Origin of the sequence: Streptomyces sp. NPDC058877 (assembly GCF_042742855.1) — a bacterium.
Classification (GTDB): domain Bacteria; phylum Actinomycetota; class Actinomycetes; order Streptomycetales; family Streptomycetaceae; genus Streptomyces.
Window position 1 is genome coordinate 1 of the sequence record NZ_JBHYMF010000021.1, and the last position, 56,552, is coordinate 56,552.

Consider the following 56,552-nt stretch of genomic DNA (forward strand, 5'->3'; position numbering starts at 1 on the left):
GCGTCCGACGCTTCCCGGGCCCTCACCCGTTCCCGAAGGGGTCAGCCGCCGAGGGGCAGGCCGCCCAGCGGCGTGGACCCCAGCGCCTGGCCGGTCGGCAGGCTGCCGAGGCCACCGCCCAGGGCGCCGCCGGTCGGACCCTCGGCGCTCTCGGTGGCGGCGCCCGCGGTCTTGCCGACGACTTCGCCCGCGCTGCCCGTGGTGTCTCCGGCCACCTTCTGGGCGGCCGGGGTGGCGGTCTTGCCGGCCGCGCCGACGGTCTTTCCGGCGGCCGGTACGGCGGTGCCGACGGCCTTGCTGCCGGTCTCGCCGACGACGCCGGTGGCGGTCTGCGAGGCGCTGTCGACGGCGGTGCCCGCACCGGCGGAGTCCAGGGCGGTGACGGCGCCGAGGGCGCCGGTGGGTGCGAGGCCGTGGTCAAGGGCGCTCGCGGAGCCGGCCGCACCGACCACGGGGGCTGCTCCGGCCGCGATGAGGAGGGCGGCGCGGGCGATCCGGCGGGTCAGGGGGAGGGACATGGTGCTCCTTCGACGAGGTGCGACGTGTGCGTTCGGACGCACTGACAACCGGCCCCGGGGCGGGGGAGGTTGCGGCGGCCGAAGGCAAAGAGTTGGCAATGCGTCGTATTGTCGGGTGGGGAGGAAAACGGACGAACGCGTCATTGCGAAAGGGCTTGATGAACCGTCACTTCCCTTGGGGCGCAAGGGAAGTGAGGGGTAGGAGCGCCAGTCGGGGAAGGAGCGGCGGAAGGCCGCCGAATTTCCTTCCATCGCACACGGGACCGTGCCACGGTCGGGTGAAGGACCGCACGGATGCCCGGCCGCGGGCGAGCGTCGGGCGAGCGGTGTCCGGACGGGTCGTCCGACGCCGCGGTTGCCGGGCGGCGGTCCGATCGGTCCCGGTGGCTAGCGGGCGAGTCGGATGCGGACGGCCCCGCCGGTCGCGGCTGCTGCGCTCGGCGCCTTCGACCAATCGCCGTTCGCCTCGCCCGCACGCCACACCAGGTCCCCGTACGAGACCTCCGTGATGCGCAGCGCCTCCGACCGGGCCACCGCCCACTGGGCCAACTCCCAGCCGCGCCGCTCGTCCGCGCCGGCCCCCGCCGAGCCCTCCGACTCCACCGGCACCATGAGCACCGGAGGCTCGGTGGCCGAACGGCCCGCGCTCGGACCACCCGTCACCGTCTTCGGGGCGGCCTTCTCGCCGAACGCCCGCACCAGCTCCTCGCGCACCCGCGCGGGATCGCCCGGCCGGCCGTCCGCCTTGCCCGTCGTGCACCTCAGGGCCGCCGGCGACCGACCGGTCAGCGCGGCCGAGAGCAGCGTGGCGTCCGGCTCGTGCTTCGCGTACGCCTGCGGGAAACCGCTCCGCTGCACCTTCTGCGCCGCCACCGTCAGCGGTAGTCGCGAGTAGCCCGGCACCTTCTCCAGGCCCTCGTAGAACTTCCCCGACGCGTACACCGGGTCCATGATCTGCTCCGGTGTCCCCCACCCCTGCGAAGGACGCTGCTGGAAGAGGCCGAGCGAGTCCCGGTCGCCGTGCTCGATGTTCCGCAGCGCGGACTCCTGCAGCGCCGTCGCGAGGGCGATCGTCACGGCCCGCTCCGGCAGTCCCCGGGTGGTGCCCACCGCGGAGATCGTCGCGGCGTTGGAGGCCTGGTCCATGGTGAACTCGTACCGGTTGTCCCCGCTGCCCACGCTGCAGCGGGGCGTGCCCGTGCTTCCCGTCACCTGGTGGACGGCCACGTAGGCGGCGATGCCGAAGAGCACGGCGAGGGCGGCCGCGGGACGGGCGCGGCGACCGCGACGGCGGGGGCGGGTGGGCTCGGACACGGGGCCCACCGTACTGGAGGCCGCGTTAGGGTCGGCACATGGCAGACATCACCCCGCTCGACGGCACCCTCGACCTGGCCCTGGACGGGGCCGCGCTCACCGCGGCCCTCGTCGACTTCCCCTCCGTCAGCGGGACGGAGCAGCCGCTCGCCGACGCGATCGAGCGAGCCCTGCGCATGCTGCCGCACCTCACCGTCGACCGGTACGGCAACAACATCGTCGCCCGGACGCACCTCGGCCGCGACGAGCGGGTGGTGCTCGCCGGCCACATCGACACCGTGCCGATCGCCGACAACGTGCCCTCCCGGCTCGACGGGGACGGAGTCCTGTGGGGTTGCGGCACCTCCGACATGAAGTCCGGCGTCGCCGTCCAGCTGCGGATCGCCGCCACCGTCCCCGAGCCCAACCGGGACCTCACCTTCGTCTTCTACGACAACGAGGAGGTCGCCGCCGACCTCAACGGCCTCGGCAAGGTCGCCGCCGCCCACCCCGAGTGGTTGGAGGGCGATTTCGCGGTCCTCCTCGAACCCTCCGACGGGCAGGTGGAGGGCGGCTGCCAGGGCACCCTGCGGGTCATCCTGCACACCGCCGGCGAGCGCGCCCACTCCGCGCGCGCCTGGATGGGCTCCAACGCCATCCACGCCGCCGCCCCGATCCTCGCCCGCCTCGCCGGGTACGAGCCGCGCAAGCCGGTCATCGACGGCCTCCAGTACCACGAGGGCCTCAGCGCCGTGCGGATCGAGGGGGGCGTCGCCACCAACGTCATCCCCGACGCCTGCGCCGTCACCGTGAACTACCGGTACGCCCCCGACCGCTCCCCGGCCGAGGCCCTGGCGTACGTCCGCGACTTCTTCGACGGCTGCGACATCGCCGAGTTCGTCGTCGACGACGAGAGCCCCGGCGCCCTGCCCGGCCTCTCCCACCCGGCGGCCCAGGCCTTCATGAAGGCCGTCGGCGGCAGTGCACAGCCCAAGTTCGGCTGGACCGACGTCTCCCGCTTCAGCGCCCTCGGGGTGCCCGCCGTCAACTACGGCCCCGGTGACGCGCTGTACGCGCACAAGCGCGACGAGCGCGTCCACGTCGACAAGATCCACCACTGTGAGGCCCGGCTCCGCGACTGGCTGACCGCCCGTCTCCCGTAATTTCGGATTTCGTCACCTCTCTGGTCCTACGCTGACCCAACCAGAAGATCGTTGGATCGACGGAGGGAGCAGGCCATGGGCATGCCCGAAGGAGAGACCAAGCCGGAGGAGCAGCGGCTCGGGCCGGTGCTGCGGCGCAGGGAACAGGTCCAGCCGGGCACCACGGACCAGCGACTGCTCGACACCGAGGGCGACTCGGAATGGGTGCACACCGACCCCTGGCGGGTCATGCGCATCCAGTCCGAGTTCGTCGAGGGCTTCGGCGCCCTGGCCGAACTGCCGAGCGCGATCAGTGTCTTCGGTTCGGCCCGTACGAAGCCCGACTCGCCCGAGTACGAGGCGGGCGTACGGCTCGGGCGGGCGCTCGTCGAGGCCGGCTTCGCGGTCATCACGGGCGGTGGTCCCGGCGCCATGGAGGCGGCCAACAAGGGGGCCAGGCAGGCCAAGGGGATCTCGGTGGGCCTCGGCATCGAGCTCCCCTTCGAGCAGGGGCTCAACCCGCACGTCGACATCGGCGTGAACTTCCGCTACTTCTTCGTCCGCAAGACGATGTTCGTGAAGTACGCGCAGGGGTTCGTGGTCCTGCCCGGCGGGCTCGGCACCCTCGACGAGCTCTTCGAGGCGCTCACCCTGGTCCAGACCCGCAAGGTCACCCGCTTCCCGATCGTGCTCTTCGGTTCGGAGTACTGGAAGGGCCTGGTCGACTGGCTCCGCGACTCGGTCGTCGCGGGCGGCAAGGCCGCGGAGCGCGACCTCCTCCTCTTCCACGTCACGGACGACGTGGAGGAGGCGGTGGCCCTGGTGACGAAGGAGGTCGCCCGCTAGGACGTGCTGCGGGAGCGGCTCCGTCCGCCCGGAGGGCGGTGTGCCCGGGGCCGGTCCGGACCGGCCGGTCGTGGGCACGCGTTCCGCGGGGCCCCGGGGTGCGGCCCGGGGGAGGGGCGGCCGGCGCGACCGGCCACCGGGCCGCGGCGGCCCTCCTAGGCCAGCCCGCGCCGTGCGACCGCCGGCGGACGGTGCCCGGCGATGGACGCCACCATGTCCAGGACCTGCCGGGTCTCGGCCACCTCGTGCACCCGGTACACCCGTGCGCCGAGCCAGGCCGACACCGCCGTCGTGGCCAGGGTCCCGAGGACCCGCTCCTTCACCGGTCGGTCCAGCGTCTCTCCCACGAAGTCCTTGTTCGACAGGGACACCAGCACCGGCCACCCGGTCTCCGCCATCTCGCCGAGCCGTCGCGTCGCCTCCAGGCTGTGCCGTGTGTTCTTCCCGAAGTCATGACCGGGGTCGATCATGATCCCGTCCCGCCGGACACCGAGGGTCGCGGCCCGCTCCGCGAGTCCCACGGTCACGCGCAGGACGTCGGCCATCACGTCCTCGTACTCCACCCGGTGCGGTCGCGTCCTCGGCTCCGCGCCACCGGCGTGCGTGCAGACGAGCCCCGCGCCGTACTTCGCGGCGACCTCGGCGAGGCGCGGGTCGACCCCGCCCCAGGCGTCGTTCAGGACGTCCGCGCCGGCCTCGCAGACCGCCTCGCCGACCTCCGCGCGCCAGGTGTCGACGCTGATCACGACATCGGGATGGCGCCTGCGGACCTCGGCGACGAAGCCGACCGTGCGGCGCGCCTCCTCCTCGGCCGTCACCTCCTCTCCGGGGCCGGCCTTCACCCCGCCGATGTCGATGATCGCCGCCCCCTCCGCCACGGCCTGCTCGACCCGGGCGAGCGCCGGCTCGTCCCGGAAGGTCGCGCCCTGGTCGTAGAAGGAGTCCGGGGTTCGGTTCACGATCGCCATGATCACCGGCTCGTGCGGCCCGAATTCACGCCGTCCCAAGCGCAGCATCCCTTTTGTCCTCCCTCGCGTCCGTTCGCCTGTGACCCTAACCGTCAGTGGCGCATGGCACGATCGGCACGGGACGTTTTCCACTCCGGGGAGAGGCGCGCAGGTGTTCTGGTTTCTGCTCATCACGATGGTGGTGGTCGTGGCCGCGGTGACCCTCGCCGTGGTCGGCGGCGGTGACGGCGAGGTGCTGCCCGAGGTGGCGCCCGAGCAGCTGGTCGACCCCCTTCCGACGGCCCGTCCGGTGGACCGCGCCGACGTCGAGGCGCTCCGCCTGCCCGTCGCCGCCCGCGGCTACCGCATGGTCGACGTGGACGACGTGCTCGTCCGCCTCGGTGCCGAGCTCGCCGAGCGGGACGCCCGGATCGCGGAGTTGGAGGAGGCGCTCGCGGGCGCCTCCTCCGCCGGTGACGCCGGGGCCACCGGCGAGGAGGGCGGCGAGAAGTGACCGGCGAGGCGATCCCCGGGCCCGACGGGCGGCTGCGGTGCCCCTGGGGCCTGTCGACCGAGGACTACGTCGCCTATCACGACGAGGAGTGGGGTCGTCCCGTCCACGGCGACGACGCACTGTTCGAGCGGCTCTGCCTGGAGGCCTTCCAGTCGGGCCTGTCGTGGATCACGATCCTCCGCCGTCGCGAGGGCTTCCGGCGCGCCTTCGCCGGTTTCGAGATCGCCTCGGTCGCGGCCTTCGGCCCGGCGGACCGGGAGCGGCTCCTCGCCGACGAGGGCATCATCCGCAACCGCGCCAAGGTCGACGCCACCCTGGCCAACGCGAAACTGCTGGCCGACTGGTCTCCGGGCGAGCTCGATGCCCTGATCTGGTCGTACGCCCCCGACCCCGCGGTCCGGCCCGCCCCCCGTGTGCTCGCCGAGGTCCCGGCGGTCACCGATGCGTCGACGGCCCTGTCGAAGGCCCTCAAGAAGCGTGGCCTCCGCTTCATCGGCCCCACCACGGCCTACGCCCTGATGCAGGCCTGCGGGCTGGTCGACGACCACCTCGCGGACTGCGTGGCCCGGGGCGGGCGATAGCCCCGCTGCACCCGCCCGGGCGCGGTGCCTCCCCGGGAGGCGTCTCCGGGCGAGCGGGCGGATCCTATAGACCCGCCCGCCGGCCGCACTCAATGGGTTCCGTCCCTGGTCAGCGGCCCAGGTACGTCGGCTTCTCCTTGGCGACGAAGGCGCGGACCGCGCGGGTGTGGTCCTCCGAGGCGCCGGCCGTCGCCTGGAGTTCCTCCTCCTTGCCCAGGGCCTCGGTCAGGGAGTGGTCCGCGCCGTAGGCGAGGGACTCCTTCAGCGCCGCGTACGCCACGGTCGGACCCGCCGCGAGGGCGCGGGCCACCTTCTCGGCCTCGGCGGCGAGCTCGGCCGCGGGCACCAGGCGGTTCACGATGCCGAGCTCGTGGGCCTCCCGCGCGTCGATGGAGCGGGGGAAGAGCAGCAGGTCGGAGGCGCGGCTCGCGCCGATCAGCCGAGGCAGCGTCCAGGACATCCCCGAGTCGGCGGTGAGCGCCACGCCCGCGAAGGCGGTGTTGAAGGAGGCCGTGTCCGCGACGACCCGGTAGTCCGCCGCGAGCGCGAAGCCGAAACCGGCACCGGCGGCGACGCCGTTCACGCCCGCGACGACCGGCTTCCGCATGCCGGTGAGCGCCCGCACGATCGGGTTGTAGTGGTCACGGACCGTGTTCATGGTCTCGTGGGTTCCGGACTCCTGGTCCGCCGCGAGCAGCCCGATGTGCTCCTTCAGGTCCTGGCCGACGCAGAACGCCCGGTCACCCGCGGCCGTGAGGAGCACCGCCCGGACGGCGGGGTCCGCCGCGGCCGTTTCCGCAGCCTCCCGGAGGGCGACCTTCGCGGCCACGTTCATGGCGTTCATCGCCTCGGGCCGGTTGAGCGTGATGGTGGCGAGCCCGTCGCTCACCTCGTACAGCACCGTGTCGGCCATCGGGATCCCTTCGCCTCATTGCGTGGTTGACCAGCCCAGCATGGCGGAGATCACCCGCACCGCCCATGTGAGGTGCGTCAATGAGTCAGACCGAGAGGGGTCGCGGGGACGTAGAGCAGCGAAGTATGGCAGCCAGATCGCCGAAATATGGGGTTTTGCGGGAGCGCGTTGCGCAAGCGATGCCATTCGATGTTGGTCATCGGGTCCTGCCATGCGGGATAATGACCTGGAAGCAATGTGTTCGAAGCCGGTGACGCGTGCTCCACACCATGGAGCTGCCCGGCCGATGATGAGCTGGTTTCAGGAAGGGGAACGAGCATGGCGGCCATGAAGCCGCGGACGGGTGACGGCCCGCTCGAGGTGACCAAGGAGGGGCGGGGCATCGTCATGCGCGTTCCGCTCGAAGGCGGCGGTCGGCTTGTCGTCGAGCTGACCCCGGACGAGGCCGAGGCGCTGGGTGACGCCCTCAAGAAGGTCGTCGGCTGACCCTCTTCTCCACGATTTCCCGCCGCTGCCCCGGTACGGTCCGCCGTTCCGGGGCAGCGGCGTCTCGGGACCCGGTACCGCGGGCCGGCCGGGCGCGGGTGCGCCGGTACGGTCCGCCGCGGCACGGTCAGCCCCGGCGCACCGCACAGAGCAGGCCGTCGCCCACCGGCAGGAGGGAGGGGATCAACTCCTGGCTCTCCCGCACCGCGCGCAGCACCTCGCGGACCCGCTGGACCTCGGCCGGCTGGGCTCCCGCATCGATCGTGCGGCCGTCCGCGAAGACCCCTTCGAAACAGACGAGCCCCCCCGGTCGCAGCAGGCGCAACGATTCAGCGAGGTAGTCCAGGTACTCGAGCCGGTCGCCGTCGCAGAACACGAGGTCGTACCCGCCGTCCGCGAGCCGCGGCAGCACGTCCAGCGCGCGGCCGGGGATGAAGCGCGCCCGGTTCCCCGCGAAGCCCGCCGCCCGGAAGGCCGTCTTGGCGAGCTGCTGCCGCTCCGGCTGGAGGTCCACCGTCGTCAGGACGCCGTCCGGCCGCATGCCGAGCAACAGGTAGATGCCCGACACGCCGGTGCCGGTCCCGATCTCCGCCACCGCCTTGGCGTCCGCCGTCGCGGCGAGCAGGCGCAGCGCCCCGCCGGTACCCGGAGACACCGACGGCAGCCCTGCCTCCCGGGCCCGCTCCCGGGCCCAGCGCAGAGCTTCGTCCTCGGCGACATAGGCGTCGGCGAACGACCAGCCCGTCTGCCGGTTGGCGGTAATGGCCCTCTCCTGTTCCCGTAGTTGACGCAACGGTGACTGTATCCGCTGTCAGCGGGAACCCGCAGATGGGACCGGGCGTTCACTAGGGGAGGAGACGGTCCCCGGCAGCCGGGCGAGCCGTCCCCAAATTCGCGTAAAGATTCTTATCCGGAGCTAACGGGCGAGGTGGCTATGGTAGGGGCTCCACTGGACACCACCAGAGCCGACAGGGGAGGTGCGGCTGCGCCTGTGGATCGGGGAGGAGTGCTTCGGCGTCTTCTCAGGTCGGCGGGTGAGCCGAAATCCGTGACCAACACCGCTGACCGCTTCCGCACCACCGACTCCGCTCCCACCACCGCGACCTTCGCATCGGATGCGGAATCGCAGGCGTGGACCCCTCCCACCTGGGAGGAGATCGTCAGCGCACACAGCGGCCGGGTCTACCGGCTCGCCTACCGCCTCACCGGAAACCAGCACGACGCGGAGGACCTGACCCAAGAGGTCTTCGTCCGCGTCTTCCGCTCGCTGTCGACGTACACCCCGGGCACCTTCGAGGGCTGGCTGCACCGCATCACCACCAACCTCTTCCTCGACATGGTCCGCCGCAAGCAGCGCATCCGTTTCGACGCGCTCGCCGACGACGCGGCCGAGCGGCTCCCCAGCCGCGAGCCCTCGCCGCAGCAGGCGTTCAACGACACCCACTTCGACGCCGATGTGCAGCAGGCGCTGGACACCCTCGCGCCCGAGTTCCGCGCGGCGGTCGTCCTCTGTGACATCGAGGGGCTGTCGTACGAGGAGATCGCCGCGACCCTCGGCGTGAAGCTCGGCACGGTCCGCAGCCGCATCCACCGCGGTCGCTCCCACCTCCGCAAGGCCCTCAAGCACCGCTCGCCCGAGGCAAGGGCGGAGCGCGCCCTGGCCTCCGTCGGATGGGAGGCAGGGACAGCGTGAGCGGCACACGTCCCACGACACCGACCCCCGCGGAGCACCACCTCGGGGACCGGCTGGCCGCGCTCGTCGACGGCGAACTCGGTCACGACGCCCGCGAGCGGGTCCTCTCCCACCTCGCGACCTGCGCCCGCTGCAAGGCCGAGGCGGACGCCCAGCGCTCCCTGAAGAGCGTCTTCGCCTCCACCGCGCCACCTCCCCCCTCGGAGGGCTTCCTCGCCCGTCTCCAAGGGCTCCCCGGGGGCCCGGGGGAGACGGGCGGCCCCCGGGGTTCCTTGGAAGAACTCCTCGACGCGAGCGGGCTGAAGTCCGACGGCTTCGCCACCGCCGCCGTCGTGACCCCCGGTCCCGGCACCGCCCGGGCCGGCTTCCGCATACACGAGGTCGGCGATCGCGGGACCTCCGGGAGGGGGCGCCGCTTCGCCTTCGCAGCGGCCAGCGCCGTCTCCTTCGCGGCGATCGCCCTCGGCGGCACCCTGCCCCTGGACGCCTCCGTGACCGCCAGCGGGCGCGCCGGTCAGGGCAGCGGCAGCGCCGTCACCCCGCTGCGCGCCACCACGACCGGCGGCACGAGCACGAGCACGGGGGCCGGCCGCAGCACGCGCTTCGGCGAGCGCTCGGGCTCCCAGTCCGTCTACGGCGCCGAGCCGCTCGCGGCGGCGACCCCCGGGGAGGTCCCGCTCGGTCCGGTCCCGGCCACCCGCCAGGGCGCGGCTCCGGCGGAGACGACGCGTTTCCTCACCACGCCCCTGGTGGCCGCGCGCCTCGAAGGGCGTGCGCCGCAGTCGTTCTTCGCCCTCTCGCCGTTCATGCGCCCGGCGGACCCGGTCCTCCCCCTGACCTTCGCCCCCGGGCCCAGCCCGATGGCGAGCCCGACGACCGGACCGCTCGGCTCCCACCACTGACCCGCGACCTGGTTGAATCCAGGGCAGGGCGCCCGACCCAGGGGCGCGGACGGGTCAGCGGGCTGCGGGGAGAACATGAGCAACGGGAAGCCGAACTGGTGGAGTCGGCCGTCGAGCACGCCGGAGGCGGCGCGGATACCGACGCCGCCGGACGGCGACGGTGACTTTCCGCTGCCCGCGCCCCAGCCGCTGTCCGAGCCGGTCGTCCCGGCGGGGGTGCCGGAGGACCGGGAGGCGAGGGCGGACGCGGAGACGCCTGCGCCGCTCGTGGAGCTGACGAAGTCCGTGCCCGAATCCGCAGCCGTGGCCGAGCCCGCCCAGGACGCATCCACCGGGGCCCCGGCTCCCGCCGAGGCCACCGGCCCGCTGGTGGCCGAGTCGCCCTCGGCGGCTCCCGTACCGCACGAGCAGTCCGCGCCGCAGCCCCTGCACGCACCCGACGAGTACCGCACGCCGCCCTACGGCGAGCCGGGGCCGTGGGCGCCCGCACCCCCCGTGCAGCGTCCGGCCGCTCCCGTGCCGCCGCAGGCACCCCCGCACGCCCACCCCCGGGCCGGAGCCACGCCGTGGGTGCAGTACGACCCCTGGAGCACCCACGGGGCCGGCGGTGCCCCGCTGCCCCCGGCGAAGTCCCGGAAGGGCCTCGCGATCGCGGGAGCGCTCGTCTTCGCCCTGATCACCGGAGTCATCGGTGGTGGCGTCGGCGCCTACGTCGAGCGGAACGGCGGGCTCACCACCGTCGAGCTGCCGCAGGCCGAAGCCGGGAGCACGGACCGGGCCCCCGACAGCGTCGCGGGCATCGCCGCCAGCGCCCTCCCCGGCGTGGTCACCCTGCACGTGCGCGGCAACGGCTCCTCCGGCACCGGGACCGGCTTCGTCCTGGACACCCAGGGCCACATCCTCACCAACAACCACGTCGTCGACGGAGCCACGTCCTCCAAGGACATTTCGGTGACCTTCTCCAGCGGCGAGACGGCCCGCGCCAAGCTCATCGGCAAGGACACGGGGTACGACCTCGCCGTCGTCCAGGTCACCGGCGTCTCGGGCCTCAAGCCACTGCCGCTGGGCAATTCCGAGAACGTCCGGGTGGGCGATCCCGTCGTCGCCATCGGGGCCCCCTTCGACCTGTCCAACACCGTCACCTCCGGGATCATCAGCGCCAAGGAGCGTCCGATCACGGCCGGTGGGGAGAAGGGCGACGGCAGCGACATCAGCTACGTCGACGCGCTCCAGACCGACGCGCCCATCAACCCCGGCAACTCCGGCGGCCCCCTGCTCGACTCCAAGGCCCAGGTCATCGGCATCAACAGCGCGATCCGCGCCGCCGGCGGCGCGGGCGAGGGCGGAGAGGGCGGCGCGAGCCAGCCCGGTTCCATCGGCCTCGGCTTCGCCATACCGATCAACCAGGGCAAGCGCGTGGCCGAGGAGCTCATCAACACCGGCAAGGCCACCCACCCCGTCATCGGTGTGAGCCTCGACATGCAGTTCAACGGCGACGGTGCCCGGGTCGGGGAGAAGGGCGCGGGCGGCTCGGCCTCCGTCACCGCCGGCGGCCCGGCCGCCAAGGCCGGGCTCCGGCCGGGAGACGTCATCACCAAGGTCGACGGCCAGCGGGTGCACAACGGCGAGGAGCTGATCGTGAAGATCCGTGCGCACCGCCCCGGCGACCGACTGGAACTCACCCTGACCCGGAACGGCAAAGAGCTGACAAAGACCTTGACGCTCGGTTCCTCGCAGGGCACGTGAGTGCCACGTGGCGGTCACCGCAAGGTACCCGTCCGATGGTTTGGGCGGGTACCGTGGACCGGGCCCTGGACCGGCGTGAAGGAGCTACTAGGTGTTCAGCGACATAGGCGCACTCGAGCTGGTGACGCTCGTGGTCCTCGCCGTGCTCGTCTTCGGGCCGGACAAGCTCCCGAAGGTGATCCAGGACGTCGCGCGCTTCATCCGGAAGGTGCGCGAGTTCTCCGACAGCGCGAAGCAGGACATCCGCAGCGAGCTGGGGCCCGACTTCAAGGACTTCGAGTTCGAGGACCTCAATCCCAAGACGTTCCTCCGCAAGCAGCTGGAGAACAACGAGGACCTCAAGGAGTTGAAGGAGTTGCGCGGCACCTTCGACCTCAAGAAGGAGATGAACGAGGTCGCCGACGCCGTGAACGGCCGGGACCCCGCCCCTGCCCCCGCGCCCGAGCCTGCGCCCGCGACGGTCAACGGCTCCCCGGACCTCCTCAAGAAGCAGGACAAGCCGGACACCGGCGAGCGTCCGCCGTACGACTCCGACGCCACCTGACGACGCCCTGTCACCGCCCCGTACCTTCTCGGTGGCTATCCTCCCTCTGTTGACGTAACGAGGAGGCTGGCCGAGATGAAGACGACGAGTCGGGTGGAAGCCGATGGCTTTCTGCGCGCACCCTTCGCCTGGTACGGGCTCGACGAGGCGTTCACCGGCCCCCGCCGGCTGATGCAGATCGGCACGGCGGCGGACGGCACGGTCCAGCACGGCTCGATGGGCCACGGCGACGAGCCCTCGATAAAGTCCGAGGTCGGCGGTGCGGAGAAGGAGCGCTTCGCCGTCGTCGTGACGGTCGCCGCGAGCCCCGTCCGCCGCACCGGTGACGGCACGGGCGTCCTGGAGGCCACCACCGTCTCCTCCGCGGCCTGGCTGGCCGGCTCCGGGCTCCTCGCCCACACCTGGCCCGCCTCGCTCGACCACGCCCTGCGGGACCACTGGCTGGACCAGCAGACGGAGACCGCCTTCGAGCTCGCCGACGACCTCGACGGACCGGCCTGGTCCACGCTCTCGCTTCCGGTCGACGGGGCCCCGGTGCCGTTCCACTACCGCGAGACCGAGTTCGGTTGGGTGCTGGCGGGGTCCGCCGGGGACGTCCACATCGGGGCGTACGGGCGCGGGATGAGCGCCTACGGACTGGCGTTCTCACAGGTGAAGGACCTGGGCGCGTACGCCTGACGGCAAACGCGCCGGAGGGGCACCCCGGTTCGGGGTGCCCCTCCGTGTTGCGCGGGCGGGCGCCCGCCCGCGCTCAGAACTTGTTGCGCGGAGTGATGCCCAGGCTCATGCCCGAGAGGCCGCGCTGGCGGCCACCGAGCTTGCCGGCGATCGCGCGGAGGGCCGCACCCGCCGGGGAGTCGGGGTCGGAGAGGACGACCGGCTTGCCGTCGTCGCCCCCCTCACGGAGCCGTACGTCGATCGGGATCGAGCCGAGGACCGGGACCGTCGCACCCGTGGTCTGGGTGAGGCCGTCCGCGACCTTCTGCCCACCGCCGGTGCCGAACACGTCGACCATCTCGTCGCAGTGCGGGCACGGCAGGCCCGCCATGTTCTCGACGACGCCGACGATCTTCTGGTGGGTCTGGACGGCGATCGAGCCGGCCCGCTCGGCGACCTCGGCCGCGGCCTGCTGGGGGGTGGTGACGACCAGGATCTCCGCGTTCGGGACGAGCTGCGCGACCGAGATCGCGATGTCGCCGGTGCCCGGGGGCAGGTCGAGCAGCAGGACGTCCAGGTCGCCCCAGTACACGTCCGCCAGGAACTGCTGGAGCGCGCGGTGCAGCATCGGGCCGCGCCACACCACCGGGGCGTTGCCCGGGGTGAACATGCCGATGGAGATGACCTTCACGCCGTTCGCCGACGGCGGCATGATCATGTTCTCGACCTGGGTCGGACGGCCTTCCGCGCCCAGCATCCGGGGCACGCTGTGGCCGTAGATGTCGGCGTCGACGACGCCGACCTTCAAGCCGTCGGCGGCCATCGCCGCGGCCAGGTTCACGGTCACGGAGGACTTGCCGACGCCGCCCTTGCCGGAGGCCACCGCATACACCCGGGTCAGCGATCCGGGCTTCGCGAACGGCACCTCGCGCTCGGCGCCCGTGCCGCGCAGCGCCGCCGCCAGCTCCTTGCGCTGCTCGTCGCTCATCACGTCCAGCGAGACGTCGACGCCGGTGACGCCCTCGACCCGGGAGACGGCCTCGGTCACGCGCTGCGTGATGGTGTCGCGCATCGGACAGCCGGAGACCGTCAGATAGACCGTGACGGCGACCTTCCCGTCCGGTTCGATCTCCACTGACTTGACCATGCCGAGCTCAGTGATCGGCTTGTTGATCTCGGGGTCGTTCACCGTCGCCAGTGCTTCGAGCACCGCGTCTTCCGTAGCCATACCGACGATGGTACGGCGCCGACCACCGGCCGGTGAAAGGGCCGTCAACGGTCGGGTACGTCACTTCCGCGGTCGTCGCCGGACGGGAATAGATCCCGGCGCTCCTCCAACTCCTTGATCAGGTCCTGGAACTCCGAGCGGATCCAGTCACGGGTCGCGACCTCGCCGAGGCCCATCCGCAGCGCGGCGATCTCCCGCGTCAGGTACTCGGTGTCCGCGATCGACCGCTCGTTCTGCTTCCGGTCCTGTTCGAGGTTGACCCGGTCCCGGTCGTCCTGCCGGTTCTGGGCGAGCAGGATCAGCGGCGCCGCGTACGAGGCCTGGAGGGACAGGGCGAGCGTCAGGAAGATGAACGGGTACTCGTCGAACTTCAAGAACCCCGGGGCGAAGACGTTCCACAACACCCAGACGATGATCGTCAGGGTCATCCAGACCAGGAACCTGCCCGTGCCCAGGAAGCGGGCGATCCGCTCCGAGAGCCGGCCGAAGGCCTCGGGGTCGTACTCCGGCAGCAGCCTGGACCGCCGCTCGCGCGGCAGGTCGAGCCGGATGCGGGGCACGGACCGCTCCCGTTCGCGCTCCCGGTCACGCTCAGCCGCCATGCCCGGCCCCCTCCTCGTGGAACTCGGTCTCCCGCCAGTCGTCCGGCAGCAGGTGGTCGAGGACGTCGTCGACGGTGACCGCACCGAGCAGCGAACCGCTCTCGTCGACCACGGGCGCGGCGACCATGTTGTACGCGGCGAGGTAGCTGGTGACGGCGGGCAGCGGGGTGTCCGGGCCGAGGGGCGACAGATCGCTGTCCACCAGCGAGCTGACCAGGGTGAACGGGGGGTCGCGCAGCAGGCGCTGGAAGTGCACCGTGCCCAGGTACTTGCCGGTCGGCGTCTCGTCCGGGGGCCGGCACACGTACACCTGCGCCGCCAGCGCCGGTGACAGGTCCTGCTGCCGGACCCGGGCGAGCGCATCGGCGACGGTGGCATCGGGCCGCAGCACGATCGGCTCGGTCGTCATCAGGCCGCCCGCCGTGCGCTCCTCGTAGGCCATGAGCCGGCGGACGTCGGCGGCCTCGTCCGGCTGCATCAGGGTGAGCAGCCGCTCCTTGTCCTCCTCGGGCAGCTCGGACAGCAGGTCGGCCGCGTCGTCCGGGTCCATCGCCTCCAGGACGTCGGCGGCACGCTCCTCCTTCAGCTTGCCGAGGATCTCGATCTGGTCGTCCTCCGGCAGCTCTTCCAGGACGTCGGCGAGCCGGTCGTCGTCCAGGGCGGCGGCGACTTCGGCGCGCCGCTTGGGCGACAGGTGGTGCAGGGCATTGGCGAGGTCGGCGGGGCGCAGCTTCTCGAAGGTGGCCAGCAGGTTCTCGGCGCCTTGCCCGTGCTCCTCCAGGGAGAAGCCCGTGACCGCCGACCACTCGACCGTCAGGGTCTCGCCCTTGCGGCGCAGCGCCCCGCCCTTGCCCCGGCGGACGAAGACCTTGTCGATCTCCCAGTCGCGTCGGGCGGGCAGTTGCTGGATGGCCACGTCGAGGACCGTCACCTCCTCGCCCGTCTCCACCAGCGTCACCCGTCGGTCAAGGAGCTCGCCGAGGACGAGCCGCTCGGTGGGGCGACGCTCGAAGCGCCGCATGTTGACGACGCCCGTGGTGATGACCTGACCGGAGGCGACTCCGGTGATGCGGGTCATGGGGACGAAGACCCGGCGCCGGCTCAGCACCTCCACGACCATGCCGAGCAGGCGCGGGGGCCGGCGGCCGACGCGGAGCATGGCCACGAGGTCGCTGACCCGGCCGACCTGGTCGCCGACGGGGTCGAAGACGGGGACGCCGGCGAGGTGGGAGACGAAGATCCGGGGAGCGCCTGCCGCCATGCCACGCGCCTCCTCGGTGCCCACGGTGCGGGCCGTCGTAGAGCTTTACCGCTGATTGCGGGACTTTGCCCGCTTCAGGCTAGCCCGTGACGTTCCACCCTGCTCTGGTAGTGACTCCGTACGGCTGCCTGCAGGGCCCCGGTCCCGCCCGGGTACGCTGCGGTCTGCCGCCCCACCGGGTCCGGACCCGGCCCTTCCGCCCGTGGTCCGCCTCCTCCGGCATCCGTACGGGCCGTGCCCGTACCTCCCCCCCCACGACACGAGAGGCAGCGCACATGACCGTTCGTACCCCGTCATCGCGTATCCGCAGGGCCCTCATGCCCCTGGTGCTCGGCGCCGGACTGACGGTGGGACTCACGGCCTGTGCCGCCGACCCGGACGAGGGGACCAACGGAGTGGGGCGGCTCTCCGCGCCCGAGATCGAGCAGAAGGCGCAGACCGCGGCGGACGGTGCGAAGGCGGTGCGGCTGTCCGGCACCCTCGTCAGCAAGGGCGGCACCTTCAAGCTGAACATGCGCCTCAAGCAGGAGGGCGCCACGGGCTCGGTGACGACCAAGAACAGCACCTTCGAGCTGCTGCGGGTCGGTGACGCGCTCTATCTGAAGGCCGAAGCGGGGTTCTGGGCCCATGAGGAGGAGGACGGCGAGGGGCCGTCGGAGGCGGGCTCCGAGGCGGCCGACACCCTCGACGACAAGTACGTGAAGGTGCCCCAGGGCGACCCCTCGTACAAGCAGCTGCGCGGTTTCACCGAGATGGGGCCGCTCCTCGACGGTCTGATCGGTCTGCACGGGGAGAAGAGCAAGGGCGATCGCGCCCAGATCGGCGGGGTGCGCACCATCCGGGTCAGCGGCGGGACCGACGGCGAGGGCGGTGCGCTCGACGTCGCGCTGGAAGGAGAACCGTATCCGCTGAGGTTCGCGCGGGGCGGGGGAGCGGGCGTCGTGGTCCTCTCCGAGTGGAACAAGGACTTCCCGCTCTCCGCCCCGCCGAAGGAAGAGACCCTGGACTACGGCAAGCAGTTGCCCAAGACCTGACGTGCGGTGCCCGCCGCGGCCGATCGCCGTCCCACCGGGAAGGGGCGGCGCGGACCCCGCCCGCTGCGGACCTAGTTCCCGCGCCGCCGCTTGAACAGCAGCCGGGGCAGCGCGGCCGGTACCGGGCGGCGGGTGTTCGCGCCGGTCGGCAGGGGCACCGCGGCCAGCGAGCCGTCCGGCAACTCCGTGCTGAAGGACCGGGGATCGAGCCGCACCACCCGGCATTCACGCGCCCAGCGCTCCGGCACGGCCTCGCCGTCGGGTGCGTTGAGCCGCTTGCCCTTCAGCTCGGCGACGGCCGCGTCCCATTCCTCCGTACCCGGGGCGAGCTCGCGCACGGTCGCCGTCCAGGCGACGATCCGACCGCCCTTGTCCTTGCTGCGGACGGTCACCTCGGCCGTGTCGCCGTCGACCAGCCCCGGCAGCGGTTGCTCACCGGGGCCGTCACCGACGAGGTGCGCGGCCCCGTCGTGCCAGACATGCCAGAGCGCGCGGGCCGGGCCGGTGCCGCGCACCCACACGAGGCCGGACTTCTTGGTGGCCTCCTCGACGAGGGCGGGCCCGAGCAGCTCTTCTGTCATGCCGCGCAGCTTATCGGGCGGGTCCCTACAGCCAGCCGTTGCGCTTGAGCGTGCGGTGGATGGTGAAGCAGACGGCGATGATGCCGGTGAGCACCATCGGGTAGCCGTACCTCCAGTGCAGCTCGGGCATGTGGTCGAAGTTCATGCCGTAGACGCCGCAGACCGCCGTGGGCACGGCGACGATCGCCGCCCACGAAGTGATCTTTCGCATGTCCTCGTTCTGCGCGACGGTCGCCTGCGCCAGATTGGCCTGGAGGATCGAGTTGAGCAGCTCGTCGAAGGCGACGACCTGCTCCTGGACGCGGGCGAGGTGGTCGGCGACGTCCCGGAAGTACTTCTGGATGTCGGGGTCGACGAGCCGCATCGGCCGCTCGCTGAGCAGCTGCATCGGCCGGAGCAGCGGGGTCACGGCCCGCTTGAACTCCAGGACTTCGCGCTTGAGCTGGTAGATCCGGCCGGTGTCCGTGCCGCGGGTGGAGCCCTTCGCGGCAGGCGAGAAGACGTCGATCTCCAGTTGGTCGATGTCGAGCTCGACGGCGTCGGCGACCGCGATGTATCCGTCGACGACGTGGTCGGCGATGGAGTGCAGCACGGCCGAGGGGCCCTTGGCGAGGAGCTCCGGCTCGCCCTGGAGGCGGTGGCGGAGGTTGCGGAGGGAACCCTGGCCGCCGTGCCGGACGGTGATGACGAAGTCGGGACCGGTGAAGACCATCACCTCGCCGCTCTCGACCACCTCGCTGGTTGCGGTGAGTGCGGCGTGCTCGACGTAGTGGATGGTCTTGAAGACGGTGAAGAGGGTGTCGTCGTACCGCTCCAGCTTGGGCCGCTGGTGGGCGTGGACGGCGTCCTCCACGGCGAGCGGGTGCAGCCCGAACTCGGCCGCGATGCCGGCGAATTCGGCCTCGGTCGGCTCGTGCAGGCCGATCCAGGCGAACCCCCCGCCCTCCCGCACCTGCTCCATCGCGCCGCGCGGCGTGAGACAGGCCCGGTCGTCGATCCGGCGTCCGTCGCGGTAGACGGCGCAGTCGACCACGGCGCTGGACGCCGAGTGGTCGCGGGTGGGGTCGTACGCGGTGTACGTGGTCGGGGTCTTGCGCAGGCTGTGCCGCAGGCTGGGGCGGACGGCAGCGGTCAGGTCGCGGATCATCGACATGGGCGTGCTCCTCACGGATCGGCCGTCGGCGCGGAGCGTGGCGCAGCCCGGAATGGGGACGGGGAAGCATCTCGTCCACAAAGCGGGCGGCACCGGAAGGGGCGCGGTGACGGCGGCGCTACAGACAGGGGAAGGCGAGGTGCTCTTCCGTCGTGCGAGCTGCCGGAGGTGCAGGTCCGTGCCGGACCCGGACGTCACCGGGGGGAGCGCACCGAGGGGGAGCGCGGAGCGGCGGAAGAGCGGCTGGTACTGCCCGATCGACTTCGGTCCATCGCAGTCCCACCTCCTCCGGCCGGTCCCCTGTCGGGGATGACGTGTGACGAGCAGTCGGGTATCCCGACCAGTCTCCAACACTATCAGCCGACAGAGGGTCAATCCCTTACTTTGCCCGTTCCATACGCGATCTATGCTCCCCGCATGGGAGAAGTTCTTGCACTGGTTGAAGCCCGGCTCCGTACGGCCCTCGGCGAACCGGACGCACGCGCCGCCGTGACGTTCCTCGGTACGGAGCGCATCGAGGTGCTCCGCTTCGTCGACGGCGACCTCGTGCGGTACGCGACCCTCGGGATGTCGGCACAGCCGATGGCCGATCCGACCTCCGCGCTCGCCGACCCGGTGAAGGGGCCGCGCGCCGAACTCGTCCTCACCGTTCGGCGTGGGCTCGCCGACACCGACAAGGTGCTGCGCCCGCTCGCGGTCCTGGCCGCCACCCCCCAGGTCGAGGGCGTGGTCGTGGCCCCGGGGGCCTCGCTCGACGTCGGAGACCCGCTCTGGCCCGGCGCCCCCTTCAGTTCGGTGCTCGTCGCCGAGTCGGGCGGTCTGGTGGAGGACCTGGACCTGAACGAAGGGCCGGCCCGGGACGGTTCCGCGGCGCAGGGAGGTGGAGGGATGGACCCCGTCCGCTTCCTGCCGCTGCTCCCGATGACCCCGAACGAGGCCGCCTGGAAGCGGGTCCACGGGGCGCAGGCCCTGGAGGAGCGCTGGCTGGCCCGGGGAACGGACCTGCGCGATCCGCTCCGCCGGTCGGTGGAGCTGGACTAGAGGGGCTGGACTAGAGGGGCTGGACCAGAGGGCGGCCGCGACCGGGTGGGTCCCGGACGGCCGCGCCCACGGCCCCTTCTTCCGCCCGCTGCCCGCCCCGGCCGTTCGACGGATCGGCGCCCCGCCCGGGCGCTCGCAACCGCCGATGGGGAGCGCGTACGTCTACGGGGGGTGAACGACTCCCGCCGGACGGGTGATCGTCTGTGGTCATCCTTGACGCGGGACGGAAGAGCTAGGACCGTTGAGCCCTATGAGGGGCGAACCCAGTTGTCCGAAGTGCGGTGGCCGGGTCAGGGCGCCCGGTCTCTTCGCCGACTCCTGGCAGTGTGACGTGCACGGCTCGGTGCACCCGCTCCAGCCCGTGATCCCGCCCAGCGTCGAGGGCCTCGGGGTCGTGGTGCACAGGTCCCACGTCCCGGTGTGGATGCCGTGGCCCCTGCCCGTCGGTTGGCTCTTCACGGGCGTCACGTACGCCGGTGACGACCGCAGCGGCGGGCGTGCGACGGCCGTCGCCTGCTCCGGGCCCGGGCCGCTCGGCGGGATCGGCGAGCTGCTCCTGGTCGCCGAGGAGCTCGGCGTGGGGCTCGGAGCCCGGTACGCCGGCATCGACGGCCTGGACCCCGGTTCCTGCATGGCCATCGACAAGCCACCGCAGGCCAAGGTGCTCGCCGCCGGGCGTCCCACCCCGCTCTGGCACGTGACCGGTGCCCCCCAGGACCGCGCGGTCTTCGCGGGCGAGGCGCGCGGCCTGTGGCTGTGGGCGATCGTCTGGCCCGAGCAGTCCGGCCTCCTGATGTACGACGAGCTGGTCCTGACGGACCTCCGGGACGCCGGCGCAGAGGTCGAGCTGCTGCCCTGTGGCGCACTCACCCCGAGGTTGTTGCACTAGCCCGTGGTGCGAAGCCCCTCTCGCCCCGCCCCGCCCCGTCCTCGGGGCGGCCTGAGTCGCTTTCGCGACACGCCCCGGCCCGCGCCGTCGCCGACCGGTCCCGGGGCCGTCCTGCCGGTGGCGATCCGTACGGGAGCGTTCGATTCGCCCGTTATGCTGGAGCGTCCCTCGTCCGTGCCGAGTCCCTGGAGTACCGCGTCGTGCGCATCGACCTGCACACCCACTCCACGGCCTCCGACGGCACCGATTCCCCGGCCGAGCTGGTCAGGAACGCCGCTGCGGCCGGACTCGACGTCGTCGCGCTCACCGACCACGACACCACGCGGGGCCATGCCGAGGCGATCGCCGCACTGCCCGAGGGGTTGACTCTCGTCACCGGTGCCGAGCTGTCGTGCCGGATGGACGGGATCGGGCTGCACATGCTCGCGTACCTCTTCGACCCGGAGGAGCCCGCGCTCCTCGCCGAGCGCGAGCTGGTGCGCGACGACCGGGTGCCGCGCGCCCGGGGGATGGTCGACAAGCTCCGGGAGCTGGGCGTCCCCGTCACCTGGGAGCAGGTCGCCCGGATCGCCGGCAACGGTTCCGTGGGGCGCCCGCACGTCGCCGAAGCGCTCGTCGAGCTCGGTGTGGTCCCGGACGTGTCCGCGGCCTTCACGTCCGACTGGCTCGCCGACGGCGGTCGCGCGTACGTCGAGAAGCACGAGTTGGACCCGGTCGATGCGATCCGCCTCGTCAAGGCCGCCGGCGGGGTCACCGTCTTCGCCCACCCGCTCGCGGTGAAGCGCGGTCAGGTGCTGCCGGAGGCGTCGATAGCCAGGCTCGCCGAGGCCGGACTCGACGGCATCGAGGTCGACCACATGGACCACGACGAGCCGACCCGGGCCAGGCTGCGCGGGCTGGCGAAGGAGCTCGGCCTGCTGGGCACGGGCTCCAGCGACTACCACGGCAGCCGCAAGACCTGCCGCCTCGGTGAGTACACCACCGACCCCGAGATCTACGGCGAGATCACCCGTCGCGCGGCAGGGGCCTTCCCCGTGCCGGGTGCCGGGGGAGTCCGCTGACCCCTTCAGGGCCCTTCTCCGCCGCCTCCCCGTGACGGCGGCCGGCAGCCGTTGCCCGGCCGTCGCCCCTTGAGGGGCGCGCTCGCCCTGCCCCGCCCCACCCCGCCCGCACGGCTCGGTGCCGTGCCCCGGCGTCCCCTTCCCCGCCCTGGTGCCGGAATCTTTCATTCCGGTCTGCGGGGACACACCCCACCGTTCCACCTCTCGCGCAAGGCAACCCCACCGTGTTCGACGTCGCCGTCTTCGGCTCGCTGTTTCTGACCCTCTTCGTGATCATGGATCCGCCCGGGATCACCCCGATCTTCCTCGCCCTCACCTCCGGCCGCCCGGTCAAGGTGCAGCGCCGGATGGCCTGGCAGGCCGTCACCGTCGCCTTCGGGGTCATCACCGTCTTCGGTCTCCTGGGGCAGCAGATCCTCGACTACCTGCACGTCTCCGTCCCCGCGCTGATGATCGCCGGCGGTCTGCTGCTGCTGCTCATCGCGCTCGACCTGCTCACCGGGAAGACCGACGAGCCCAAGCAGACCAAGGACGTCAACGTCGCGCTGGTGCCGCTCGGGATGCCCCTGCTCGCCGGGCCCGGCGCCATCGTCTCCGTCATCCTCGCCGTGCAGAACGCCGACGGCGTGGCCTCGCAGGTCTCCGTCTGGACCGCCATCGCCGCCATGCACGTCGTGCTCTGGCTGACCATGCGGTACTCGCTCGTGATCATCCGCGTCATCAAGGACGGCGGTGTCGTCCTGGTGACCCGACTCGCCGGCATGATGCTCTCCGCCATTGCCGTGCAGCAGATCATCAACGGCATCACCCAGGTGATCCAGGGCTCCTGAGGGGCTGCGAACCTCCCCGGACGCCACTGCGCCCCCGTACGGATTCCGCTTCTGCGAAGTCCGTACGGGGGCGCGGTGCGTGGTGTGGAACCGCCGTGTTACGAGGCCGAGGTCTCGGCGGGTCGGATCCAGATGCGCTGGCCGATCGCGGCGGCCTGCTGCACGATCCTGTTGACGGAGGAGGCGTCCACGACGGTCCGGTCGACGGGCGTGCCGTCGATGTCGTCGAGTCGCAGGATTTCGAAGCGCACGGGCTTCTCCCTTCGTCTGAGTTGATCCTCCAGATGGAGAACTGCGTTACGTACGGGTTCAACGAGATGCACCCTGCAAACATTCCTTACGCTAAGGAAATTTTTTGGATGCCTAACTACTGGCTGGTAGGCGGGTGTGGCGGCCGGCCCCGTCGCGGCGGACAATGAGCCGCGTATGAACGACGCAGACACCACTCAGGTGAACGACACCAACGGCGCTCGGACGAACGACAACGGCACCGGGGACACTCGGACCGACGACGCCGATGCACGGCTCCACGCGCTCGACGCCCGCCTGGAGCGCACCAATGAGCTCCTCCAGCGGATGCTGGCCGAAGTGGCCAAGACCCCTTCCACCCACGCCATCTTCGTCGACGCAGGTTACGTCCATGCTGCGGCCGGGTTGCTGGTGGCGGGTACCGAGGACCGCCGCTCCTTCGACCTCGACGCCGAGGGCCTGATCGAAGCCTTCATCGACAAGGCCCGCACGATCTTCGCGGACAGCAGACTGCTCCGGGTCTACTGGTACGACGGGGCCCGGCGCCGGATCCACACGCCCGAACAACAGGCCATCGCCGAGCTGCCCGACGTCAAGGTCCGCCTCGGCAACCTCAACGCCAACAACCAGCAGAAGGGCGTCGACTCCCTCATCCGCAGCGACCTGGAGTCCCTCGCCCGCCACCGGGCCATCAGCGATGCGGCCCTCGTCGGCGGCGACGAGGACCTCGTCTCGGCCGTCGAAGCGGCCCAGGGCTACGGGGCGCGCGTGCACCTCTGGGGCATCGAGGCCGCCGAAGGGCGCAACCAGGCCGAGGCGCTCCTCTGGGAGGTCGACAGTCAGCGCACCTTCGAGCTGGACTTCTGCCGTCCCTACGTCACGCGCCGCCCGGTCACCACGTACGAGAACGAGGGAGAGCCGCCGCCCTCCCGAGAGGAGGTGCGCTTCGTCGGCGCCCAGATCGCGGCCACCTGGCTCGCCGAGCGCGGCCGGGACCGGCTCGCCGAACTCCTACCGGGCGCGCCCTACCTCCCCGGACCGGTCGACCAGGACCTGCTCGTCGAGGCCGAACGCCTGCTCAGCCGTTCCCTGCGCGGCCACGCCTCGCTCCGGCGCGCGCTGCGCGACGGTTTCTGGCAGCACCTCAAGGCGCAGTACTGACCCGGGCCGGAGCGGTCGCCCGCTCCCAGAAACCGGTGAGGCGCACCGTCAGTTCTTCGGGGTGCGACACGTTCGGCGAGTGACCGGCACCCGCCACGACCGTGTGGTGGGCACCGGTGCGCGCCGCGGCCACGGAGAGCTCCGCCGGCGCCCAGACCATCTCGTCCGAGCCGTAGGCGAAGTGCAGCGGCATCGACAGCGCCGCCAACTGCTCGGTACCGTCCTCGCGGCTCAACAAGAGCCTTCCTGCGCCTGAGAGTTGGGCGATCCGGGTACGCATCCAGCGCCGCCGCAGAAAACCGGCGAGCTCGGGAGCGTCATACGTGTCCGGCTCCTCGCCCCGATCGTCCAGCCAGCACATCGCCTGCCAGACCTGCTCCTTCGACAACAACGTCAGCGAGGCGCGCAGCACCCACAGGCGGATCCGCTGCGGCCGGGCGACCCGACCGGGCCCCGAGGAGAGCAGGGTGAGCGAGCGGAAGGCGCCCGGCGCGACCCCGGCCGCCGCACGCGCCACCAGGCCGCCGAACGAGTGGCCCACCAGATGGACGGGCCCGTCCCCCAAGGCCGCCGCCTGCGCCACCGCGTCGAGGGCGAGCGCCTTGCGGCGGTACGCGGCCCGGCCCCGGGGCCCGTGCGTCTCGTTCTGACCGCGTCCGTCCACGGCCACCACCCGGTACCCGGCCTCGCTCAACGGGCCGAGCAGGGCGAGGAAGTCCTCCTTGCTGCCGGTGTACCCCGGCAGGAGCAGGGCGGTACCCCGCCGTTCGCCCGAGGGCGCGGTGTCGAGCACGGCGAAGCGGCCACGCGCGGTCTCCAGCCGACGGGCGCGGGTGCGGGGCGGCAGGACGAGGGAACGGGGCTTGCTCATACCTGGACTGTAACGGCGCGCCCGGAGGACGGCCGTGCGGGCCCGGAGCGAGAGACGTGCGGCCGGGGGAGAGCCGGGTCGTCACGGTCCCTGTCGGGGGGCAAGTCCGAGGGGAGCGCTGCACGTGGACGGGCCCGATGCGCCCGAGCGGCCCGATCCCGTGTGACGGGGACCGGGCCGCTCGGGCGGCGCGGACGCGGATCAGCCCTCCGGCTCGGCCACTGCCTTCTTGGTGGAGCGGCGGCGCGGAGCGGCCTTCTCGGGGGCCTCCTCGGTCGCCGGCGACTCGACCACGGCGTCCGCCGCCTTCTTCGTCGTACGACGACGGGCCGGTGCCTTCGGTGCGGTCTTCGGGGCGGAAGCGTCCGGAGACTCGGCGGCGACGGCCTTCTTGGCGGTGCGGCGGCGGGGTGCGGCCTTCTTGGGGGCTTCGTCGGTCGCCGGTGCCTCGGTGGTTTCGAGGACCGGTTCGGCGACGGCCTTCTTGGCGGTGCGGCGGCGCGGTGCGGCCTTCTTGGGGGCTTCGTCGGTCGCCGGTGCCTCGGTGGTTTCGAGGACCGGTTCGGCGACGGCCTTCTTGGCGGTCCGGCGGCGCGGTGCGGCCTTCTTCGGGGCCTCCTCCACCACGGGTTCGGCGACGGGGGCGGCCACGACGATGACCTCGCCGGTCGACCCTGCGGTCGTGGGAGAACCCGCAGGACGACGGGCCGTACGACGACGACGGGGCGCGGCCTCCTCGACGACCGGCGCGGCCACCGGCTCGACGACCGGCTCTTCGACGACCGGGGCCTCGGCGGTCACCGGCGGGCCGGCGGGCCGGCGGGCCGCACGGCGGCGGCGCGGCGCCGGAACCTCGATGGCCGGGGCTGCTGCCGTGGGTTCCACGACCGGCGCGGGGGCGATCTCCGCGACCGGCTCGGCCACCGGCTCCACGACGGCCACCGGCTCCACGACGGCGGCCTTCTTGGCGGTGCGGCGGCGCGGGGCCTTCTTCGGCTCCTCGACCTGCCGCTCCTCGGCGACGACCGGAGCGGTCTCGACGATCGGCCTGGACATCAGGGCGATGGCGGCCGATTCGGGCGTCTGGAAGGTCACGGTCTCGTCCACCGGACGCGCCACCCGGGCGCGGCGCCGGCGCGGCGCCGGGGCCGGAGCGGGCTGGGAGGCCACGGGGGCCCGGTCGACCGGAGCCGCGGTCACGGCCTCCGGACGGGCGGCGGTCCGCGCCCGGCGGCGGGGAGCCTTCGGCTCTTCGACGGCCGGTGCCCGGACCGCCGGAGCCGCAGCGGCGGCCTCGACGACCGGCGCCTCGACGGCGGCCGGCTCCGCGATGACCGGAGCGGCGACTGCGACCGGCGCCGGGGCCGCGGCCGAAGCACCCGTGCGGGTGCGGCGGCGACGGCGCGGGGTGCGCGGTGCGGACTCGGCGCGGGCCTCGTCCGTCACGGCCTCCACGACCGGGGCCTCCACGACCGGGGTCGCCACGGTCACTTCGTCGGTGAGCTCGCTGCCGCCACGGGTACGGCGACGCTGGCGCGGGGTCCGCGTGCGGGCCGGGCGCTCCTCGGTCCGCGCGGCGGCCTTCGGCGCACGGCCACGGCGACCACCGGGCTCACCCAGGTCCTCCAGTTCCTCCGCGGCCAGACCGGCACGGGTCCGCTCGGCGCGGGGCAGGACGCCCTTGATGCCCTCGGGGATGTCCAGGTCGGCGTAGAGGTGCGGGGAGGTCGAATAGGTCTCGACCGGATCGTTGAAGTCGAGGTCCAGGGCCTTGTTGATGAGCTGCCAGCGCGGGATGTCGTCCCAGTCGACCAGCGTCACCGCCGTACCCTTGGCGCCCGCACGGCCGGTCCGGCCCACGCGGTGGAGGAAGGTCTTCTCGTCCTCCGGCGACTGGTAGTTGATGACGTGGGTGACGCCTTCGACGTCGATGCCGCGTGCGGCGACGTCGGTGCAGACGAGCACGTCGACCTTGCCGTTGCGGAAGGCGCGCAGCGCCTGCTCACGGGCGCCCTGACCGAGGTCGCCGTGGACCGCGCCGGACGCGAAGCCGCGACGCTCCAGCTGTTCGGCGATGTCGGCGGCGGTGCGCTTCGTGCGGCAGAAGATCATCGCCAGTCCCCGGCCCCTGGCCTGCAGGATGCGGGAGACCATCTCCGGCTTGTCCATCGAGTGCGCACGGTAGACGTGCTGGGTGATGTTGGCGACGGTCGCGCCCTCGCCATCGGGCGAAGTGGCCCGGATGTGGGTGGGCTGCGACATGTAGCGGCGGGCGAGGCCGATGACCGCGCCCGGCATGGTGGCCGAGAAGAGCATGGTCTGGCGCTTGACCGGAAGCATGTTGATGATCTTCTCGACGTCGGGCAGGAAGCCCAGGTCGAGCATCTCGTCGGCCTCGTCGAGGACGAGGACCTTCACGCGGGAGAGGTCCAGCTTGCGCTGGCCGGCCAGGTCCAGGAGGCGGCCGGGGGTGCCGACGACGACGTCGACGCCCTTCTGCAGCGCCTCGACCTGCGGCTCGTACGCACGGCCGCCGTAGATGGCGAGCACGCGGACGTTGCGCACCTTGCCGGCGGTCAGCAGGTCGTTGGTGACCTGCTGGCACAGCTCGCGGGTGGGAACGACGACGAGCGCCTGCGGGGCGTCAGTCAGCTGCTCGGGCTCGACCCGACCGGCCTCGGCGTCCAGGGGGACGACGACGCGCTCCAGGATGGGGAGGCCGAAACCGAGGGTCTTGCCCGTGCCGGTCTTGGCCTGGCCGATGACGTCGGTGCCGGTGAGGGCGACCGGAAGGGTCATCTCCTGGATGGGAAAGGGATTCACGATGCCGACTGCCTCAAGGGCCTCGGCCGTTTCGGGAAGGATTCCGAGCTCTCGGAAAGTCGTAGTCAGGGTGCTGCCTCTTCTGTGAGACGCGGCGCGAGGCGAACGATGGGGGTCGTACCGTGCCGGGATCTTCCGGGGGGATCGGGGAGATCACCGCCGGGTGGCACGGGACCACTGCCGTCGCTCGAGCGTCGTACCGCTGAGGGTGACCCTTCCGCGGGTCCGCCGGAAGGGCTGTCGGGCCGGAGCCGATCGGGCCACCGACCGGGCATCCTCATTCATGAGTCGGCCCACCGAATACGTCCGAACGTGCGAATACATGTCCGCATACTCAGCAGGCGCTTTACCACTGTACCCCGGATTCGCGCATGTGTGTTGGGCGAATTGGTGATGAGGGCACGGTCACACTGATTGACCAGGGCCTTCCCGGGTCGCGCGGGCGGGCTATTGTGCGCTTCATGGAGACGCCTGACAACGCCACACCCACCGGGATCGCCGCCAAGGACTGGGCGGAGGCTTCCGCGGAGCCGCAGTACCGCGCCGCCGTGATCGACCTCCTCGGTGCCCTCGCCTATGGAGAGCTGGCGGCTTTCGAACGGCTCGCCGAGGACGCCAAGCTGGCGCCGACCCTCGCGGACAAGGCGGAGCTGGCGAAGATGGCCTCGGCCGAGTTCCACCACTTCGAGCGGCTGCGGGACCGCCTGGCGGCCGTCGAGACCGAGCCGACCGCGGCCATGGAGCCCTTCGCCAAGGCGCTCGACGACTTCCACCGCCAGACGGCCCCCTCGGACTGGCTGGAGGGCCTGGTCAAGGCGTACGTGGGCGACTCGATCGCCAGCGACTTCTACCGGGAGGTCGCGACCCGGCTCGACTCCGACACGCGCGGGCTCGTCCTCGGGGTGCTCGACGACACCGGCCACGGCAACTTCGCGGTCGAGAAGGTCCGTGCGGCGATCGATGCCGATCCGCGCGTCGGCGGCCGGCTCGCGCTCTGGGCGCGTCGCCTCATGGGCGAGGCGCTCTCCCAGGCCCAGCGGGTGGTCGCCGAGCGCGACGCCCTCTCGACGATGCTGGTGGGCGGGGTGGCGGACGGCTTCGACCTGGCAGAGGTGGGGCGGATGTTCTCCCGGATCACCGAGGCGCACACCAAGCGCATGGCCGCGCTGGGCCTGGCCGCGTAGCGCGACGTACGAGGAGTGCGGGGCGGGCGCTGTTCACGCCGCCGCTGATCGACGCAGCCGCGAGGCCGGGCGGATCAGCAAGGAGAGCAGCACCGCCGCCACCACCACCGCTCCGACGAGGGTGGCGAAGAAGTGACCGGGGCCGAGTGCGCCGTGTGTGACGAGGGCACCGAACACCCCACCGAGGGCGCCGGTGATCAGGACTCTCCCCCGGCCGGGGAGGCGGTCGGCCAACCACTGGACGGCTGCCCAGGCCAGGGCGAAACCGAGCAGGGCGGAGCCGAGGGCTTCCAGGAACACGGCGGATCACCTCGCGAGGGGTGCGGGGCGGGTGGGGTGGTCACAGCCCTCCTACCCCCAGCGCCCTCGGTGCAATCCTCCCGTACGCCCTGACGTGGACGTACGCGCCGTCGAGGAGCCCCCGAAGCACCACCGAGGGGCGTGGTGGACCGCGCCGCACCGACCCCGTGCGAAGGGCCCGGTGGACCGGAACGGTCCACCGGGCCCTTCGCGTCAGAAACCGGGTTCGGAACTCAGAGCGCGCCGAAACCCACCCGACGCACGCTGGGCTCGCCGAGCTCCACGTACGCGATCTTCTCGGCCGGGACGAGGACCTTGCGGCCCTTCTCGTCCGAGAGGCTGAGCAGCGGTGCCTTGCCGCCCAGCGCGTCGGCCACCGCGCGCTCGATGTCCTCGGCGGACTGTCCGCTCTCCAGAACGATCTCCCGGGGTGCGTGCTGCACGCCGATCTTGACCTCCACGGCTATGTCCCTCCGAACGGTCAGCATTGCGCGGACGACCCGCGCCGTACGCTGCACACATTAGCCCGGAGAGGGGACCCGCAAGGGTCAGCCGCCGCACGCCAGGAGCGAACAGCACCGGGGAACGATCAGTGGCCCTCGGCGCTCAGCTGACCGTCCGCCGGGTGCAGCGGGAAGCCCGCGATGCCGCGCCAGGCGAGCGAGGTGAGCAGTTCGACCGCCTTGTCGCGGGCGATGCCGGAGTCGCTCGACAGCCAGTAGCGGGCGACCACCTGGGAGACGCCGCCGAGGCCGACGGCGAGCAGCATCGACTCGTCCTTGGACAGGCCGGTGTCCTCGGCGATCACGTCGGAGATGGCCTCGGCGCACTGCAGGCTGACCCGTTCCACGCGCTCGCGCACGGCGGGCTCGTTGGTCAGGTCGGACTCGAAGACCAGCCGGAACGCGCCGCCCTCGTCCTCCACGTAGGCGAAGTACGCGTCCATGGTCGCCGCGACCCGGAGCTTGTTGTCCGTGGTGGAGGCCAGGGCCGTGCGCACGGCGAGCAGGAGGGACTCGCAGTGCTGGTCGAGCAGTGCCAGGTACAGCTCCAGCTTGCCGGGGAAGTGCTGGTAGAGCACCGGCTTGCTGACGCCGGCCCGCTCGGCGATGTCGTCCATCGCGGCGGAGTGGTACCCCTGGGCGACGAAGACCTCTTGGGCCGCGCCGAGCAGCTGGTTCCGTCGGGCACGTCGCGGCAGGCGCGTGCCCCGTGGGCGTGCTGCCTCTGTCTGCTCGATGGCGCTCACCGCGGCCTCCTACATATCGATCCATGTGCGCTGTCGCGCCGCGCCGCCATCGTACTTTTGGGTAACCCGGCTGTGCTCGGTGCGAACGCAGAATTTCACGGACCGGACGCCCGGGTCGACAGTCGATTCAAGATTAAACCGAACAAAACGGCGGCAGTCCGTCGTTCAGCGGTAGTCGTCCTCGTCCAGGGCGACGACCCGGCTCTGCTCCGAAGCGTCGGCCTCGTTGGCCGAGTCGCGTTCCAGGTGAGTGGTCTCTTCGTCCTCGCGCTGCTGAAGTTCGGTGTGCTGCTCGGCGGCGTCCGCCTCCGGGATCTCCTGGTCCAGCACGGCGTCCTCTTCCTCGGTGAACGTGTCCGGCTCGCTCGGATCGGCAGTCATGCGGTTCCTTCCAGGGGGGGCGGGTCGCGGTGCTCCCGATGGCCCTCCCCTTGAGCGTAGGAGCGAACGCGTCGTGCCGCACACGCACCTGTGACGGCACCCACACGCATCGCCGCGTGATCGTCTCGTAATATTGCGGCCATGTCCTCGACCGAGCTGCCGGAAACCCGTACCGCTGCCGCACCCTCCGCGTCGCGGACCCGCGCCGTACGGGTGGCCGACGGCGAGGAACTCCGCTCCGTCGCACTGCCCGGACTCACCCTCACCGTGCGCGGCCGGTCGGGCGACCGGTCCGGTCTGCCGCCCGCGCTGTACGTCCACGGTCTCGGCGGTTCCTCGCAGAACTGGTCCGCCCTGATGCCGCTGCTCGCCGACCTCGTCGACGGGGAGGCGGTCGACCTGCCCGGCTTCGGCGACTCCCCGCCGCCGGACGACGGGAACTACTCGGTCACCGGACACGCCCGCGCCGTCATCCGGTTCCTGGACGCCGCGGGGCGCGGCCCGGTGCACCTCTTCGGCAACTCGATGGGGGGCGCCGTCGCCACCCGGGTCGCCGCGGTCCGACCGGACCTCGTCCGCACCCTCACCCTCGTCTCCCCGGCCCTGCCCGAGCTCCGCGCCCAGCGCACCGCCTGGCCCACCGCGCTGCTCGCGGTCCCCGGCGCCGCCCCGTTCTTCGCGAAGCTCACCAAGGAGTGGACGGCCGAGCAGCGGGTCAAGGGCGTCCTCTCGCTCTGCTACGGCGATCCCGGCCGGGTCACGGAGGAGGGCTTCCGGCACGCCGTCGAGGAGATGGAGCGGCGACTTGAGCTCCCCTACTTCTGGGACGCCATGGCCCGCTCCTCGCGCGGCATCGTCGACGCCTACACCCTCGGCGGGCAGCACGGCCTGTGGCGACAGGCCGAACGGGTCCTCGCCCCGACCCTGTTGGTCTACGGTGGGCGCGACCGACTCGTCTCGTACCGGATGGCCCGGAAGGCTGCCGCCGCCTTCCGGGGTTCGCGCCTGCTGAGCCTTCCCGAGGCGGGGCACGTCGCGATGATGGAGTACCCGGAGACGGTCGCTCGGGCCGTCCGGGACCTGATCGCAGATGACGACGGGAGCTGATCCGGGGCGTGGGACGACACAGTCGCAAGGGCGCCGCACCTCCGGTGACCGACGCCGCACGACGGACGGCAGCGGGACCGGGGGCGGGTGAGACGGGGGCGGCGCCGGGGACGGGCCGTCGCCGCAGGCCCGTCGGCGGTCCCGACCAGGAAGCCGACGGCACGCCCGCGCACGGCACGCCGATGTACGGCACGCCCGCGCACGGCACGCCCCAGTACGGTGCTGCCCGCCGCGCCGCGCCCGCCCGCGGCGCCCCCGGGTACGGCGTGACCTTCGACGGGCCCGCCCACGGCACGCCCGGCACCCCGGCGCACGTGGTGCCCCTCTACGAACCGTCCGTACGGGGCGGCCATCCCCAGCACGAGGAGGCCTCCACCCCGCGGTTCGCACCGTCCGGTCCCGGACGGGGCGCACCGCGGACCTTCGTGCCCGAGCGGGACGACCCCCGCGGGCCCGTCGTTCCCGCACCCCGCAGGGAGGACGTCGCCGACGGCCCCGAGACGGCGGGGGGAGCGGACGCCCGGGCCGGCCGGGGCGGTCTCGGCCGCACGGTCACCGGGGTCGCGGCGGCTGCCGTCGCCACCGTCCTCGCCGTCGTCGTCGCCGGGCAGGTCGCGAAGCGGAACGACGACACCGCTGCCGCACCCGCCGTGGAGAAGCCGGCCGAGCGGCCCGCCGACGACAGCTCCGCCTCCCGCTCCGACGACCGGACCCTGCCGGAGATGCCGGCCCCCACCGAGACTCCGCCGACGTACGAGCAGTTGATGACCCGCCAGTTCCCGATCGACCCGGAACTGAAGGGCTCCGGCGAGTTCGAGGCCGTCCCGGGGCTGGACGAGGCGCCCGGCAAGGGGCGGTTGGTCCGCTACCGGGTCGACGTCGAGAAGGGGATCCCCCTCGACGCGAAGCTCTTCGCCGACGCCGTGCAGAAGACCCTGAACGACAAGCGCAGTTGGGCCGGTCAGGGCGACATGACCTTCGAGCGCATCTCCAGCGGGGACCCGGAGTTCGTCATCACCCTCGCCAGCCCGGGGACCACCGGCGTGTGGTGCGCGAAGTCCGGGCTCGACACCACCGTCGACAACGTGTCCTGCGATTCGGCCTCCACCCAGCGCGTGATGATCAACGCCTTCCGCTGGGCGAAGGGTGCGGACACCTTCGGCGCCAAGGCGATGTACGCCTACCGCCAGATGCTCATCAACCACGAGGTGGGGCACCGGCTCGGACACGGGCACCAGAACTGCCGCACGCCGGGTGCGCTGGCCCCCGTGATGCAGCAGCAGACCAAGACCCTGGAGATCGACGGGATCAAGTGCCGTCTCAACCCCTGGGTGTACCCCGGTAGCTGACGGGTCGTCCGGTCGCGCTCCGTTCCGCGCGACGGGACGGAGTGCGAGGCCGGGGGTGGCTGATGCGTGACCCTCGGTGATCGTTTCCCCGCGTAGCGCGACAGAACGCGACCGCGGTGGGAAAGTTACGTGCATTCACCCCTTCCGGTGGTGCGGCGGACAACCGTCCGTCGCACCACCGGTGTCTCCGCTTACGTTCTTCCCGCTGCGAGTCATCGGGCCAACGGTGGCTGTCGTCAAGGGAGATCGGGGGTGTACGCGTGCGGATCGGACTGCTCACGGAAGGTGGCTACCCGTACGCCGTCGGTGAGGCCGGACGCTGGTGCGAACGGCTCGTACGCGGGCTCGGGCAGCACCAGTTCGACCTCTACGCCCTCGGCGGGACCGGTCGCCCCCTTCCGCTGCCGCCGAACGCCCGGATCGTCCGCACCGCCGACCTCGGCGGACCCGACGCCCCCGGCGTTCCCGCGGCGTCGAAGGGCCCCGCCGAGCACCGCGCTTCCCGCCGGCACCACGGACGTCACGAGCGCCGCCGCTTCGCGGAGGCCTACCGTCGGCTCGTCACCGGGATCTGCGCCGAGGGCGAGGACGCCTCCTTCGCCACCGGGCTCTACGCCCTCGCCGAACTGGCCCGGGAGCGCGGCGGACTGCCCGGGGCGCTCCGCTCCGACGACGCCGTCCGTGCGCTGGAGTCAGCCTGCCGCGCGCCCGGCGCACGCCGGGGCGCCGCCGCTGCCGGACTCTCCGACCACCTCGCCTTCGCCGAGCACCTGGAGCGCCTCCTCCGCCCGCTCTCCCTCGACTGGTACGGGGAAGAGGAGCTTGGTGCGGTCGACCTCTGCCACGCCGCGGCCGGAGGCGCCGTCGCCCTCCCCGGCCTGCTGGTCAAACGCTTCTTCGGAACCCCGCTGCTCGTCACCGAGTACGGCGTACCGCTGCGCACCCACTACCTCTCCCCGGCCGGCGCCGACCTCTCCGCCCCGCTGCGCGCCCTGCTCGCCGCCTTCCACGGCCGGCTCGCCGCGGAAACCTACCGGCAGGCGGCCCTCCTCACCCCCGGCAACGCCCACGCCCGCCGTTGGCAGGAACGCTGCGGCGCCGACCGCGCCCGCATCCGCACCGTCCACCCCGGCATGGCGGCCGACCGCTTCGCCGAGGTCGGCGAAGACGAAGGGAGCGGTGACCCCGCCACCCTCGTCTGGATCGGTCGGGTCGAACCCGCCAAGGACCTCATCGCCCTCCTGCACGCCTTCGCCGAGATCCGGTCCCGGCAGCCCGACGCCCGGCTGCGGATCGTGGCCGTGCCCGCCCCCGATCCCGGTGCCGGCGCCTACCTCGCCCACTGCAAGGGGCTCGCGGCCCAGCTCTTCCCCGACGAGGCCACCGGGGCGCACGCCGTCGGCGAGAACCCCGTCTCCTTCGAGGAACTCGGCGACCCGGAGGCCCCCACCCTGGAGGACACCTACGCCTCCGGCGCGATCGTCGTCCTGTCCAGCCTCGTCGAAGGCTTCCCCGCCAGCCTCGTCGAAGCGATGTTCTGCGCCCGGGCCACCGTCTCCACCGACGTCGGCGCCGTCGTCGAGATCATCGGAGGCACCGGCCTCGTCGTCCCCCCGCGCAACCCCCGCGCACTCGCCGACGCCTGTCTCGCGCTGCTCCGGGACCCCGAGCGCCGCCACCGGCTCGGTGCCGCGGCCCGTGCCCGCGCGCTGGAACTCTTCACCGTCGAACAGAACCTCGCCGCATTCCGCGGCATCTACCTCGAACTCCTCTCCCACGCGCCGGTGCGCCACCGCCCCGGGGACGGAGTCCCCTTCGCCCACCCGGCCGAGGCCCACGTGCCGGGCAGTTGGGCGCACAAGGCCGTCACCGCGGGGACAGGAACCCCCGATGTCTGAAGGAGGCATCCCCATGCGCAGTTCCGCCGCACCGACGAGCCCCGGAGCCTGGGACGCCCGCTCCGAAGCCCTCCTCGGCGCCCCCGCCCTCACCGTGACCGACCCCCCCGCCTCCGAGGGTGCCGCTCCGCACGGGACGGCCCCGACCTCCGTGCCGCCCCCGCACCCCGGCACCGCCTGGGCGTCGCCCCCCGCGTCCGGGGCCCAGGAGCCCCCGGACGCGGGCGACCCCGCGCCCCGACCGGCCCCTGCCGGCGGAACGGGCCCGGTGCACCGGACCGCTCCACGGCCGACGACGACCCCGGCCGCGCCGTCGGCCGCGCGGCCCGGGAACCGTCGGGGGAACGCCGACCCCGTCAAGGTGCTCGTGCACCGGCACCGCGAGCTCTGTGAGCGGGCGGTCGACCCCCTGGAGGTCGCCGCGGGCCTCGAAGCACGGGGATTCACCGACCGGACCGCCGCACGCTTCCGGCACCGGGACGTGTTCTCGCTCGCCGAGGAGCTGTACGCGCGCGTGCCGCGAAGACCGGAGAAGGCCGCGCCCCCCGCGCGGCCCGGGACGCCGCCCCGTCCCTGGGCGCTCGCCGTGCTCGCCCCCGGCGCGGTCGCCGGGCTCACCGGCCTCGGACTGGCCTTCGCCCGGGGGCCGGTGCGCCCCCTCCTCGGCGTCGCCGGCGCCCTCGCGCTCGGTGCCGCCCTCCTGCTCGCCGTCAGCCGCGGCCCCTTCCGCGTCCCCGACGGCAGGACCGTTCCCGCCGCCCGGCTCTGGACCCTCTGGCTCCTGGCGTACGCGGTCGGCGGCGACGGGCTCCTCGAACAGCTCCTCGGCGGCGGCCTGGACGGACCCTGGGGCCTCACCCCCGCCCCCCTCCTGGGCCTTGCCCTCGCCGTCGCCCCCGCTGCGTGGTGCGCCCACCTCTTCGCGGGCAGGGCGCGCCGCCGGATCACCGACAGCCGAGGCCTCGCCGCCTTCGCCGCCGCCGTCCGACCGCTGTTCCTCGGCACCGTGGCCCTCCAACTCCTCGCCCTGACGGCCCTGCTCGCCGTCACCCGGTTCAGTGCCGGGGCCCTGGCACTCGGCGCGCTCCTCCTGCTCGCCCGACTGCTCGCCGTCCACGGCCGCCCCGAGACGGCCGCCGCCGCCCTCGCCACCGCCTGCGCCGCCGAAGCCCTCGCCCTCACGAGCGCCCTCGCCGGCCGCGTCCCGCTCGCCGGCTTCGAGGTGCTCGACGCCCCGGTGCGCTCCCTCACCGACCTCTGGGGAGTCGGCGCCGTTCCGACCCTGGCCTGCGGCGCCGCCGCGCTCTGCCTGCTGGCCCGTGCGACCGGTGCCCTCGCCCGGGCCTCCGCCCACACCACCCCGTGAACCCCCGCGCACCCGCGGAGCCGACGCCGCGGGCGTGCCCCGTCACCCTTCCCACCACCCCGCAAGGAGATCGAAGACCATGACCCCCCAATCCCCAGCACCGGCCGGTCGGCACGTAGGGGCCGCACGATGAGGGTGCTACTGCTCGGAGCCAACGGCTTCATCGGCCGCTTCGTCGCCGACCGGCTGCTCGCCGACCCCGCCGTCCACCTCACCGCGCTCGGCCGGGGCGACGACGCCGACGTGCGCTTCGACCTCGCCTCCGGCAGTCCCGGTGCGCTCACCCGCTTCCTCGACGCCGTCCACCCCGGGGTCGTCGTCAACTGCGCCGGAGCCACCCGCGGCGGCGCCCGCGAGTTGACCCGGCACAACACCGTCGCCGTCGCCACCGTCTGCGAGGCCCTGCGGCGCAGCGGTTGCGGCGCCCGGCTCGTGCAGGTCGGTTGTGCCTCGGAGTACGGGCCGAGCCAGCCCGGTTCCTCGACGGCCGAGGACGCGATCCCGCGTCCCGGCGGCCCGTACGGGGTGTCCAAGCTCGCCGCGACCGAACTCGTCCTCGGCTCCGGGCTCGACGCCGTCGTCCTGCGGGTCTTCTCCCCGGTGGGACCGGGCACCCCCGCCGGTTCCCCGCTCGGCCGCCTCGCCGAGGCCATGCGCCGCGCGATGCAGGCCGGGGACGGTGAGCTCAAGCTCAGCGGCCTGGGCGTGCAACGGGACTTCGTCGACGTGCGGGACGTGGCCCGGGCCGTCCACGCGGCCTCCCTCTCCGCCGCCCAGGGCGTGGTCAACATCGGCACCGGCCGGGCCGTGAAGCTCCGGGACGCCGCCGCGGTCCTCGCGCGGGTCGCCGGATACGCCGGCAACCTGCACGAGCTGGACGCACCGCACGGCATTCCGCAGCGTCCACTGATCGGCGCCCCCCGCACCGAGGGGACCATCGCCGACCAGCTGGCCGCCGCCCCGTACCCGTACCCCGACGGCTGCGGCCCCTGGCAGCAGGCCGACGTCCGCACCGCCCGCGACCGGCTCGGCTGGCGGCCCCGGATCAACCTGGAGGAGTCCCTCGCCGACATCTGGATGGAGGCGGCGTGTCGCATCTGACGGCGACCACCGCCACCGGAGCCGTCCAGGCCCTCGGCTTCGGAGTCCCGGGCTACGCCCATCCGCTGCTCGCCCCCGTCGAGTGGGCCGAACTGACCCGGCCCGGGACCCCGCTGCACTGGGCGGTGCTCAACGTGGCGGACGGTCCCGGGAGCCGGCCGGACCCGCACTGCCTGGAGGCGGCCGGGAAGCTGCGGAACACCGGGGCCACGGTCCTCGGACACCTGGACCTGGCGCACGGCATCCGGCCCCTCGGGGAGCTGGTCTCGGACGCCCACCGCTTCTCCGACTGGTACAAGGTCGGCGGCTTCTACCTGGACCGGGCACCCGCCGACCGTGCGGACCTGGCCGGGACGCGGCGGCTCGCCGCGACCCTGGGGGCCGTCCTCGACGGCGGGGCCCACCTCGTCCTCGGCCACGGCACCCATCCCCATCCGGGGTTCGCCGAGGTCGCCGACCAGTTGGTGACCTTCTCCGGCTCCTGGGCGGACTACCGCTGGTCGCAGGTGGCGGAGTGGACCGCCGAGTACACCGAGACGAAGTTCGTCCACCTCGTCCACGGGGTTCCGCGCACCCACCTGGAGGAGGCCCTGCGGATCGCCCGTTGGCAGGGGGCGGGGACGATCTTCTTCACGGACCGGACCGGACGGCCGGGACAGAACGACCAATTCCACGCGCTGCCCGGCTACTGGGACGAAATCGTCTCGCGGATCGGACCGGGTGTCTCGGAATGAGAAGGGGCGTGGCAGTGTTACGGGAAGAACAACCGTACTGACATACCGACCACCGGAGTCCCCGTGTCGCTGCCACCCCTGGTCGAGCCGGCCGCCGAGCTCACCGTAGACGAGGTCCGCAGGTACTCCCGCCACCTGATCATCCCGGATGTCGGGATGGACGGGCAGAAGCGGCTGAAGAACGCCAAGGTGCTGTGCGTCGGCGCCGGCGGTCTCGGCTCCCCGGCGCTGATGTACCTGGCCGCCGCCGGCGTGGGCACGCTCGGCATCGTGGAGTTCGACGAGGTAGACGAGTCGAACCTCCAGCGTCAGATCATCCACAGCCAGTCCGACATCGGCCGCTCCAAGGCCGAGTCGGCGCGCGACAGCGTGCTTGGCATCAACCCGTACGTGAACGTGGTCCTCCACGAGGAGCGGCTCGAAGCCGACAACGTGATGGAGATCTTCGGCCAGTACGACCTGATCGTCGACGGCACGGACAACTTCGCCACCCGCTACCTGGTGAACGACGCCTGCGTGCTGCTCAACAAGCCGTACGTCTGGGGCTCGATCTACCGCTTCGACGGCCAGGCCTCCGTCTTCTGGTCCGAGTACGGCCCCTGCTACCGCTGCCTCTACCCGGAGCCCCCGCCGCCGGGCATGGTCCCGTCCTGCGCCGAGGGCGGCGTCCTCGGCGTGCTCTGCGCCTCCATCGGATCCATCCAGGTCACCGAGGCCATCAAGGTCCTGGCCGGCGTGGGCGACCCGCTGGTCGGCCGTCTGATGATCTACGACGCCCTGGAGATGCAGTACCGCCAGGTCAAGGTCCGCAAGGACCCCGACTGCGCGGTCTGCGGCGAGAACCCCACCGTCACCGAGCTCATCGACTACGAGGCCTTCTGTGGCGTCGTGTCCGAGGAGGCCCAGGAGGCGGCGCTCGGATCGACGATCACTCCCAAGCAGCTCAAGGAGTGGATCGACGAAGGCGAGAGCATCGACATCATCGACGTCCGCGAGCCGAACGAGTACGAGATCGTCTCGATCCCCGGCGCCCGACTGATCCCGAAGAACGAGTTCCTGATGGGCAACGCCCTTCAGGACCTTCCGCAGGACAAGCGGATCGTCTTGCACTGCAAGACGGGTGTCCGCAGTGCGGAAGTGCTGGCGGTGCTCAAGTCCGCGGGCTTCTCGGACGCGGTCCACGTCGGCGGCGGCGTGATCGGCTGGGTCAACCAGATCGAACCCGAGAAGCCGGTCTACTAGGAGGCGCACGGAAGGCCCCGCCCCGCCGGGCGGCGGCCGGTCCTGGGCCCCGCGCGCTCCGCCCCGCCGCCCTCTCCGGGCCGGCGGGGCGGAGCCGTGTCAGGCCGGGGGACACCGATCCCCCTCCAGGGCGCTTCACTTGCAGACCGTGCCGGACGCCGGGGCCTTCCCCTCCAGCAGGTAGGTGTCGACGGCCTTCTTCACGCACGTACTGCCCCCGTTGTAGGCGCCGTGGCCCTCGCCCTCGTACGTCAGCTCCACGCCGACGCCCTCGCCGAGCGCGTTCACCATCGCCCGCGCCCCCTCGTACGGCGTGGCCGGGTCCCCGGTGTTGCCGACGACCAGGATCGGTGCCGAGCCGGCCGCCGAGACGTCCGGGTGCTCCCAGGCCCCGGGCACCGGCCACTGCGAGCAGCTCGCCAGCGACCAGCCCATGAAGTCCCCGAAGACCGGGGAGGCCTCGCGGAACTGGGGCAGCCGCTCCTTCGCCTGCCCGAGGGTGTAGCGCTCCTTGAAGTCCACGCAGTTGATGGCCGCGTTCGCCGCCTGGATGTTGCTGTAGGAGCCGTCCTCGCCGCGCCCGTTCATCGCGTCGGACAGCGACAGGAGCAGCGCCCCGTCACCGCCGTCGGCCGCGTCCAGGCCCTGCTCCAGGTACGGCCAGAACTCCTTCGAGTACAGGGCCTGCGCGATGCCGTTGGTGGCCTGCGTCTGGGTGAGCTTGCGGTTGCCGATGCCGGGGATCGGCTCCTCGTCCAGGGCTGCGAGCAGGTCGTTGATGCCCGTCTCCACCTCGGCCACGGTGCTGCCGGGCAGGGCGCACTCGTCACCGCGGTCCACGCAGTCCCGGGCGAAGTTGTCGAGCGCCAGCTGGAAGCCCTTCGCCTGACCGAGGGCCCCCTCCTCGACGCCCGCGTCCGGGTCGACGACCGCGTCGAAGACGGCCCGGCCCACGTTCTTCGGGAACAGGTGGGCGTAGACGCCGCCGAGTTCGGTGCCGTACGAGATGCCGAAGTAGAAGAGCTTCTCGTCCCCGAGCACCTGGCGCATCAGATCCATGTCCCGGGCCGCGTTCTCGGTGCCCACGTGCGGAAGCGCCGCGCCCGCGTCCCGCTCGCAGCCCTCCGCGTACCGCTTCTGGGCGTCCGAGAGCGTTCGCTCCTCCGCGAGGTCATCGGGGGTGAAGTCCAGGGCGTAGTAGGCGTCGAGCTCCTTGTCGGTGGCGCATTCGACGGGGTCGCTCCGGCCCACCCCGCGCGGGTCGAAGGAGACCAGGTCGTAGCGGCTGCGCAGGGTCTCGTAGTCGGCCGCGAAACCGGGCAGGGCGGTGATCCCGGAGCCGCCGGGCCCGCCGAAGTTGAACACCAGCGAGCCGATCCGTCGGGAGGCGTCCCGGGCCCTGGCCCGGATGAGGGCGAGCTCGATGGTCTCGCCCTCCGGCACCGACCAGTCGAGGGGCGCCTGCAGGAAGGAGCACTCCCAGGCCGTGTTCCCGGGCAGCGGGGACGGGGCGGGCCCGCCGCCCTCGGCCGCCGACGGCGGAGGACAGGGGGCCCATGCCAGCTTCTGCGAGGTCAGGGCGGACAGCCCGGTCGTGCCGGTCGGTGCCACCGGGTCCGCCGTGTCGTCGCCCCCGTCCGAGCACCCGGCGGCGAGCAGCACGGTGATGGCGGTCAGCAGGGCGGCGCGCTGGGCGGTGGAGATCGGCATAGGGCCATCGTGGGCCGCCGCCCCCGCCCCCGCGCGGGACGGAGGGCCAAGTGGGTGGGCCCCCGCGCCGCTCGCCACGGCTCCCTACAGCGCTTCGCGCTTCGTCAGCCAGTTGAAGCAGAGCCAACCCGGCAGCACCGGGAGCCACAGGGTGAGCAGGCGGTAGAGGAGGACCGCCGGGGTCGCGACCTCCAGCGGCAGGCCCACCGCCACCAGACCGACGGTGAGCGCGCCCTCGACCGCGCCGACGCCGCCCGGTGTCGGCGCGGCCGAACCGAGCGCGTTGCCCGCGAGGAAGACGACGGCCACGCTCGCGTAGCTGATCGTCTGGTCGCCGTGCCCGAAGGCCCGGATCGACGCGTCCAGACAGAGGACGAACGTACCGGTGAGGAGCAGCATCCCGCCGATGCCCGTCACCAGCTTCAACGGTCGCTGGAGCACGTCCAGCATGCGCGGCACCACACCGGCGAAGAGCGAGCGCAGCCGCGTCGACACGAACTTGCGCATGAAGGGGATCGCCGTCACCACCAGGACGAGGACCGCGACCGTCAGCAGACCGGCGATCACCGTCCTCGACGGGGTGAAGGACTGCGACTTCTCAGTGCCCGTCAGATAGCCGAAGGCCAGCAGGAGCAGGATGTGCGCCCCGAGCCCGAAGAGCTGGGAGGCGCCGACGCTCGCCACCGCGAGCCCCGGCCGTACGCCCGCGCGCTGGAGGAAGCGGGTGTTCAGGGCGACACCGCCGACCGCCGCCGGGGCGACGATCTTCACGAACGAGCCGGCGACCTGCGCCACCACCGTCCGCCAGAACCCGACCCGCTCGGGCACGAAACCGAGCAGGCTCATCGCCGCCGCCACGTAGCTGAGGGCCGAGAACAGCACCGCCGCCGCCACCCACCGCCAGTCCGCCTGGCTGATCGTCGACAGCGGAGTGCTGGCGATCTGGGAGAGGAGGAAGTACGCGGCGACGGCGCCCGCGATCAGACTGATCAGGGTCCGCGGTTTGATCCGCTCCAGTCGCACCGGTTCCACCGGGGCCTGCGGACGGATCAGCAGCACCTGCTGTCGGATCTGCGCGAGCAGGTCCTCCTCGCGGGCCTCGTCGAGGGCTTCGTCGAGGGCCCGCTTCTCGGCCTTCCTGTCCGCCTTCTTCTCGGCCTTGCTCTCCGCCCGCACGGCCTTCTGGTCCGCCGTGGTCCCGGCCTTGGCGAGCTCCCGCTCGCGCCTGGCCGCCTCGGACGACGCGAGCGCGGCCTCCCGCTCCCGGGCGGACCGCTCCCGGGCCAGCTTCCGCAGCGTCGCCCGGGTGGAGCGGCTCAGGGCGATCGGCTGGAGCAACGGCAGGCAGTCGGCGACCGCATCCGGGCCGAGCACCTCGACGGCTGTGGAGACCGCGCGCTCCGCCCCGACCCGCAGACCGAGGGTGGTGAGCAGCTGGGCGATGTCCATCCGCAGGATCAGGTCACCGGCCGCGATCTCACCGCCGCGCAGATCGGTGAGGATCACCCTGCCGGAACGATCCACCAGGATCGCGTCCCCGGTGAGGCGGCGGTGCGCGATCCGGCGCGACTGCAGCGCCCGCACCTGCCACCAGGCGCTGAGGGCCAGCTCGTCGGTGATCTCGTGGTCGTCGAGCGCGTCCAGGCTCCTGCCGCCGATGTGCTCGTACACGAGCATCACGGCGTCCGGGCCGAGTTCCGAGGTGGCGATCAGCTTCGGTGCGTTCGCCCCGGCGGCGATCGCCGCGTACGCGAGGAGCGCCTCCTGCTCCAGGGCCTGGCGCAGCGAGACGATGGAACGGCGGGTGGTGATCGTCCGCAGGGTGATCCGCCGCCACACCCGGTAGAAGAAGCCGTGCGCCTGCTGTTCCCGGTCGACGACGGTGACGTCGAGCGGCGGCCCGTCCTCCAGGGTGACGATGTACCGGCGCCCCCGGTCCCCGCTGTCCGCGGAGTCCGGAACGCCCTCGGCGCGCAGCGCGGTCACCGGCCGGAAGCCGACCCGTCGCAGGCCGGCGAGGAGTGTTTGGCCGGTCGGCCGGACGTTCGGCGAGCCGACCGCGTACAGCGTGCCGTACGCCACCGTCCAACCGATCAGCACGGTCAGGACGATCGAGAGGGCGGTGGTGTAGCCGGCCACCAGCATGGTGAACGCGTCGAGCAGCAGCACCACCCAGAGCGACACCCGCCAGCGGGGCCTCCGCGCCATGCCGACCGCCGTCATGTATGCGATCACCGGGGCGAGGTAGTTGTGCACCGGGTCGGTGAGCCCGCCGCCGGACTGCGGCTGGGTCAGCGCGTCCTGGACCGTGCCGGGTGCGGCCTGCGCGACCCACAGGTCGGTGGCGAGGGTGACGCCGTGCGCCAGGACGGCGGCGAGGACGCCGTCCGCGATGCGCAGCCCGTCGCGCTTGATCAGCCGTTCGACGGCGAAGGCGACCGGCACGAGCAGCACGGCGATGGAGGAGACGAGACCGGCGATCTTGACGAAGACGTCGGGCGCGCCGACCGCGCCCTTGTTGATGTCCTCCTCCAGGCCCGAGGTCGTCCCGTGGGCGAACGCGGCGACGGCGATGACGAGCCCGATCGCGAGCAGGCCGACGAGCAGCCGCATCAGGTCCGAGGGCCGGTGGACGCGGGCGGCGAGCAGCGGCTCGTCGCCGGAGACGTGCTCGGGCACGTCGGCCCTGCCCCCCTCGGGGGGCTGCGTGTCCTGGCCCATCACCGTGTCCGTCTCCACCTGCGTGCTCTGTCGATCTCGTTCGGGTGTGCGCGTTCGCTCGTGCACGCGGTCTCGTGCGTGTCGCTCTTGATCTCGTCTCACCAGTCACCGCCCGGACGATGGTGGCACGAAGAGACCCCATGGGGAGGCATCAGGGCCATGTCGGTGGGGTGAGGCAGGATGGGGCGGATGAGCATGGAGGAACCCGTGGGGGAGACCGGAGAACTGCCCGAGTACGCGGAGCGGGTGCTCGACGTCGCCGACGGGATCCCACCCGGCCGCGTGATGACCTACGGCGACGTGGCGGAGTGGTTGGGCGAGGGCGGACCGCGCCAAGTCGGCCGTGTGATGGCCCTGTACGGCGGGGCGGCCCCCTGGTGGCGCGTGGTCCGCGCCGACGGCACCCTGCTGCCCGGCCACGAGCTGAGGGCCCTCGACCACTACCGCGCGGAGGGCACCCCGCTGCGCACCGCGGGCGCGACGGCCGAGGGGCACGTGCCGAGGATCGACATGCGCCGGGCCCGTTGGGACGGAACTCACACCTGAGCGCCCCGACCGGGGAGGCACGGGCAGGACGACGGGACCGCGGGGGTGGAAGCGGTCCCGAGTGCGGCTCGCCGACGGCCCGCTTCGCGTAACGTCGACGTCCGCGACTCGCGCGGCGGCCCCCCGGCCGGCTCCCGAGGCGGCGGCCACGACACACGGCCGCCTCACCCGCACGACCACACCCACCAGGACCGGCGATCCACGTGAGCTCCTCCTCCACCACCCGGCGTACGCCGCCGCATCAGGCTTCGCCGTACCCGGGTCCGGGACGGCAGCGGACCCCGGGCGCGTACCGACTGGTGCGCACCGCGCCGGCCCCGCTGGATCCCCCTCAGCTGGACGCAGTACAGCGGCGCGTGGTTGACCACGCCGGCGGACCCCTCCTCGTCCTCGCCGGACCCGGCACCGGCAAGACGACGACCCTGGTCGAGGCGGTCGCGGCCCGCATGGAGGGCGGCGTCGACCCCGAGCGGCTCCTCGTCCTCACCTTCAGCCGCAAGGCCGCCGTCGAACTCCGCGACCGCATGGCCACCCGGCTCGGGGGGCGTCGCCCGCCACAGGCGACGACCTTCCACTCCTACTGCTACGCCCTGATCCGGGCCCACCAGGACGCCGAGCTCTTCGCCGAACCGCTCCGGCTGCTCTCCGGACCCGAGCAGGACCTCGCCGTCCGCGAACTGCTCGCCGGACAGATCGACCTGGAGAAGGCGGGGCTCGGCCGCGTCGGCTGGCCCGACGAACTGCGGGCCTGCCTCACCACCCGGGGCTTCGCCGACGAAGTGCGTGCCGTCCTCGCGCGCTCCCGCGAACTGGGCCTCGGACCGGACGCACTGGCCCGCTTCGCCGACCGGGTCGGCCGTCCCGACTGGAAGGCGGCGGCCGGCTTCCTCGCCGAATACCTCGACGTCCTCGACCTCCAGGGCGTCCTCGACTACACGGAGCTCGTCCACCGGGCCGTGCCGATCGCGGCCGACGCCCGGCTCCCCGCCTACGACGCGATCTACGTCGACGAGTACCAGGACACCGACCCGGCGCAGGTCCGGCTCCTGCACGCGCTCGCGGCCGGCGGACGCGGCACGGTCGTCGCCTTCGGCGACCCCGACCAGTCCATCTACGCCTTCCGGGGCGCCGACGTGAACGGCATCCTCGACTTCCCCTCCTCCTTCGGAGGCGCGGACATCCGGGTCCTGCGCGGCTCCCGACGCTCGGGGGCCGCCCTGCTCGGGGCCACCCGCCGGCTCGCCCAGCGGATGCCGATGCCCCGGCTCCCCGCCGACCGGGTCCGCGCGCACCGAGAGCTCACGGCGGTGCGGGACGGCGGCCGGGTCGAGGCGTACACCTATCCGACCGCTTCGGCGGAGGCGGAGAACATCGCCGACCTGTTGCGCCGCGCACACCTGGAGGACGGCGTCCCCTGGCAGGACATGGCCGTCCTCACCCGCGCCGCCTCCGCACTGCCGTCCCTCCGCCGCGCCCTCACCTCGGCCGGCGTCCCGGTGGAGACGGACGCGGCGGACACCCCGCTCCGCCAGGAGCCGGCGGTGGCCCCCCTCCTCCTGGCGCTCCGGGCGGTGTCCCACGACGCCGGGACCGGGGATCCGCGGTCCGCCGCGGAAGGGCGGGACGAGCAGGGTTCCGCCAGCGCCCGACCGGACCGGCCCGGAGAGCAGGGTGCCGCCGCTTCGACCGCTCCCGGTGCGCCCGCCGCGGTCGCCCGGTCCGCGGAGTCCGCCGAAGCCCCGCCCCGGAACGCCGCGCGCCCGCCGCGGCCCGCCACCCGGCCCGCCGGCTGGCTCCCCGTCGAGACCGCGCTCGAACTCCTCGCCTCCCCCCTCGCCGGAGTGGACCCCGCCGACCTCCGCCGCCTCGGTCGGGCCCTCCGGGACGAGGAGCGGGCGGCCGGGACCAAGGTCCCGCCCCCCTCCGACGTGCTCCTCGCCCGTGCCCTCGCCGAGCCCGAGCGTCTCGTCGCACACGACCCCGCCTACGCCCGGGGCGCACAGCGCCTCGGCGACCTGCTGCGGGAAGCCCGTACGCTGCTCGCCGCCGGAGGCACCGCCGAAGAGACCCTGTGGCTGCTCTGGAAGGGCACCCCCTGGCCCGGGCGACTGGAGCGCGCCGCCCTCCGCGGTGGCCCCGCCGGACGCAATGCCGATCGCGACCTCGACGCCGTGTGCGCCCTCTTCGAGACCGCGGCCCGCGCCGAGGAACGGGTCGGCGGCCGGGGCGTCCTCAACTTCCTCGAAGAGCTCGACGCCCAGGACATCGCCGCCGACACCCTGACCCGCCGGCACGCCCGCCCCGATGCCGTCCGCCTGATGACCGCCCACCGCTCCAAGGGCCTGGAGTGGGGCTTCGTCGTCGTCGCCGCCGTCCAGGAGGGCCTCTGGCCGGACCTGCGCCGCCGCGGTTCGCTGCTCGAGGCCGACCGCATCGGCCGCGACGGCCTCGCCGAACCCCTCAACCCCGGTGCGCTCCTCGCCGAAGAGCGCAGACTCTTCTACGTCGCCGCCACCCGCGCCCGCGACCGCCTCGTCGTCACCGCGGTGAAGGCCGCCGCCGAGGACGGGGACCAACCGTCCCGCTTCCTCACCGAGCTCGGCGCCGAACCCAAGGACGTTCCCGGCCGTCCCCGCCGTCCCCTCGCCGTCTCCGCCCTGGTCGCCGAGCTCCGTGCCACCACCGTCGACCCGGACGCCTCCCCGGCGCTCCGGGAGGCCGCCGCCGCCCGGCTCGCCCGGCTCGCCCTGCTCGGCGACGACGAGGGGCAGCCGCTGGTGCCGGCCGCGCACCCGGACCGCTGGTGGGGCCTGGCCGAGCCCACGCACAGCACGGCGCCGCTGCGCGAGCGCGACCGGCCCGTGGCGCTGTCCCCGAGCTCCCTGGACAACCTGGTCAGCACCTGCTCGCTCCAGTGGTTCCTGGGCCGCGAGGTCAAGGCCGCGGCCCCGGCCACCGCCGCCCAGGGCTTCGGCAACGTCGTCCACGTCCTCGCCGACGAGGTCGCCTCCGGGCGGACCCCCGCCGACCTCGACGTCCTCATGGCCCGACTGGACTCCGTCTGGGACGCGCTCGCCTTCGACGCGCCCTGGAAGTCGGCACAGGAGAAGCAGCACGCGCGCGTGGCGCTCGAACGCTTCCTGCACTGGCACGTCATGGACCGCGGCGGGCGCACCCCCGCCGCCTCCGAGCACGACTTCGACGTGACCCTGGAGGCGGGGGAGTACGAGGTCCGCATCCGCGGTTCCATGGACCGCGTCGAGACCGACGAGCAGGGGCGCGCCTACGTCGTCGACTTCAAGACCGGCAAGTCGGCGCCGACCCGGGACGAGGTCGCCCACCACCCGCAGCTCGCCGTCTACCAGCTCGCGGTGCGGGAAGGAGCCCTCGACGGGGTCTTCGGCGGCGACCGTCCGGAGCCCGGCGGCGCCGAGCTCGTGCAGCTGAGACAGGCCGCCCCGAAGAAGGAGGGCGGCGACGCCCTGCCGAAGGTGCAGGCGCAGGAGCCCCTGACGGGGGAGTGGGTCGGCGAGCTGCTCGCCACCGCCGCGGGCCGGGTCCTCGACGAGCGCTTCACCCCGAACACCGGCCAGCACTGCACGACCTGTGCCTTCCGGGCCGCGTGCAGCGCCCGGCCGGAAGGCCGGCAGGTCGTCGACTGAACACCCGTCCGGGAAAGTGTGGCGAGGGTCACGTTTGCCGGCGTACATCCTTTGTTCCGCCCCGCCCGTCAACCTCTTCGCGACACCGCATAAAGGCGTCGTGAAGAGAAGCTGTGAGAACCGTCCGGGTGGGCGGCCGTGAGGAGTGCACGCATGAGGGCCAACAAGAAGCTCTGGGCAGCGGTGACGGTCTGTGCGGCGGTGGTCGCCGGCGCCACGGGCTGTTCCCAGGGCGGCGACAAGGCCACCGACCCCTTCGCGGGGCTCACCGCCGACGCCATCGCCGACAAGGCGGTCGAGACCACCAAGGCGTCCACCGCCCTGCACATGAGCGGCAAGGGCAAGACCGACGGCCAGGAGATGAGCATCGACTTCGCCGTCGACGACAAGGGCAACTGCAAGGGCTCGATGCAGTCCCCCGGGGGCGGCAAGGCCGACATCGTCGGCACCGGCGGCGCCAGCTACATGAAGGCCGACGACGCCTTCTGGAAGTCGAACGACGGCGGGGACGAGTCCTCGGACGAGGAGGGCGCCGGCATCGCCGCGCTGCTCAACGGCCGTTGGATGAAGATGACGGACGAGGGCGGTGCGGGGGATGACGGCCCCGCCGCGTTCTGCGACCTGAAGAAGATCATCACGGACATGGACAAGGACACGCCGCGCAAGGGGCTGACCCGCGACGCCGACGCCGACGTCAACGGCACCCCGGCCGTCGTGCTCAGCAAGAAGGACAAGGACGAGAGCACCACCTTCTACGTGGCCAAGGACTCCGCCAAGCCGTACATCCTCCGCGTCGTGACGACCGGTGGCGACGAGCCGGGCACGATCGACCTGAGCGACTTCGACAAGCCGGTCACCGTCTCCGCCCCGCCGGCCGACCAGGTCGTGGACCTGGAGGAGCTCATGAAGGGCATGTCCTGACCCACGGGACCGGTCCCGTGGGTCAGGAGTAGCGGGTACGCGCGCGGGGAGCGACGCTGGTGGGACCGCCGGGGGCATCGGCGAGGAGGCCCGCAATGACGTCCCAGTCCCACCGCAAGCTCCGCGCTGCAGCCGTCGTCTGCGCGGCCGTCGTCGTCGCGGGGCCCGTGCCGGCGACGGCCCGGGCGGCGACCGCCGCTCCGACCCCCGTGCCGTCCGGCGTCGTGGCACCCGCCCCCGCGCCGTCCCCCGACCCCTTCGAGGACCTCACCGCCGACCAGATCGCCGACCGGGCCGTCACCGCCACCCGGTCGGCCGCCTCCCTCCGCATCACCGGCCGGATCGTCAGCGACGGGCAGCCCCTCGCCATCGACTTCGCCGTCGACGACAGTGGGGAGTGCGCCGGTCTGATGAAGGTCGAGGACGGCACCGCCGAGCTGCGCCGGGTGGACCGGGTCACCTATCTGAAGGGCGACGAGGCCTTCTGGCGGGCCTCCATGACCTCGCAGGGGCTGCCGGAGGCACAGATCACGGCCACCCTCGAACTGATCAAGGGACGCTGGCTGAAGATCGTGCCCGGGCAGGCAGGCAGCGAGGACCTCGGCAGCATCTGCGACCTCAAGGCACTGCTCGCCGACCTCGACGGGGACGGGGCGGAACGCCGGGGACTGACCCGCGGCCCGGACGGCGAGGTCGAGGGGACGCCCGTCGCGACCCTGGTGAAGAAGAAGAGCGGCGGCGAGACGACCACCGTGTCCGTCGCCCAGCAGGGCGAGCCGTACGTCCTGAAGATGGTCAGGGCGGGCGGCGACGAACCCGGAACCGTACTGCTCTCCGACTACGACGAACCCGTCGAGGTGACCGTCCCGCCGGCCGACGAGACCGTGGACCTCTCGAAGCTGGCCCCGGGCACGGCCGCGTGAAGCGGCGCTCCCGGACCGCACGGGGCCGGGGTGTCGGTCGGCCCCGCTAGCCTCTTCCGGGTGACCGCACGCATCACCGACCCCGAGCAGCTCAAGGAGCTCCTCGGCATTCCCTTCACCCCGGAGCAGACGGCCTGCATCACCGCGCCGCTCGCCCCGCAGGTCGTCGTGGCCGGGGCGGGATCCGGCAAGACCACGGTGATGGCCGCCCGGGTGGTCTGGCTGGTCGGTACGGGACAGGTGGCCCCCGAGCAGGTCCTCGGCCTCACCTTCACCAACAAGGCGGCCGGCGAACTGGCCGAGCGCGTCCGCACCGCCCTCGTCCGCGCCGGCGTCACCGACCCGGACCCCCTCGACCCGGACGATCCGCCCGGCGAGCCCCGGATCTCCACCTACCACGCCTTCGCCGGACAACTCCTCACCGATCACGGCCTCCGCATCGGCCTCGAACCCAGCACCCGGCTGCTCGCCGACGCCACCCGCTACCAACTGGCCGCACGGGTGCTCCGGGAGTCCCCCGGACCGTACCCGGCGCTCACCCGCTCCTTCCCGACCCTGATCACCGACCTGCTCGCCCTCGACGCCGAGCTCGCCGAGCACCTCGTGCCCCCCGAGCGGCTCGACGCGCACGACTCCCGGCTCCTCGCCGCCCTCGCCGACGTCCGGCTCAGCAACGCCGAACTGCGCAAGGTCCCGGAGGCCGCCGCCGCCCGCCGCGAGCTGCTCGACCTGGTCGTCCGCTACCGGGCTGCCAAGCGCTCCCGCGACCTGCTCGACTTCGGCGACCAGATCGCCCGCTCCGCCGAGCTCGCCACCACCCGGCCCGAGGTCGGCGCCCTCCTCCGCGCCGAGTTCAAGGTCGTCCTCCTCGACGAGTACCAGGACACCTCCGTCGCCCAGCGGCTGCTGCTCTCCGGGCTCTTCGGCGGGGGCCCGTCCGGCCGGAGCACCGGCCACGCCGTGACCGCCGTCGGCGACCCCTGCCAGGCCATCTACGGCTGGCGCGGTGCCTCCGTGGCCAACCTGGACGACTTCCCGGAGCACTTCCCGCACCAGGACGGGACCCCGGCGAGCCGCTACTCCCTCTCCGAGAACCGGCGCAGCGGCGGACGCCTCCTCGACCTCGCCAACGGACTCGCCGCCCCCCTGCGCGCCCTGCACACGGGCGTGGAGGCGCTGCGGCCCGCGCCCGGTGCCGAGCGCGACGGCACCGTGCGGATCGCGCTCCTCCCCACCCACGCCGAGGAGATCGACTGGCTCGCCGACTCCCTCGCCCACCTCGTGCGAACCGGTCGCGAGCCCGGCGAGATCGCCGTCCTGTGCCGCACCGCCACCGACTTCCCCGCCATCCACGCCGCCCTCGTCGCCCGGGACGTCCCCGTCGAAGTCGTCGGACTCTCCGGCCTCCTCCACCTGCCCGAGATCGCCGATCTCGTGTCCGTCTGCGAGGTCCTCCAGGACCCGGGGGCCAACGCGTCCCTGGTCCGGCTCCTCACCGGCCCCCGCTGGCGCATCGGCCCCCGCGACCTCGCCCTCCTCGGCCGCCGTGCCCGCCTCCTGGTCCACCGGGCGGGGGAGGAGCCGGACCCCGAGCAGCGGCTGGCCGCCGCCGTCGAGGGCGTCGACCCGGCCGAGGTCGTCTCCCTGGCCGACGCGCTCGACACCTTCCTCGACTCCGGCGGCGCCCCGGACGACGGCCTGCCCTTCTCCGCGGAGGCACGGGTCCGCTTCGCACGCCTCGCCGCCGAGCTGCGCGCCCTGCGCACTTCGCTCGCCGACCCCCTCATGGACGTCCTGCACCGCGTCCTCTCCACCACCGGCCTGGAGGTCGAACTCTCCGCCTCCCCCCGTGCACTGGCGGCCCGCCGCCGCGAGACCCTCGGCCACTTCCTCGACATCGCCGCCGGATTCGCCTCCCTCGACGGCGAGGCCAGCCTGCTGGCCTTCCTCGGCTTCCTGCGCACGGCCGTCCAGTTCGAAAAAGGCCTCGACAACGCCCTGCCGGGCGGCGAGAACACCGTCAAGGTCCTCACCGCCCACAAGTCCAAGGGCCTCGAATGGGACGTCGTCGCCGTCCCCGGCCTGGTGGCCGGCCAGTTCCCCAGCGCCCGTGCCCGCGAGTCCTGGACCTCGCAGCCGCAGGTGCTCCCGCACGCCCTGCGCGGCGACGCGACCACCCTGCCGGAGGTCGACAGCTGGGACGCCAAGTCCCTCACGGCCTTCAAGAACGAGATGCGGGACCACCAGCACACCGAGGAACTCCGCCTCGGCTACGTCACCTTCACCCGCCCCCGTTCCCTGTTGCTCGGCTCCGCCCACTGGTGGGGCCCGGCGCAGAAGAAGCCCCGGGGTCCCTCCGACTTCCTCCAGGCCCTCCACGACCACTGCGCGGCCGGCCACGGAGACATCGAGGCATGGGCCCCCGAACCCGAACCGGGCGCGGAGAACCCGGCCCTCGAAGAGGGCGAGCGGGACCTGGCCTGGCCGCTCCCGCTGGACCCCCAGTCGTACCGGCGCCGCAGGGCAGCGGCCGACCTCGTCCGCCAGCGGATGGCCGAGGCCGTCCCGCACCCGGGCGCACCCCGGGACGGGAGCCCGGGCGCGGACGGCCCCACTCCTCCGGAGCGGACGGACGACCGCCCGGACCCCGCCCCCGAGGACCTCTGGTTCGAGGGGAACGAGGAGGAGCCCTCCTGGGACGGGGACGAACCCTCCTGGGACGAGGAGGAGCCCTCCTGGGACGAGGAAGCCCTCCCCGAAGACACCCACGCGGACGCGGTCCCGGCCCCCCGAGCGGAGCCGGCGCCCCCCACCTCCGATGCGGTCCACGCCTCCTCCGACGCCCCTGCGGATGCGGCCCACACCCCCGTGGACGCTTCCGCGGACGTGGCCCCGGCCCCCCGCGCGGAGGAACTCCTCACCCCCGAGGAGGCCCGGACCATCGCTTCCTGGGACCGCGACCTCACCGCCCTCACCACCGAGCTCCGCCGCGCCCGTGCGACCACCCGGGACGTCCTGCTGCCCGCGTACCTCTCCGCCTCCCAGGTGCTGCGCCTCGCCGCCGACCCCGACGGCTTCGCCCAGGAGCTGGCCCGCCCCATGCCGAAGCCACCCCAGCCCGCGGCCCGTCGGGGCACCCGCTTCCACGCATGGGTGGAGTCCCGCTTCGACGAACTCCCGCTGCCGTTCCTCGGTCCGGACGAACTCCCGGGCGGCGAGGACTTCGCGGGCGAACCGGAGATCCTCGACGAGCGGGACCTCGACGAGTTGAAGGAGGCCTTCGCCCGGACCCCGTACGCCCACCGCACCCCGTACCGCGTCGAGGTCCCCGTCCACCTCTCCCTCGCGGGTCGGATCGTCCGGGGCAGGATCGACGCCGTCTACCGGGACCCGGACTCCGGGGCGTACGAGATCGTCGACTGGAAGACCAGCCGGGACCGCAGCGCGGACCCCCTCCAACTGGCGATCTACCGGCTCGCCTGGGCCGAGCAGCACGGTCTCGCACCGGAGGACGTGGCCGCCGCCTTCGTGTACGTCCGAACGGGTGAGGTCGCCCGCCCCGCCCGCCTGCCCGGCCGTGCCGAGCTGGAGGCCCTCCTGCTGGGTGGGGCACCCCTGGGCGCCGGATAGGCTCGGGGCATGAGCGAGACCCTGGACAGCGCCGTCCGCATGTACATCGAGCAACACCGTGCCGCCTTCCTCGGCGACCTGGCCGAGTGGCTGCGCATTCCCTCCGTGTCGGCGCAGCCGGACCGGGCCGGGGACGTACGGCGCAGTGCCGACTGGCTCGCCGCCAAGCTCACGGAGACCGGTTTCACCACCGTCGAGGTCTGGGAGACCGACGGTGCCCCCGCGGTCTTCGCCGAGTGGCCGGCGGAAGACCCGGACGCCCCGACCGTCCTCGTCTACGGGCACCACGACGTCCAGCCCGCGGCCCGTGAGGACGGCTGGCACACGGACCCGTTCGAGCCGACCGTGGTCGACGGCCGGATGTACGCGCGCGGTGCCGCGGACGACAAGGGGCAGGTGTTCTTCCACACCCTCGGCGTCCGTGCCCACCTCGCCGCGACCGGCCGCACCGCGCCCGCCGTCAACCTCAAGCTGATCGTCGAGGGCGAGGAGGAGTCCGGCTCCCCGCACTTCCGCACGCTGGTCGAGGCCCACTCGGCGCGCCTCGCCGCCGACGTCGTCCTCGTCTCCGACACCGGCATGTGGTCCGAGACCACCCCGACCGTCTGCACCGGCATGCGTGGGGTCGCCGACTGCGAGATCGAGCTGTACGGCCCCGACCAGGACATCCACTCCGGCTCCTTCGGCGGCGCCGTGCCGAACCCGGCCACCGTCGCCGGCCGGATCGTCGCCGCCCTCCACGACGAGCACGAGCACGTGGCGATCCCCGGTTTCTACGACGGCGTGACGGAACTCACCGACGTCGAGCGGGCCCTCGTCGCCGAGCTGCCCTTCGACGAGGCGTCCTGGCTGCGCACGGCCAAGTCCCACGGCACCCTCGGCGAGGCCGGCTTCTCCACCCTGGAGAGGGTCTGGGCCCGGCCCACCGCAGAGGTCAACGGCATCGGCGGTGGTTACCAGGGGCCCGGAGGCAAGACGATCGTCCCCGCCTCCGCCCGGATCAAGCTCTCGTTCCGGCTCGTCGCGGGGCAGGATCCGGACAAGATCGAGCTTGCCGTGCGGCACTGGCTGACCGCGCTCGTGCCGGCCGGCATCCGCCACGAGGTCGTCTTCGGCGCCCCGACCCGCCCCTGCCTCACCCCCCTCGACCACCCCGCCCTCAAGGCGGTGGCCGGGGCCATGAGCCGGGCCTTCGACGGGGCCAAGGTCCGCTACACCCGCGAGGGCGGCTCCGGACCCGCCGCCGACCTCCAGGACGTGCTTCGGGCGCCCGTCCTGTTCCTCGGCATCTCCGTCCCGTCCGACGGCTGGCACGCCCCCAACGAGAAGATCGAAATCGATCTGCTCATGAAGGGCGTCGAGACGACCGCACACCTGTGGGGCGACCTGCCCGCCGCCCTCCACACCGACGCGCGCTGAACCCACACACCGATCCGGGGGAGTTGGAAGCACCTGTGAGCACCTTGAAGAACGCGCCGGCGGACCGCCCGATCTCGCTCACCGCCCCGAGCGGCATCGACCGCGCCGCCCACCACCGCCTGGACGAGGCGTGGCTGGCCGCTGCCTGGAGCCACCCGACGACCCGGGTCTTCGTGGTCTCCGGGGGGCAGGTGCTGATCGACGACCGACCGGACGGCACCACCGAGCTGGTCATGACCCCGGCGTTCGAAGCCCCGGTCACCGAGACCCACCGTTACTTCCTGGGCACGGACGCCGACGGCGTCTCCTACTTCGCGCTCCAGAAGGACTCCCTGCCCGGCCGCATGGACCAGTCAGCCCGGCCCGCGGGGCTGCGCGAGGCGGGACTGCTGCTCTCCGACCGCGATGCGGGCCTCATGGTCCACGCGGTCGCCCTGGAGAACTGGCAGCGTCTCCACCGCTTCTGTTCGCGCTGTGGAGAGCGCACGGTCGTCGCGGCGGCCGGCCACATCCGCCGCTGCCAGGCGTGTGGTGCCGAGCACTACCCGCGCACCGACCCGGCCGTGATCATGTTGGTCACGGACGACCAGGACCGGGCGCTGCTGGGCCGCCAGGTGCACTGGCCGGAGGGGCGCTTCTCGACGCTGGCCGGCTTCGTCGAGCCGGGGGAGTCCATCGAGGCGTCGGTGGTCCGCGAGGTCTTCGAGGAGGCCGGCGTCACGGTCGGCGAGGTCGAGTACATCGCCAGTCAGCCCTGGCCGTTCCCCTCCAGCCTGATGCTGGGCTTCTTCGCCCGCGCGACCTCTTCGGAGATCGACGTGGACGGCGAGGAGATCCACGAGGCCCGCTGGTTCTCCCGCGAGGAGCTGGCCGCGGCCTTCGAGTCCGGCGAGGTCCTGCCGCCGTACGGCATCTCGATCGCCTCCCGGTTGATCGAGCGTTGGTACGGCAAGCCCCTTCCGAGACCGGGCGACGTGCTCTGAGCCACGGGCTTTCCCGATCGGGACCGTGGGACGGGGCGCACCGGGACCACGGGTGCTCCGGTGGGCCCGGGGCGGTTTCCAGGGGCCTTTGCGCTCGGGCAGGGGGTCTCCGGCGCCGGAACCCCGGCGGGCGTGCGGCTCCGGCCCGGCCCCGTCCGTCGGCACGTCCCCCTGACCCGTTCGTCGGCCGGAACGCGCGGAGCCCCCGATCGGCCGGACCGATCGGGGGCTCCACGGAATGACGGGCTCAGACGCCGAGCGCCTGCTTCACCTGGGCCAGGCTCGGGTTGGTCATGACGACCTCGGAGCCGCCGCCGGTGGGGAACACCTGGACGGTGGGCACCGTCTGGTTCCCGCCGTTGGCCTTCTCGACGAACGCTGCCGAGTCGGGGTCCTGTTCGATGTTGATCTCCGTGTACGCGATGCCCTCGCGGTCCATCTGGCTCTTCAGCCGACGGCAGTAGCCGCACCACGTGGTGCTGTACATCGTCACAGTGCCCTGCATGACCAGGCGCTCCTCTTGTTCGCGGACGGGTGCCGAGGAGAAGAACGTACGCTCC

At 72.8% G+C, this 56,552-nt stretch carries 51 protein-coding genes; 31 read left to right on the forward strand and 20 right to left on the reverse strand.

Annotated elements, in window-relative coordinates:
* Nucleotides 1–41: 41 nt before the first annotated feature.
* A complete protein-coding gene (locus ACFW2Y_RS07575; protein ID WP_384874946.1) occupies nt 42–518 on the reverse strand; it encodes an ATP-binding protein in 477 nt (158 codons plus the stop codon).
* A 387-nt stretch (nt 519–905) separates the two neighbouring features.
* Entirely contained in the window at nt 906–1,841 is a 936-nt protein-coding gene (locus ACFW2Y_RS07580) for a hypothetical protein (RefSeq protein WP_384874949.1), read from the reverse strand.
* A gap of 29 nt (nt 1,842–1,870) precedes the next feature.
* On the opposite strand from ACFW2Y_RS07580, the gene dapE reads away from it, so the two are divergent.
* The gene (dapE, locus tag ACFW2Y_RS07585) at nt 1,871–2,974 is read left to right on the forward strand and encodes a succinyl-diaminopimelate desuccinylase (protein ID WP_384874952.1); all 1,104 of its coding nucleotides are present in this window, start codon (nt 1,871–1,873) and stop codon (nt 2,972–2,974) included.
* 75 nt (nt 2,975–3,049) lie between these two features.
* Nucleotides 3,050–3,799: a TIGR00730 family Rossman fold protein gene (locus tag ACFW2Y_RS07590; protein WP_384874955.1), complete on the forward strand. Its 750-nt coding sequence runs from the start codon at nt 3,050–3,052 to the stop codon at nt 3,797–3,799.
* 155 nt (nt 3,800–3,954) lie between these two features.
* On the opposite strand, the gene folP is transcribed toward ACFW2Y_RS07590, so the two are convergent.
* Complete coding sequence (gene folP, locus ACFW2Y_RS07595; protein WP_384874958.1) at nt 3,955–4,815, reverse strand: dihydropteroate synthase; 861 nt, start codon at nt 4,813–4,815, stop codon at nt 3,955–3,957.
* A gap of 103 nt (nt 4,816–4,918) precedes the next feature.
* Between folP and ACFW2Y_RS07600 the strand changes: the two genes are divergently transcribed.
* Both ACFW2Y_RS07600 and ACFW2Y_RS07605 read left to right on the forward strand, forming a co-directional pair.
* Nucleotides 4,919–5,260 (forward strand): hypothetical protein, encoded by a 342-nt coding sequence (locus ACFW2Y_RS07600; RefSeq protein WP_384874961.1) that lies wholly within the window; start codon nt 4,919–4,921, stop codon nt 5,258–5,260.
* Nucleotides 5,257–5,841, forward strand: a complete 585-nt coding sequence (locus tag ACFW2Y_RS07605) for a DNA-3-methyladenine glycosylase I (protein ID WP_384874964.1) — start codon at nt 5,257–5,259, stop codon at nt 5,839–5,841. Before ACFW2Y_RS07600 ends, ACFW2Y_RS07605 begins: the two co-directional genes overlap by 4 nt.
* A 109-nt stretch (nt 5,842–5,950) precedes the next feature.
* On the opposite strand, the gene ACFW2Y_RS07610 is transcribed toward ACFW2Y_RS07605, so the two are convergent.
* On the reverse strand, nt 5,951–6,754 hold the full coding sequence (locus ACFW2Y_RS07610; RefSeq protein WP_384874967.1) for an enoyl-CoA hydratase/isomerase family protein: 804 nt from the start codon (nt 6,752–6,754) through the stop codon (nt 5,951–5,953).
* A gap of 318 nt (nt 6,755–7,072) precedes the next feature.
* Here ACFW2Y_RS07610 and ACFW2Y_RS07615 point away from each other — a divergent pair, with 318 nt between their 5' ends.
* On the forward strand, nt 7,073–7,240 hold the full coding sequence (locus ACFW2Y_RS07615; RefSeq protein ID WP_009997451.1) for a DUF3117 domain-containing protein: 168 nt from the start codon (nt 7,073–7,075) through the stop codon (nt 7,238–7,240).
* A gap of 127 nt (nt 7,241–7,367) precedes the next feature.
* On the opposite strand, the gene ACFW2Y_RS07620 is transcribed toward ACFW2Y_RS07615, so the two are convergent.
* The gene (locus ACFW2Y_RS07620; RefSeq protein ID WP_384874969.1) at nt 7,368–8,033 is read right to left on the reverse strand and encodes an O-methyltransferase; all 666 of its coding nucleotides are present in this window, start codon (nt 8,031–8,033) and stop codon (nt 7,368–7,370) included.
* Between the two features lie 141 nt (nt 8,034–8,174).
* On the opposite strand from ACFW2Y_RS07620, the gene sigE reads away from it, so the two are divergent.
* From sigE to ACFW2Y_RS07645, 5 genes are all read left to right on the forward strand, one after another.
* Nucleotides 8,175–8,933, forward strand: a complete 759-nt coding sequence (gene sigE, locus ACFW2Y_RS07625; RefSeq protein ID WP_384874972.1) for an RNA polymerase sigma factor SigE — start codon at nt 8,175–8,177, stop codon at nt 8,931–8,933.
* Entirely contained in the window at nt 8,930–9,835 is a 906-nt protein-coding gene (locus ACFW2Y_RS07630; protein WP_384874975.1) for an anti-sigma factor family protein, read from the forward strand. The genes sigE and ACFW2Y_RS07630 overlap by 4 nt, the downstream gene beginning before the upstream one ends.
* Nucleotides 9,836–9,910: 75 nt before the next feature.
* Nucleotides 9,911–11,581 carry a trypsin-like peptidase domain-containing protein gene (locus ACFW2Y_RS07635; RefSeq protein WP_384874977.1) on the forward strand — a complete coding sequence of 557 codons (1,671 nt, stop codon included), beginning with the start codon at nt 9,911–9,913 and terminating at the stop codon, nt 11,579–11,581.
* A gap of 91 nt (nt 11,582–11,672) precedes the next feature.
* Nucleotides 11,673–12,125: a sec-independent translocase gene (locus ACFW2Y_RS07640; protein ID WP_384874980.1), complete on the forward strand. Its 453-nt coding sequence runs from the start codon at nt 11,673–11,675 to the stop codon at nt 12,123–12,125.
* A 75-nt stretch (nt 12,126–12,200) separates the two neighbouring features.
* Nucleotides 12,201–12,803, forward strand: a complete 603-nt coding sequence (locus ACFW2Y_RS07645; protein WP_384874982.1) for a hypothetical protein — start codon at nt 12,201–12,203, stop codon at nt 12,801–12,803.
* Nucleotides 12,804–12,876: 73 nt separating this feature from the next.
* Here the strand turns inward: ACFW2Y_RS07645 and ACFW2Y_RS07650 are convergent, their stop codons facing one another.
* From ACFW2Y_RS07650 to ACFW2Y_RS07660, 3 genes are read right to left on the reverse strand one after another with little or no spacing between them, the layout of a single operon-like run.
* A complete protein-coding gene (locus ACFW2Y_RS07650; RefSeq protein WP_384874985.1) occupies nt 12,877–14,010 on the reverse strand; it encodes an Mrp/NBP35 family ATP-binding protein in 1,134 nt (377 codons plus the stop codon).
* Between the two features lie 44 nt (nt 14,011–14,054).
* The gene (locus tag ACFW2Y_RS07655) at nt 14,055–14,612 is read right to left on the reverse strand and encodes a DUF1003 domain-containing protein (RefSeq protein WP_384874988.1); all 558 of its coding nucleotides are present in this window, start codon (nt 14,610–14,612) and stop codon (nt 14,055–14,057) included.
* Complete coding sequence (locus ACFW2Y_RS07660) at nt 14,602–15,873, reverse strand: magnesium transporter MgtE N-terminal domain-containing protein (RefSeq protein ID WP_384874990.1); 1,272 nt, start codon at nt 15,871–15,873, stop codon at nt 14,602–14,604. The genes ACFW2Y_RS07655 and ACFW2Y_RS07660 overlap by 11 nt, the downstream gene beginning before the upstream one ends.
* Before the next feature lie 275 nt (nt 15,874–16,148).
* Here ACFW2Y_RS07660 and ACFW2Y_RS07665 point away from each other — a divergent pair, with 275 nt between their 5' ends.
* On the forward strand, nt 16,149–16,907 hold the full coding sequence (locus ACFW2Y_RS07665) for a hypothetical protein (protein ID WP_384874993.1): 759 nt from the start codon (nt 16,149–16,151) through the stop codon (nt 16,905–16,907).
* Between the two features lie 71 nt (nt 16,908–16,978).
* Here ACFW2Y_RS07665 and ACFW2Y_RS07670 read toward each other — a convergent pair whose 3' ends face one another.
* Together ACFW2Y_RS07670 and ACFW2Y_RS07675 are read right to left on the reverse strand one after the other, a co-directional pair.
* Nucleotides 16,979–17,488 (reverse strand): hypothetical protein, encoded by a 510-nt coding sequence (locus ACFW2Y_RS07670; protein ID WP_384874996.1) that lies wholly within the window; start codon nt 17,486–17,488, stop codon nt 16,979–16,981.
* Nucleotides 17,489–17,513: 25 nt separating this feature from the next.
* Nucleotides 17,514–18,641, reverse strand: a complete 1,128-nt coding sequence (locus tag ACFW2Y_RS07675; RefSeq protein WP_384874999.1) for a magnesium and cobalt transport protein CorA — start codon at nt 18,639–18,641, stop codon at nt 17,514–17,516.
* 417 nt (nt 18,642–19,058) lie between these two features.
* On the opposite strand from ACFW2Y_RS07675, the gene ACFW2Y_RS07680 reads away from it, so the two are divergent.
* From ACFW2Y_RS07680 to ACFW2Y_RS07695, 4 genes are all read left to right on the forward strand, one after another.
* Nucleotides 19,059–19,682, forward strand: coding sequence for a suppressor of fused domain protein (locus ACFW2Y_RS07680; RefSeq protein WP_384875002.1), 624 nt, complete (start codon nt 19,059–19,061; stop codon nt 19,680–19,682).
* A gap of 250 nt (nt 19,683–19,932) precedes the next feature.
* Nucleotides 19,933–20,571: a DUF6758 family protein gene (locus tag ACFW2Y_RS07685; protein ID WP_384875005.1), complete on the forward strand. Its 639-nt coding sequence runs from the start codon at nt 19,933–19,935 to the stop codon at nt 20,569–20,571.
* A 200-nt stretch (nt 20,572–20,771) separates the two neighbouring features.
* Nucleotides 20,772–21,632 (forward strand): PHP domain-containing protein, encoded by an 861-nt coding sequence (locus ACFW2Y_RS07690; protein WP_384875008.1) that lies wholly within the window; start codon nt 20,772–20,774, stop codon nt 21,630–21,632.
* A gap of 224 nt (nt 21,633–21,856) precedes the next feature.
* Nucleotides 21,857–22,462: a MarC family protein gene (locus ACFW2Y_RS07695; protein ID WP_384875010.1), complete on the forward strand. Its 606-nt coding sequence runs from the start codon at nt 21,857–21,859 to the stop codon at nt 22,460–22,462.
* Between the two features lie 98 nt (nt 22,463–22,560).
* Here the strand turns inward: ACFW2Y_RS07695 and ACFW2Y_RS07700 are convergent, their stop codons facing one another.
* Complete coding sequence (locus ACFW2Y_RS07700; RefSeq protein WP_017239951.1) at nt 22,561–22,713, reverse strand: hypothetical protein; 153 nt, start codon at nt 22,711–22,713, stop codon at nt 22,561–22,563.
* A gap of 175 nt (nt 22,714–22,888) precedes the next feature.
* Here ACFW2Y_RS07700 and ACFW2Y_RS07705 point away from each other — a divergent pair, with 175 nt between their 5' ends.
* Entirely contained in the window at nt 22,889–23,872 is a 984-nt protein-coding gene (locus tag ACFW2Y_RS07705) for an NYN domain-containing protein (RefSeq protein WP_384875012.1), read from the forward strand.
* On the opposite strand, the gene ACFW2Y_RS07710 is transcribed toward ACFW2Y_RS07705, so the two are convergent.
* Together ACFW2Y_RS07710 and ACFW2Y_RS07715 are read right to left on the reverse strand one after the other, a co-directional pair.
* Nucleotides 23,856–24,743: an alpha/beta fold hydrolase gene (locus tag ACFW2Y_RS07710; protein ID WP_384875014.1), complete on the reverse strand. Its 888-nt coding sequence runs from the start codon at nt 24,741–24,743 to the stop codon at nt 23,856–23,858. The two genes, ACFW2Y_RS07705 and ACFW2Y_RS07710, sit on opposite strands and share 17 nt — an antisense overlap.
* Before the next feature lie 201 nt (nt 24,744–24,944).
* Nucleotides 24,945–27,542 carry a DEAD/DEAH box helicase gene (locus ACFW2Y_RS07715; protein ID WP_384875015.1) on the reverse strand — a complete coding sequence of 866 codons (2,598 nt, stop codon included), beginning with the start codon at nt 27,540–27,542 and terminating at the stop codon, nt 24,945–24,947.
* 485 nt (nt 27,543–28,027) lie between these two features.
* On the opposite strand from ACFW2Y_RS07715, the gene ACFW2Y_RS07720 reads away from it, so the two are divergent.
* On the forward strand, nt 28,028–28,750 hold the full coding sequence (locus ACFW2Y_RS07720) for a ferritin-like fold-containing protein (protein ID WP_384875017.1): 723 nt from the start codon (nt 28,028–28,030) through the stop codon (nt 28,748–28,750).
* Nucleotides 28,751–28,783: 33 nt separating this feature from the next.
* On the opposite strand, the gene ACFW2Y_RS07725 is transcribed toward ACFW2Y_RS07720, so the two are convergent.
* The 4 genes from ACFW2Y_RS07725 to ACFW2Y_RS07740 form a co-directional block, all read right to left on the reverse strand.
* Nucleotides 28,784–29,050, reverse strand: coding sequence for a hypothetical protein (locus ACFW2Y_RS07725; protein WP_384875020.1), 267 nt, complete (start codon nt 29,048–29,050; stop codon nt 28,784–28,786).
* Between the two features lie 233 nt (nt 29,051–29,283).
* Complete coding sequence (locus tag ACFW2Y_RS07730) at nt 29,284–29,511, reverse strand: DUF3107 domain-containing protein (protein ID WP_384875023.1); 228 nt, start codon at nt 29,509–29,511, stop codon at nt 29,284–29,286.
* Between the two features lie 128 nt (nt 29,512–29,639).
* Entirely contained in the window at nt 29,640–30,299 is a 660-nt protein-coding gene (locus ACFW2Y_RS07735) for a TetR/AcrR family transcriptional regulator (RefSeq protein WP_384875026.1), read from the reverse strand.
* A gap of 165 nt (nt 30,300–30,464) precedes the next feature.
* On the reverse strand, nt 30,465–30,680 hold the full coding sequence (locus ACFW2Y_RS07740) for a hypothetical protein (RefSeq protein WP_384875029.1): 216 nt from the start codon (nt 30,678–30,680) through the stop codon (nt 30,465–30,467).
* Nucleotides 30,681–30,821: 141 nt separating this feature from the next.
* On the opposite strand from ACFW2Y_RS07740, the gene ACFW2Y_RS07745 reads away from it, so the two are divergent.
* The 7 genes from ACFW2Y_RS07745 to moeZ all read left to right on the forward strand — a co-directional run bounded on the left by ACFW2Y_RS07745 (nt 30,822) and on the right by moeZ (nt 39,477).
* Nucleotides 30,822–31,787, forward strand: coding sequence for an alpha/beta fold hydrolase (locus ACFW2Y_RS07745; RefSeq protein WP_384875031.1), 966 nt, complete (start codon nt 30,822–30,824; stop codon nt 31,785–31,787).
* 8 nt (nt 31,788–31,795) lie between these two features.
* A complete protein-coding gene (locus tag ACFW2Y_RS07750; RefSeq protein WP_384875034.1) occupies nt 31,796–33,136 on the forward strand; it encodes a DUF3152 domain-containing protein in 1,341 nt (446 codons plus the stop codon).
* A 260-nt stretch (nt 33,137–33,396) separates the two neighbouring features.
* Complete coding sequence (locus ACFW2Y_RS07755; RefSeq protein WP_384875035.1) at nt 33,397–35,034, forward strand: DUF3492 domain-containing protein; 1,638 nt, start codon at nt 33,397–33,399, stop codon at nt 35,032–35,034.
* Nucleotides 35,035–35,047: 13 nt separating this feature from the next.
* A complete protein-coding gene (locus tag ACFW2Y_RS07760) occupies nt 35,048–36,400 on the forward strand; it encodes a hypothetical protein (protein WP_384875038.1) in 1,353 nt (450 codons plus the stop codon).
* Nucleotides 36,401–36,529: 129 nt separating this feature from the next.
* Nucleotides 36,530–37,501: an NAD-dependent epimerase/dehydratase family protein gene (locus tag ACFW2Y_RS07765; RefSeq protein WP_384875040.1), complete on the forward strand. Its 972-nt coding sequence runs from the start codon at nt 36,530–36,532 to the stop codon at nt 37,499–37,501.
* Nucleotides 37,489–38,235: a spherulation-specific family 4 protein gene (locus ACFW2Y_RS07770; protein WP_384875042.1), complete on the forward strand. Its 747-nt coding sequence runs from the start codon at nt 37,489–37,491 to the stop codon at nt 38,233–38,235. The genes ACFW2Y_RS07765 and ACFW2Y_RS07770 overlap by 13 nt, the downstream gene beginning before the upstream one ends.
* A gap of 63 nt (nt 38,236–38,298) precedes the next feature.
* On the forward strand, nt 38,299–39,477 hold the full coding sequence (moeZ, locus tag ACFW2Y_RS07775; protein ID WP_384875045.1) for an adenylyltransferase/sulfurtransferase MoeZ: 1,179 nt from the start codon (nt 38,299–38,301) through the stop codon (nt 39,475–39,477).
* A 135-nt stretch (nt 39,478–39,612) separates the two neighbouring features.
* Here the strand turns inward: moeZ and ACFW2Y_RS07780 are convergent, their stop codons facing one another.
* Nucleotides 39,613–41,187, reverse strand: a complete 1,575-nt coding sequence (locus ACFW2Y_RS07780; protein ID WP_384875047.1) for an alpha/beta hydrolase — start codon at nt 41,185–41,187, stop codon at nt 39,613–39,615.
* An 84-nt stretch (nt 41,188–41,271) separates the two neighbouring features.
* Nucleotides 41,272–43,908 (reverse strand): lysylphosphatidylglycerol synthase domain-containing protein, encoded by a 2,637-nt coding sequence (locus ACFW2Y_RS07785; protein ID WP_384875079.1) that lies wholly within the window; start codon nt 43,906–43,908, stop codon nt 41,272–41,274.
* Between the two features lie 189 nt (nt 43,909–44,097).
* On the opposite strand from ACFW2Y_RS07785, the gene ACFW2Y_RS07790 reads away from it, so the two are divergent.
* From ACFW2Y_RS07790 to nudC, 7 genes are all read left to right on the forward strand, one after another.
* Nucleotides 44,098–44,454: an MGMT family protein gene (locus ACFW2Y_RS07790; protein WP_384875050.1), complete on the forward strand. Its 357-nt coding sequence runs from the start codon at nt 44,098–44,100 to the stop codon at nt 44,452–44,454.
* A gap of 203 nt (nt 44,455–44,657) precedes the next feature.
* Nucleotides 44,658–48,116: an ATP-dependent helicase gene (locus tag ACFW2Y_RS07795; protein WP_384875051.1), complete on the forward strand. Its 3,459-nt coding sequence runs from the start codon at nt 44,658–44,660 to the stop codon at nt 48,114–48,116.
* Between the two features lie 153 nt (nt 48,117–48,269).
* On the forward strand, nt 48,270–49,037 hold the full coding sequence (locus ACFW2Y_RS07800; RefSeq protein ID WP_384875054.1) for a hypothetical protein: 768 nt from the start codon (nt 48,270–48,272) through the stop codon (nt 49,035–49,037).
* 95 nt (nt 49,038–49,132) lie between these two features.
* Entirely contained in the window at nt 49,133–49,960 is an 828-nt protein-coding gene (locus ACFW2Y_RS07805; protein WP_384875056.1) for a hypothetical protein, read from the forward strand.
* A gap of 60 nt (nt 49,961–50,020) precedes the next feature.
* Complete coding sequence (locus tag ACFW2Y_RS07810) at nt 50,021–53,590, forward strand: UvrD-helicase domain-containing protein (protein WP_384875059.1); 3,570 nt, start codon at nt 50,021–50,023, stop codon at nt 53,588–53,590.
* A gap of 9 nt (nt 53,591–53,599) precedes the next feature.
* Nucleotides 53,600–55,009, forward strand: coding sequence for a dipeptidase (locus ACFW2Y_RS07815; protein WP_384875062.1), 1,410 nt, complete (start codon nt 53,600–53,602; stop codon nt 55,007–55,009).
* Between the two features lie 35 nt (nt 55,010–55,044).
* The gene (gene nudC, locus ACFW2Y_RS07820; RefSeq protein WP_384875064.1) at nt 55,045–55,992 is read left to right on the forward strand and encodes an NAD(+) diphosphatase; all 948 of its coding nucleotides are present in this window, start codon (nt 55,045–55,047) and stop codon (nt 55,990–55,992) included.
* Nucleotides 55,993–56,239: 247 nt separating this feature from the next.
* Here the strand turns inward: nudC and ACFW2Y_RS07825 are convergent, their stop codons facing one another.
* Nucleotides 56,240–56,497, reverse strand: coding sequence for a mycoredoxin (locus tag ACFW2Y_RS07825; protein WP_384875067.1), 258 nt, complete (start codon nt 56,495–56,497; stop codon nt 56,240–56,242).
* Between the last annotated feature and the right edge of the window lie 55 nt (nt 56,498–56,552).

Excerpts from the sequence above, each read along its gene's own strand:
- ACFW2Y_RS07815 (WP_384875062.1), top strand. The coding sequence starts at position 53,600 with ATGAGCGAGACCCTGGACAGCGCCGTCCGCATGTACATCGAGCAACAC.
- ACFW2Y_RS07610 (WP_384874967.1), bottom strand. The coding sequence starts at position 6,754 with ATGGCCGACACGGTGCTGTACGAGGTGAGCGACGGGCTCGCCACCATC.
- ACFW2Y_RS07805 (WP_384875056.1), top strand. The coding sequence starts at position 49,133 with ATGACGTCCCAGTCCCACCGCAAGCTCCGCGCTGCAGCCGTCGTCTGC.
- ACFW2Y_RS07710 (WP_384875014.1), bottom strand. The coding sequence starts at position 24,743 with ATGAGCAAGCCCCGTTCCCTCGTCCTGCCGCCCCGCACCCGCGCCCGT.
- ACFW2Y_RS07615 (WP_009997451.1), top strand. The coding sequence starts at position 7,073 with ATGGCGGCCATGAAGCCGCGGACGGGTGACGGCCCGCTCGAGGTGACC.
- ACFW2Y_RS07825 (WP_384875067.1), bottom strand. The coding sequence starts at position 56,497 with ATGCAGGGCACTGTGACGATGTACAGCACCACGTGGTGCGGCTACTGC.
- ACFW2Y_RS07685 (WP_384875005.1), top strand. The coding sequence starts at position 19,933 with ATGAGGGGCGAACCCAGTTGTCCGAAGTGCGGTGGCCGGGTCAGGGCG.
- ACFW2Y_RS07790 (WP_384875050.1), top strand. The coding sequence starts at position 44,098 with ATGAGCATGGAGGAACCCGTGGGGGAGACCGGAGAACTGCCCGAGTAC.
- ACFW2Y_RS07645 (WP_384874982.1), top strand. The coding sequence starts at position 12,201 with ATGAAGACGACGAGTCGGGTGGAAGCCGATGGCTTTCTGCGCGCACCC.
- ACFW2Y_RS07655 (WP_384874988.1), bottom strand. The coding sequence starts at position 14,612 with ATGGCGGCTGAGCGTGACCGGGAGCGCGAACGGGAGCGGTCCGTGCCC.
- folP (WP_384874958.1), bottom strand. The coding sequence starts at position 4,815 with ATGCTGCGCTTGGGACGGCGTGAATTCGGGCCGCACGAGCCGGTGATC.
- ACFW2Y_RS07670 (WP_384874996.1), bottom strand. The coding sequence starts at position 17,488 with ATGACAGAAGAGCTGCTCGGGCCCGCCCTCGTCGAGGAGGCCACCAAG.
- ACFW2Y_RS07760 (WP_384875038.1), top strand. The coding sequence starts at position 35,048 with ATGCGCAGTTCCGCCGCACCGACGAGCCCCGGAGCCTGGGACGCCCGC.
- ACFW2Y_RS07780 (WP_384875047.1), bottom strand. The coding sequence starts at position 41,187 with ATGCCGATCTCCACCGCCCAGCGCGCCGCCCTGCTGACCGCCATCACC.
- ACFW2Y_RS07660 (WP_384874990.1), bottom strand. The coding sequence starts at position 15,873 with ATGGCGGCAGGCGCTCCCCGGATCTTCGTCTCCCACCTCGCCGGCGTC.
- ACFW2Y_RS07665 (WP_384874993.1), top strand. The coding sequence starts at position 16,149 with ATGACCGTTCGTACCCCGTCATCGCGTATCCGCAGGGCCCTCATGCCC.
- ACFW2Y_RS07765 (WP_384875040.1), top strand. The coding sequence starts at position 36,530 with ATGAGGGTGCTACTGCTCGGAGCCAACGGCTTCATCGGCCGCTTCGTC.
- ACFW2Y_RS07650 (WP_384874985.1), bottom strand. The coding sequence starts at position 14,010 with ATGGCTACGGAAGACGCGGTGCTCGAAGCACTGGCGACGGTGAACGAC.
- ACFW2Y_RS07705 (WP_384875012.1), top strand. The coding sequence starts at position 22,889 with ATGAACGACGCAGACACCACTCAGGTGAACGACACCAACGGCGCTCGG.
- ACFW2Y_RS07680 (WP_384875002.1), top strand. The coding sequence starts at position 19,059 with ATGGGAGAAGTTCTTGCACTGGTTGAAGCCCGGCTCCGTACGGCCCTC.
- ACFW2Y_RS07745 (WP_384875031.1), top strand. The coding sequence starts at position 30,822 with ATGTCCTCGACCGAGCTGCCGGAAACCCGTACCGCTGCCGCACCCTCC.
- ACFW2Y_RS07715 (WP_384875015.1), bottom strand. The coding sequence starts at position 27,542 with ATGACCCTTCCGGTCGCCCTCACCGGCACCGACGTCATCGGCCAGGCC.
- ACFW2Y_RS07740 (WP_384875029.1), bottom strand. The coding sequence starts at position 30,680 with ATGACTGCCGATCCGAGCGAGCCGGACACGTTCACCGAGGAAGAGGAC.
- ACFW2Y_RS07800 (WP_384875054.1), top strand. The coding sequence starts at position 48,270 with ATGAGGGCCAACAAGAAGCTCTGGGCAGCGGTGACGGTCTGTGCGGCG.
- ACFW2Y_RS07785 (WP_384875079.1), bottom strand. The coding sequence starts at position 43,908 with ATGGGCCAGGACACGCAGCCCCCCGAGGGGGGCAGGGCCGACGTGCCC.
- ACFW2Y_RS07720 (WP_384875017.1), top strand. The coding sequence starts at position 28,028 with ATGGAGACGCCTGACAACGCCACACCCACCGGGATCGCCGCCAAGGAC.
- ACFW2Y_RS07675 (WP_384874999.1), bottom strand. The coding sequence starts at position 18,641 with ATGTCGATGATCCGCGACCTGACCGCTGCCGTCCGCCCCAGCCTGCGG.
- ACFW2Y_RS07635 (WP_384874977.1), top strand. The coding sequence starts at position 9,911 with ATGAGCAACGGGAAGCCGAACTGGTGGAGTCGGCCGTCGAGCACGCCG.
- ACFW2Y_RS07590 (WP_384874955.1), top strand. The coding sequence starts at position 3,050 with ATGGGCATGCCCGAAGGAGAGACCAAGCCGGAGGAGCAGCGGCTCGGG.
- dapE (WP_384874952.1), top strand. The coding sequence starts at position 1,871 with ATGGCAGACATCACCCCGCTCGACGGCACCCTCGACCTGGCCCTGGAC.
- sigE (WP_384874972.1), top strand. The coding sequence starts at position 8,175 with ATGGTAGGGGCTCCACTGGACACCACCAGAGCCGACAGGGGAGGTGCG.
- ACFW2Y_RS07575 (WP_384874946.1), bottom strand. The coding sequence starts at position 518 with ATGTCCCTCCCCCTGACCCGCCGGATCGCCCGCGCCGCCCTCCTCATC.